34 protein-coding genes, 1 tRNA gene and 3 pseudogenes (1 of these 38 cut by a window edge) are annotated in these 42242 nt (G+C 68.2%); 18 read left to right on the forward strand and 20 right to left on the reverse strand.

Annotated features, from left to right (window positions below; genetic code table 11):
- The 5 genes from J2X41_RS22970 to J2X41_RS22990 all read left to right on the forward strand — a co-directional run.
- Window positions 1-100 carry the 3' portion of a YnbE family lipoprotein gene (locus J2X41_RS22970; protein ID WP_081684574.1) on the forward strand. The gene continues 77 nt to the left of window position 1, outside the view, so only the last 100 of its 177 coding nucleotides appear in the window; its start codon lies beyond the left edge, outside the window; it ends in the stop codon at window positions 98-100.
- Between the two features lie 13 nt (window positions 101-113).
- Window positions 114-479 (forward strand): DUF1318 domain-containing protein, encoded by a 366-nt coding sequence (locus J2X41_RS22975; protein WP_310086404.1) that lies wholly within the window; start codon window positions 114-116, stop codon window positions 477-479.
- A 267-nt stretch (window positions 480-746) separates the two neighbouring features.
- Window positions 747-1172 carry an Hsp20 family protein gene (locus J2X41_RS22980; protein ID WP_310086407.1) on the forward strand — a complete coding sequence of 142 codons (426 nt, stop codon included), beginning with the start codon at window positions 747-749 and terminating at the stop codon, window positions 1170-1172.
- Window positions 1173-1266: 94 nt separating this feature from the next.
- Window positions 1267-1536 carry a DUF1150 family protein gene (locus J2X41_RS22985; protein WP_310086409.1) on the forward strand — a complete coding sequence of 90 codons (270 nt, stop codon included), beginning with the start codon at window positions 1267-1269 and terminating at the stop codon, window positions 1534-1536.
- Window positions 1537-1771: 235 nt separating this feature from the next.
- Window positions 1772-2377 carry a peptidylprolyl isomerase gene (locus tag J2X41_RS22990; RefSeq protein WP_310086411.1) on the forward strand — a complete coding sequence of 202 codons (606 nt, stop codon included), beginning with the start codon at window positions 1772-1774 and terminating at the stop codon, window positions 2375-2377.
- 180 nt (window positions 2378-2557) lie between these two features.
- Here the strand turns inward: J2X41_RS22990 and ptsN are convergent, their stop codons facing one another.
- The 9 genes from ptsN to J2X41_RS23035 form a co-directional block, all read right to left on the reverse strand.
- Complete coding sequence (ptsN, locus tag J2X41_RS22995) at window positions 2558-3028, reverse strand: PTS IIA-like nitrogen regulatory protein PtsN (RefSeq protein ID WP_310086413.1); 471 nt, start codon at window positions 3026-3028, stop codon at window positions 2558-2560.
- Window positions 3029-3125: 97 nt separating this feature from the next.
- Window positions 3126-3758 carry a ribosome hibernation-promoting factor, HPF/YfiA family gene (gene hpf, locus J2X41_RS23000; protein ID WP_310086415.1) on the reverse strand — a complete coding sequence of 211 codons (633 nt, stop codon included), beginning with the start codon at window positions 3756-3758 and terminating at the stop codon, window positions 3126-3128.
- A 51-nt stretch (window positions 3759-3809) separates the two neighbouring features.
- Window positions 3810-4421, reverse strand: a complete 612-nt coding sequence (locus tag J2X41_RS23005; protein WP_310086418.1) for an exopolysaccharide biosynthesis protein — start codon at window positions 4419-4421, stop codon at window positions 3810-3812.
- Between the two features lie 56 nt (window positions 4422-4477).
- A complete protein-coding gene (gene rpoN / locus J2X41_RS23010) occupies window positions 4478-5980 on the reverse strand; it encodes an RNA polymerase factor sigma-54 (protein WP_310086421.1) in 1503 nt (500 codons plus the stop codon).
- Between the two features lie 434 nt (window positions 5981-6414).
- Window positions 6415-7173 (reverse strand): LPS export ABC transporter ATP-binding protein, encoded by a 759-nt coding sequence (lptB, locus tag J2X41_RS23015; protein WP_310086484.1) that lies wholly within the window; start codon window positions 7171-7173, stop codon window positions 6415-6417.
- A gap of 18 nt (window positions 7174-7191) precedes the next feature.
- The gene (locus J2X41_RS23020) at window positions 7192-7782 is read right to left on the reverse strand and encodes an LptA/OstA family protein (protein ID WP_310086423.1); all 591 of its coding nucleotides are present in this window, start codon (window positions 7780-7782) and stop codon (window positions 7192-7194) included.
- A gap of 17 nt (window positions 7783-7799) precedes the next feature.
- Entirely contained in the window at window positions 7800-8456 is a 657-nt protein-coding gene (gene lptC / locus J2X41_RS23025) for an LPS export ABC transporter periplasmic protein LptC (protein WP_310086425.1), read from the reverse strand.
- An 11-nt stretch (window positions 8457-8467) separates the two neighbouring features.
- Window positions 8468-9085 (reverse strand): ribonuclease D, encoded by a 618-nt coding sequence (locus J2X41_RS23030; protein WP_310086428.1) that lies wholly within the window; start codon window positions 9083-9085, stop codon window positions 8468-8470.
- Between the two features lie 226 nt (window positions 9086-9311).
- Window positions 9312-9398: transfer RNA gene (locus tag J2X41_RS23035), tRNA-Leu, on the reverse strand.
- Between the two features lie 144 nt (window positions 9399-9542).
- On the opposite strand from J2X41_RS23035, the gene J2X41_RS23040 reads away from it, so the two are divergent.
- Window positions 9543-10499, forward strand: a complete 957-nt coding sequence (locus J2X41_RS23040) for a complex I NDUFA9 subunit family protein (RefSeq protein ID WP_310086431.1) — start codon at window positions 9543-9545, stop codon at window positions 10497-10499.
- A gap of 520 nt (window positions 10500-11019) precedes the next feature.
- Here J2X41_RS23040 and J2X41_RS23045 read toward each other — a convergent pair.
- From J2X41_RS23045 to J2X41_RS23065, 5 genes and pseudogenes are all read right to left on the reverse strand, one after another.
- Window positions 11020-11187, reverse strand: coding sequence for a helix-turn-helix domain-containing protein (locus J2X41_RS23045; protein ID WP_310086488.1), 168 nt, complete (start codon window positions 11185-11187; stop codon window positions 11020-11022).
- Between the two features lie 522 nt (window positions 11188-11709).
- Window positions 11710-14955, reverse strand: a complete 3246-nt coding sequence (locus J2X41_RS23050) for a calcium-binding protein (RefSeq protein ID WP_310086433.1) — start codon at window positions 14953-14955, stop codon at window positions 11710-11712.
- 386 nt (window positions 14956-15341) lie between these two features.
- Window positions 15342-15723: pseudogene (locus tag J2X41_RS23055) on the reverse strand (transposase); the annotation flags it as partial.
- 207 nt (window positions 15724-15930) lie between these two features.
- The gene (locus J2X41_RS23060; RefSeq protein WP_310086490.1) at window positions 15931-16740 is read right to left on the reverse strand and encodes an undecaprenyl-diphosphate phosphatase; all 810 of its coding nucleotides are present in this window, start codon (window positions 16738-16740) and stop codon (window positions 15931-15933) included.
- Between the two features lie 233 nt (window positions 16741-16973).
- Window positions 16974-18470 carry a phosphomannomutase/phosphoglucomutase gene (locus J2X41_RS23065; RefSeq protein WP_310086436.1) on the reverse strand — a complete coding sequence of 499 codons (1497 nt, stop codon included), beginning with the start codon at window positions 18468-18470 and terminating at the stop codon, window positions 16974-16976.
- Window positions 18471-18914: 444 nt separating this feature from the next.
- Between J2X41_RS23065 and J2X41_RS23070 the strand changes: the two genes are divergently transcribed.
- The 4 genes and pseudogenes from J2X41_RS23070 (at window position 18915) to J2X41_RS23085 (ending at window position 28464) form a co-directional block, all read left to right on the forward strand.
- Window positions 18915-20360, forward strand: coding sequence for an NAD(P)-dependent oxidoreductase (locus J2X41_RS23070; protein ID WP_310086439.1), 1446 nt, complete (start codon window positions 18915-18917; stop codon window positions 20358-20360).
- Window positions 20361-20462 (forward strand): annotated as a pseudogene (locus J2X41_RS23075) (hypothetical protein); the annotation flags it as partial. It lies immediately after the preceding gene.
- A gap of 20 nt (window positions 20463-20482) precedes the next feature.
- Complete coding sequence (gltB, locus tag J2X41_RS23080) at window positions 20483-25012, forward strand: glutamate synthase large subunit (protein ID WP_310086492.1); 4530 nt, start codon at window positions 20483-20485, stop codon at window positions 25010-25012.
- 212 nt (window positions 25013-25224) lie between these two features.
- Complete coding sequence (locus J2X41_RS23085; protein WP_310086443.1) at window positions 25225-28464, forward strand: calcium-binding protein; 3240 nt, start codon at window positions 25225-25227, stop codon at window positions 28462-28464.
- A 9-nt stretch (window positions 28465-28473) separates the two neighbouring features.
- Here the strand turns inward: J2X41_RS23085 and J2X41_RS23090 are convergent, their stop codons facing one another.
- Window positions 28474-29616: a citrate synthase gene (locus J2X41_RS23090; protein ID WP_310086445.1), complete on the reverse strand. Its 1143-nt coding sequence runs from the start codon at window positions 29614-29616 to the stop codon at window positions 28474-28476.
- A 77-nt stretch (window positions 29617-29693) separates the two neighbouring features.
- On the opposite strand from J2X41_RS23090, the gene J2X41_RS23095 reads away from it, so the two are divergent.
- The 5 genes from J2X41_RS23095 (at window position 29694) to queG (ending at window position 35487) form a co-directional block, all read left to right on the forward strand.
- Window positions 29694-30818: a citrate synthase/methylcitrate synthase gene (locus J2X41_RS23095; protein ID WP_310086448.1), complete on the forward strand. Its 1125-nt coding sequence runs from the start codon at window positions 29694-29696 to the stop codon at window positions 30816-30818.
- Between the two features lie 104 nt (window positions 30819-30922).
- The gene (locus J2X41_RS23100; protein ID WP_310086450.1) at window positions 30923-31864 is read left to right on the forward strand and encodes a cation diffusion facilitator family transporter; all 942 of its coding nucleotides are present in this window, start codon (window positions 30923-30925) and stop codon (window positions 31862-31864) included.
- 217 nt (window positions 31865-32081) lie between these two features.
- Window positions 32082-33539, forward strand: coding sequence for a D-glycero-beta-D-manno-heptose-7-phosphate kinase (rfaE1, locus tag J2X41_RS23105; protein WP_310086454.1), 1458 nt, complete (start codon window positions 32082-32084; stop codon window positions 33537-33539).
- Window positions 33540-33683: 144 nt separating this feature from the next.
- Window positions 33684-34370: a glutathione S-transferase family protein gene (locus J2X41_RS23110; RefSeq protein ID WP_310086456.1), complete on the forward strand. Its 687-nt coding sequence runs from the start codon at window positions 33684-33686 to the stop codon at window positions 34368-34370.
- Window positions 34351-35487: a tRNA epoxyqueuosine(34) reductase QueG gene (queG, locus tag J2X41_RS23115; RefSeq protein ID WP_310086459.1), complete on the forward strand. Its 1137-nt coding sequence runs from the start codon at window positions 34351-34353 to the stop codon at window positions 35485-35487. Before J2X41_RS23110 ends, queG begins: the two co-directional genes overlap by 20 nt.
- A 60-nt stretch (window positions 35488-35547) precedes the next feature.
- Here queG and J2X41_RS23120 read toward each other — a convergent pair whose 3' ends face one another.
- Together J2X41_RS23120 and J2X41_RS23125 are read right to left on the reverse strand one after the other, a co-directional pair.
- On the reverse strand, window positions 35548-35868 hold the full coding sequence (locus J2X41_RS23120) for a sugar phosphate nucleotidyltransferase (RefSeq protein WP_404979977.1): 321 nt from the start codon (window positions 35866-35868) through the stop codon (window positions 35548-35550).
- A gap of 294 nt (window positions 35869-36162) precedes the next feature.
- Window positions 36163-36286, reverse strand: a pseudogene (locus J2X41_RS23125) (dTDP-4-dehydrorhamnose 3,5-epimerase family protein); the annotation flags it as partial.
- Window positions 36287-36318: 32 nt separating this feature from the next.
- Between J2X41_RS23125 and J2X41_RS23130 the strand changes: the two are divergent.
- Complete coding sequence (locus tag J2X41_RS23130) at window positions 36319-37338, forward strand: glycosyltransferase family 2 protein (RefSeq protein WP_310086462.1); 1020 nt, start codon at window positions 36319-36321, stop codon at window positions 37336-37338.
- Here the strand turns inward: J2X41_RS23130 and J2X41_RS23135 are convergent.
- On the reverse strand, window positions 37335-38411 hold the full coding sequence (locus J2X41_RS23135) for a glycosyltransferase (protein ID WP_310086465.1): 1077 nt from the start codon (window positions 38409-38411) through the stop codon (window positions 37335-37337). The two genes, J2X41_RS23130 and J2X41_RS23135, sit on opposite strands and share 4 nt — an antisense overlap.
- Before the next feature lie 213 nt (window positions 38412-38624).
- Complete coding sequence (gene argE / locus J2X41_RS23140; RefSeq protein WP_310086467.1) at window positions 38625-39821, reverse strand: acetylornithine deacetylase; 1197 nt, start codon at window positions 39819-39821, stop codon at window positions 38625-38627.
- A gap of 100 nt (window positions 39822-39921) precedes the next feature.
- On the opposite strand from argE, the gene J2X41_RS23145 reads away from it, so the two are divergent.
- Window positions 39922-40554, forward strand: a complete 633-nt coding sequence (locus tag J2X41_RS23145) for a glutathione S-transferase N-terminal domain-containing protein (protein WP_310086470.1) — start codon at window positions 39922-39924, stop codon at window positions 40552-40554.
- Between the two features lie 12 nt (window positions 40555-40566).
- Here J2X41_RS23145 and J2X41_RS23150 read toward each other — a convergent pair whose 3' ends face one another.
- Complete coding sequence (locus J2X41_RS23150) at window positions 40567-41085, reverse strand: FKBP-type peptidyl-prolyl cis-trans isomerase (RefSeq protein ID WP_310086473.1); 519 nt, start codon at window positions 41083-41085, stop codon at window positions 40567-40569.
- Window positions 41086-41267: 182 nt separating this feature from the next.
- Here J2X41_RS23150 and J2X41_RS23155 point away from each other — a divergent pair, with 182 nt between their 5' ends.
- On the forward strand, window positions 41268-42134 hold the full coding sequence (locus J2X41_RS23155) for a UTP--glucose-1-phosphate uridylyltransferase (RefSeq protein WP_310086476.1): 867 nt from the start codon (window positions 41268-41270) through the stop codon (window positions 42132-42134).
- Window positions 42135-42242: the final 108 nt, after the last annotated feature.

Consider the following 42242-nt stretch of genomic DNA (forward strand, 5'->3'; position numbering starts at 1 on the left):
CGACCCGATCAACATCTACGCCAAGCTGGACGCCAATGTGCGCGTGCAACTGGACAAGGAAGTCCAGTCCGCGATCCAGCAAAACCCCAACCTGTTCTAAGAGAGGAACCGACATGATCCGCAAGACTATGACGGTCCTGGCCCTGGCCGCTTCGCTGGGCGCCGCCGTGAGCTTCGTGGCCCTCCCAGCCCTGGCCCAGTCGGCCGCCGCCAAGGCCGCCGTCGACGCCGGCAAGGCAGCGGGCGTCGTGGGCGAACAGGCCGACGGCTTCCTGGGCGTGGTCTCGGGCGGCGACGCCGCCCTCCGCGCCGCCGTGGCCGAGATCAACGCCGGCCGCGCGGCCGTCTACAAGGACACCGCCGCCAAGACCGGGGTCACCGCCGAAGCCGCCGGCCAGGCCACCGCCAAGCAGCTCTACGCCCGCCTGGCGCCCGGCCAGTACTGGAAGCCGCTGAACGGCGGCTGGACGAAGAAGTAGGCGAACGGCCAAGGCCGGTCCTCCCCTGTGGGGGAGGCGGCCGAAGGCCGGTGGGGGGAGTTTGCGCAGGCGGCCGCGACCACGGTCGACGCCGTACCGCTCCCCCTCCGTCGCCCGTCGGGCGACACCTCCCCCACAGGGGGAGGACCTTGGGTTCCTCTTGAACCCGCCCTCGCGAGTCGCCACCTAGGTATCACGTTGCGAGGCCCGGGCGCCGACTTCGGGCCTGGTCCTCGCGAACGAAGTCGCTTGAGCGAGGACTTCGCGATGACCCGGACGATCCTGTTCGACAGCCCCTTCCTGCTGGGCTTCGAGCACACCAGAGACCTGATCGAGCGCGCGGCCAAGGCCGCCGCCGAAGGCTATCCGCCCTACAATGTCGAGCAGGCCGAGGACGGCGGGGTGCGCATCACCCTGGCGGTCGCCGGCTTCTCGCCCGACCAGCTGCAGGTCACCGTCGAAGGCGGCCAGCTGGTGGTGGCGGGGCGGCGCGACGCCGAGGGCAAGCCCGAGGCCGACAAGGCCTATCTGCATCGCGGCATCGCCGCCCGCGGCTTCCTGCGGACCTTCGTGCTGGCCGACGGCATGGAGGTCACGGCCGCCACGCTCGAGCACGGCCTGCTGCACGTCGACCTGGCCCGTCCCGAGCCTGAACGGCTGGTCCGCCGCATCCCGATCCGCTCGGCAGGCTGATCGCCCGCCGCCAAGCCCTCGCTTGATGTCCCCATGGCCGCGGTCTGAACCTAGACGCGACACGGGGCGTTCCCCTTTTGAAGGAGGTGGTCTTATGACACCCAACCCCGCTACACCGTTCTTCACCACCGAGGCCTTCGCGGCCCTGGGCGCCCCGGATCTGGTCTATGTGCGCCCGATCAAGGCGGCGGAGATCCTGGCCGACGTGCCGGTCGGCGTGACCGACGAGGTGGAGTTGTCGCCGGACCAGACCCTGTACGCGGTGTGCCGCGCCGACGGCGCGCGCCTGGCGGTGCTGACCGACAAGGATTCCGCTATCGCCGCCGCCCTGGCCCACGAGCTGGCGCCGGTCTCGGTGCACTGATCCATTCGACAACCGGTCGCTTTTTCGACCGAAGCCATCGTCCCGTCTCTTGCGCGGGAGGAAATCCTCGTCCTTCGACAGGCTCAGGATGAGGATTGCCACTGAACCGCCGTCCAATTCGTCCTCATCCTGAGCCCGTCGAAGGACGAGGACGGCCGCACCGTTCGGTCTTGTCGACGCGCCCTGTCGACGCGGAGTAAGAAGTCTCGACCGACGACAGGGCGAGGACGACGGAATGAGCGAGACGGGGATCGGACGCCGAGGGCTGTTGGGCGTCGCCGGATTGTTGATCGCGGGCCCCGCCTGGGCCGCGGCCCCCAAGCCCCGCGTGGCGATCCAGACCGACCATGGGACGATCGTCGTCGAGCTGGAGAACGGCAAGGCGCCGATCACCGCCGCCAACTTCCTGCGCTATGTCGACGCCCATAAATACGACGGCGGGACTTTCTATCGGGCCTCCAAGACCAAGGGCGTCAAGGGCGCGGGCTCGATCCAGGGCGGGCCGCCCGACCGGGTGCGCCGCTTCGCCCCCATCGCCCACGAAAGCACCCGGACGACGGGGATCAAGCACCGGGCCGGGACGATCTCCATGGCCCGCAACGCCCCCGGCACGGCCACCTGCGACTTCTTCATCTGCGCCAGCCCCCAGCCCTACCTGGACGCTCACCCCGGCGCGGCGGGCGACAACCAGGGCTTCGCGGCGTTCGGCGGCGTGGTCCAGGGGCTGGACGTGGTCAAGATGATCCTCGCCCTGAAGGCCGATGGCCCGGCCCTCTATCCGACCATGAAGGGCCAGATGCTGAACCCGCCGGTGAAGATCATCGGCATGAAGCGGATCTAAAGCCATCCGAGAACGGCTCCCAAAGGGTGTCATCCCGGAAGCCTCGCAGAGGCTGTCCGGGATCCAGGGGACTGGGCTGATGCGTTGCGGTTGTCCTGGGTCCCGGACAAGCGCTGCGCGCTTTCCGGGATGACAACTTCAATAGTCAGAAGCGCGGTTCCAGAAACTGATCCGAAACCCTCAGGCCGCGGTGGGCTTGCTCTGGTGGGCGTGGGTCAGCATCACGTGCACGGCGTCGGCCGAGCGGGCCTTGCGCAGCTGCTCGCGCAGGTCGGGCTGGCGCATCACCCGCGAGATGCGGGCCAGGGCCCGCAGGTGGCTGGAATCGGCGTCGCGGGGCGCGAACAGCGCCACCAGCAGGTCGACCGGCTTGTCGTCGACGGCGCCGAACGCCACCGGGGTCTCCAGGCGCACGAACACCGCCCGGACCCTGTCGATGTCGGACAGCCGCGCGTGCGGGATCGCCACGCCCTGGCCGACGCCGGTGGAGCCGGCGTTCTCGCGCTCGATCAGGCCTTCCAGCGCCTCGCCGGCGTCGACGCCGAAGGCCCGGGCGGCCACGTCGGCGATCACGCCGAGAACCTGACGCTTGTTGGCGGCGCTGACTCTCAGGGTGACCGCGCCGGGCTCCAGTAGATCGCCGATGATCATGGTCGGGAAACTCGCTCGCAGTCGGTCGTCGCGCCTCGTCGCCGTCTCTCGCCGAGACGGGGGCCTACCGAAACGCGCCGACCGATCCGAGGTTCGATCAGTTCGCGGCCGGAGCGTGCCCGTTCAGCGACTTGGTGCGTTCGGGGTCGATCCAGCCGATATTTCCGTCAGGCCGCCTGTAGACCACCGACAAACCGTCGTGGGCGGCGTTCCTAAACACGATTGCCTGGGACTCGGTCAAGTCCAGTTCCATGACCGCCATGGAAACAGTCATCGTCTTCAGCGAGGCCTGGCTCTCGGCGATGATCATGGCCGACGGCGCGCCGGTGGGGTGGTCGTCCTCCGACGTCCAGTCATCGTCGTCGATTTCGTCGCTGTCGGGGGCCCGCAGCACGTACATCGCCGCGTTCTCGGCCTGCTTGGCGTTGGCGGCGATCGAGTGGCTCTTCAGCCGCCGCTTGTAGCGGCGGATGCGCGTCTCGATCTTGGCCAGGGCGGCGTCGAAGGCCGCGTGGGCGTCTCCGCCGGATCCATGGCTGATCAGCTGCTGGCCCGAAGCCAGCTTGACCGAACAATCGACCCGGAAGGCGAAGCCCTCCTTGCTGATCACGACATCGGCGTCACCGCCGCGGTCGAAATACTTGCCGATGCTCAGGGTGATTTCGTCGGAGACTCGCGCTCGCAGAGCCTCACCAACGTCGACATGCTTGCCGGAGATTTGGACTTGCATGGCCTATCAACGCGCCCGTCCGCGCCTGGTGTCAAGCGTCGCAAAAGCGACTTAAAACAGCCCCGGAATCATATGCAGCAACCGCTCGATCGCGGCCGCCACCACGCCCGCGCTCAGCACCAGCAGACCCACGCTGACCGCCGCCATCAGGTAGCCCAGAAGGGCCAGCAGGCCGTCGCGCTGCAGCAGGGCCAGGGCCAGGACGGCCACCGTGGCCCCCGGCGCCAGGTTGCCCAGCGGGATCGGCAGCACCAGCACCAGGGCCAGCAGGGTGCAGACCACGCCGATCAGCCGCTCGCCGACCGGCCCGAACAGGATCTTCAGCCGGGGCCGGGTGACCAGCTCCATCCGCCGGACGATCGGCGTCAGCCTACGGAACAGTCCGCGCAGGTCGTCGCGCTTGAGCGGATGATCGACCAGCTTGCGCGGCAGCCAGGGGACGTCGGACCCCCAGGCGATCTGCGGGGCCAGCAACAGGATCGGCAGGCTGAGGATCGTCGACGAGCCCGGGGGCAGGGGCAGGCAGTTCAGCAGGCCGAACACCAGCAGCATGGCCCCGAAGGCGCGGCTGTCGAACTGCTCGAGCATCTGTCCCACGGTCAGGACGGGACGCTCGTCCTCGCCGAATCCTTCGATCACGTCGGATAGACTCTGGATGGTCATGCTCAGCCTTGATTCGCGTGTCTATCAACGCGGACCGCGGGCGTCCGGACCATCGGTCAGGCGGTTTCCTTGATCAAGCGCCGCCGTTCGACCGACGACGGAATCCGCAGGGCCTCGCGATACTTGGCCACCGTGCGGCGGGCGATGTCGACGCCGCTTTCCTTGAGGATCTCGACGAGGCGGTCGTCGGAATGGACGTCGGCCTCGGTGCGCTCGGCCTCGACCAGGGCCTTGATCTTGTGGCGGACGCTGGCGGCCGAGTGGGCCTCGCCGCCCTCGGTGGCCTGGATGGCTGAGGTGAAGAAGTATTTCAGCTCGAACACCCCGCGCGGGGTGGCGATGTACTTGTTGGAGGTCACCCGGCTGACGGTGGATTCGTGCATGCCGATGGCGTCGGCGACGGTCTTCAGGTTCAGCGGCCGCAGGTGCTCGACGCCATAGGCCAGGAAGCCATCCTGCTGGCGGACGATCTCGCTGGAGACCTTCAGGATGGTCTTGGCCCGCTGGTCGAGGCTTTTGACCAGCCAGTTGGCGGTGGCGAAGCTGTCGGAGACGAAGGTTTTTTCCTGGTCGGTCCGCGCGCCCTTGCTGACCCGGGCGTGGTAGCGCTGGTCGACCAGCACCTTGGGCAGGGTGTCGGTGTTGAGCTCCACGTGCCACAGGCCGCCGGGCGTCTCGCGCACGTGGACGTCGGGCGTCAGGGTCTGGGGCGGGTCGCTGTGGAAGGCCGCGCCGGGGCGAGGGGTCAGGGCGCGGATCTCGGCGACCATCTCGCGCAGGTCCTCGTCGTCGACGCCGCACGCCTTGCGCAGGGCGTTCATGTCGCGGCGGGCCAGCAGGTCGAGGTTGTCGAGCAGGGCGGCCATGCAGGGGTCGTAGCGGTTGACGTCTTTCAGCTGCAGGGCCAGGCACTCGCGCACGTCGCGGGCCATGACTCCGGCCGGCTCGAAGCCTTGCAGCACGGTCAGCACGCCCTCGACGAAGGCCAGGTCGCAGCCCAGGCGCCCGGCGACCTCGTCGAGGTCGGCGCGCAGGTAGCCGGCCTCGTCGACGGCGTCGATCAGCACCCCGGCCACCACGACCTGGGGCGGCGATAGGCCGGCCACGGCCAGTTGTTCGGTCAGGTGCTCGACCAGGGTCGGGGGGCGGGTCAGGGCTTCTTCGTAGTGGCCGTCGCCTTCGAAACTGCCGCCGCCGCCGGTTCGCGACCAGTCGATCTGGCCGCCGGCCTGCTCGGCCCCGGACTCGGCGCCGTCGCCGGTGGCGCGCTCGCCGGGCGAGACGTCGTCGGGCGTGGCGTCCATCTGCTGGCTGGCGGCGCTGTCGGACACCGCGTCCAGGCCGAGGTTCTCGGTGGGGCGCTCGGCCTCGTCAGCCGTGCGTTCGGTCTCGACGGGGCCGTCGTCGCGTTGGAGCAGGGGGTTGCGCTCGAGCTCGGCCTCGACGAAGGCGTCGAGTTCGAGGTTCGACAGCTGCAGCAGCTTGATCGCCTGCTGGAGCTGCGGCGTGATGACAAGGCCCTGGCCTTGCCGAAGCTCCAATCTGTGGCCGAGAGCCAATGCGCCCTCCTGGGCAAATCAACGAACCTGTTGATCGCCATTGAAGGGCAGTCTGGTTAACGGGGCGCGAACGCCAGCAAAAAGCGGGCCAGTGCGACACTCCGCCCGGAGAGACGAGCGTTTTTCACATCCTGGTCGGATAACTCTCTGAAAACACGGACCTTTATCAAGGCCATTGGACACGCGAAAAGCCCGCGCGCTCGACAAGCAAGCGCGCGGGCCGTTAAATTTTGCCGGGTGATCAGCGCAGGCGGATCGAATAGTTCGGCCTGGGGTGTTGAATGGGCCTCTCCTCCCCCGTGAAACGGGGGAGGTGGATCGGCGCGCAGCGACGAGACGGAGGGGGCGTCGTGCGGCGGCCGGACGCCCCCTCCGTCACGATGCGTATCCGCATCGCGCCACCTCCCCCGCGTTGCGGGTGAGGAGAAGCGGCTTTAGCGTTCGTCGAAGCTGTCGCCCAGATAGACGCGGCGCACCTCGGGATTGTCGACGATCTCCTGGGGCGAGCCTTCGAACAGCACCTCGCCGGCGTGGATGATCGAGGCCCGGTCGACCATCTGCAACGTCTCGCGGACGTTGTGGTCGGTGATCAGGATGCCGATGCCGCGGTTCTTCAGGTAGCTGACCACTTCGCGGATGTCGGAGATGGCCAGCGGGTCGATGCCGGCGAACGGCTCGTCCAGCAGCATGAACGACGGCTCGCTGGCCAGGGCGCGGGCGATTTCCACCCGCCGCCGCTCGCCGCCCGACAGGGCCACGGCCGGCGACTTGCGGATGTGGGTGATGTGCAGCTCTTCCAGGATCTGCGTCACCTGCTCGCGCGCCTTGCGCTGGTTCTTCTGGCGCATCTCGACCACGGCCATGACGTTCTGCTCGACCGTCATGCCCCGGAAGATCGAGGCTTCCTGCGGCAGGTAGCCCACGCCCATGCGGGCGCGCTGGAACATCGGCTGGCTGGTGATGTCCTCGCCGTCCAGATAGATCGAGCCGTAGTCGGCGGCGACCAGGCCGGTGATCATGTAGAAGCAGGTGGTCTTGCCGGCGCCGTTGGGGCCCAGCAGGCCGGCGACCTCGCCGCGCTTGAGGCGCAGGGAGACGCTCTTGACGACGGGGCGGTCGCCGAACGACTTGCCGACCGCGTCGACGAACAGGCCTTCGGAGGCCGCGTCGCGGTTGACGCCCAGGGATTGCATCGAAAACGCCATGGGTTCCTACGGCTTGCCGGCGGGCTTCTTGTCTTTGTCGGAGGGATAGAGCACCGCCCGCACACGCGTCTTGCCGCGACCCGTGGCGTTGGATTCCATCTTCACGTCGTTGGTCTTGGTCTTGATGGTCATGCGGTCGCCGCGGGCGACGTCCTGGCCCTGGACGGCCACCACGTCGCCGGTGACGATGATGGTGTCGTTGTCATAGGTGTAGACGGCGTGGTCGCCGCGCACGGTCTGCTCGGGCGTGACGTAGAAGACATTGCCGTCGGCCTCGACGCGGTCGACGTCGCCGCAGTCGTTGTTGCCGGTGGGCGAGGAGGTCTTGCCCGGCGTCTTGCGGCGGTTGTAGACGGTCATGGTCGCCGCCCGCATGCGGGCCTTGTCCTGCAACACCTCGACCGCGCCGCGGAAGATGGTCTTGCACTGGCTGTTGATGACCTCCTGCTCGTCGGCGGAGATGTCCACCGGCGCGCTGGAATTGCTGCCGCTGGCCGCGGGCGTCTGGGCCATCGCCGCGCCCCCGAAGCCCGCCAGGAGGGCCGGGCCGCTCAACAGGCTGAAGGCGATCGCCGTCGGCGCCATCCATCGTTTCATCAACCACGTCCTCATGTCTATTCGCGAGCCGTCCCTTGTTCCGGGACCGCTTGGCCCGTCTTCCGGTCGATCCGTGTCTTGACGCCGCCCCGGAAGATGATGCGGTCGCCCTTGTCATATACGGAGTAGGCGTTGGATTGCACCTGTCCAGTTGGACCTTCGCCCTGAAGCTCGGTTTCGCCGGTGGTGTTGCCGTTGCGGGTGTCGACCATGGCCTCGTCCGAGGCGAAGCGATAGCCGGCGCCGTCGTCCATGCGGACATTGCCGTACAGCTGGAGCTTCAGGGTGTCCTCGCGGTAGACGCCGCGGTCGGCGGTCGAGCGTGTGGGGGCCGGGCTGCCCACGCCCAGGGTCAGGGTCGGGGCGTCCAGGAACACCCGCTTGAGATCGTTCTCGTCGCGCACCGCCGACCGGGCGGTGATGATGAACGGCCGCCCGTCGCTGGACTGGCCGTAGAAGCGCGGCGTGACCATCCTGATCTGGGTCTTGTTTTCGGCGGGCCGCCGGTCGCCGGCGGTGAACGACCGCCAGGCCACCTGGCCGCCGACCGTGGCCAGGATGCCGACCATGGCGACGGGCAGCACCACGCGCGCCAATTTGACGCGACGCGAGCGGGCGCGCCAACGGCGCAAGTCCCGTCTGTAGCCCGCCCGATCGGCCTCGAGGGTGGTCATGCCTCCAGCCTTCAGCTGTGCGCGAAGATGTCGACGTCTTCCCAGCCGGCCAGGTCGAGGGCCGCGCGGTGGGGAAGGTAGTCGAACGCGGCCTTCGCCAGGTCCATTCGGCCCTCGCGGACCAGCATGGCGTCCAAACGCTCGCGCAGGGCATGCAGATGCAGCACGTCGGACGCCGCATAGGTCAGCTGTTCGGGCGACAGCGTCGCCGCGCCCCAGTCCGAGCTCTGCTGGACCTTGGACAGCTCGACCCCCACCAGTTCACGCGTCACGTCCTTCAGGCCGTGGCGGTCGGTATAGGTGCGGGCCAGCTTGCTGGCGATCTTGGTGCAGTACACGGGGGCGGTCATGACCCCCAGGTGCAGCAGGAACATGGCGATATCGAAGCGGCCGAAGTGAAAAAGCTTCACCACGGCCGGATCGGTCAGCAGGCGCTTGAGGTTGGGCGCGTCGTAGGTCGAGCGGTCCAGGCGCACCACGTGGGCGTCGCCGTCGCCCGACGACAGCTGGACCACGCACAGCGGGTCGCGGCCCAGGCGCAGGCCCATGGTCTCGGAATCGATCGCGACCGCGGTCGCGCCGGCGAAAGCGCCGTCCGGAAGGTCGCCTTCATGCAGAAAGTTGGCCAAGTCTGTTCGTCTCCGCGCCTCGGTCTCGTCGCACGGGACGTTGCGAATTCCGACACGCCTGATGTGGGCGCCGACACTATAGGCCGGATGGGAAGGATATCTATCCGCTGGTCACGACCATCGCCAGCCCCTGGTTGAGCTTGGATGGCCTACAATGTCAGGAAACTTTCCGACGTCTCGAAACTTTCGGCGCCACCCCGACCTTCTTTCGAAGGTTGGTAGGGGGTGGTGCCCAGGAGAGGACTCGAACCTCCACGACCTTTCAGTCACTGGCACCTGAAGCCAGCGCGTCTACCAATTCCGCCACCTGGGCCTGCGAAGCAATCCGTGGATCGCCGCGAGGCCGGGACGTTTATGCAAAGGTTTTGACCGCGTCAATCGCTTAGTTGCGCATTTCGTTGCGATTGGGCTCGCGGTCGTCTATCCCCCGGCTCACGGGTTTAGGACGAGGTTGATTATGCAAGGTCTGGTCACGGTGTTCGGCGGCTCCGGCTTCGTCGGCGGCCAGGTCGTACGCGCGCTCGCCAAGGCGGGCCATCGCGTGCGGGTGGCGGTGCGCAATCCCAACCTCGCCTACCGCATGCGGATGCTGGGCGACGTCGGCCAGATCGAGGTGGTGCAGGCCAATGTCCGCAACGTCCCGTCGGTGGCCCGCGCCGTCGATGGCGCGGAAGCCGTGGTCAACCTGGTCGGCGTCCTGTGGGAAAGCGGCCGGCAGAAGTTCCAGACCCTGCACGTGATGGGCGCCCGGACGATCGCCGAGCAGGCCAAGGCCGCCGGCGCCGCGCGCCTGGTGCAGATCTCGGCCCTCGGGGCCGACGTCAACTCGTCGTCCAAGTACCTGCGCACCAAGGCCGAGGGCGAAGCGGCCGTCCGCGCCGTGTTCCCCGGCGCGGTGGTGATCCGGCCATCGGTGGTGTTCGGCGCCGAGGACAAGTTCTTCAACAAGTTCGGCCAGATGGCCGCCCTGTTCCCCGCCTTGCCGCTGATCGGCGGCGGCGAGACCAAATTCCAGCCGGTCTATGTCGGCGACGTGGCCGCCGTGGTGGCCAAGGCCGTCTCCAGCCCGGTCGCCAAAGGCCTGACCTACGAGCTGGGCGGCCCCGCCGTCTACAGCTTCAAGGCGCTGATGGAGCTGATCCTGCGCGAGACCGGCCGCAACCGCGTGCTGGCCCCGATCCCGTTCTTCGCGGCCAGCCTGATCGGCAAGGTCGGCGACCTGTCGCCGATCGCCCCGCCGCTGACCTCGGACCAGGTCGAGTCGCTGAAGACCGACAATGTCGCCGACCACGGCCTGCCGGGCCTGGCCGAGGCCGGCGTCGTCCCGACCGCCGTCGAGGCGGTGGTCCCGTCCTACCTCTACCGCTACCGCAAGGGCGGCCAGTACGCCGAGGTACCGGCGGGGGCGTTCTAGGATTCTCGGATCCTTTTCCCCTTGCGGGAGAAGCTATGATATTATCTATTTGATTATGTTGATATATTTAAGGCGAAGGCAGCCTGTGTAGCATCTGTGCGGGCCTTTCTTGGCCCATAGATGCTAGCAGGTCGGGTTCGTCGATGAGCATCGCGGCGTGTGGCCGGTTCGAATGATGTGTCGGGTCCTGGGCCTGTCGGCCAGTTGTATGTAGCCAATCAAACGGCCATCCGTAGCCGACTCAAGACTCCACCCGTGGCCAGCTAATCATCCGACGGAGGTCGCCGCTTTGGTGTGATTGGTGAGTGCGGCGGTCGAGCCGCGGAGGTTCCACATCGCGCAGCGGATCGGCCGCCGTCGCCGCACGACAGGGCAGCTGCTTCTCATGTTTTCCGAGCTAGCCGAAGGCTTGCTCGGCTCTGAGAGAGCCGTTTTGAATGCCGGAGACCGTCAAAGCCGCTTACGTTCCGAGGATGGTTGAACTTCGCCCTTTATCAGGATGGTCGTCCATTTAGACGCATCAGTTGACCCATCCCATAACCAATGGGATCGATGGTGGCGTCTGCGGTCGGCGAATGCGCCTAGCCAACTGCCAGGTTCGTGGTGCCATGCCGGTCGCGCGCTTGAAGGTGCGGGACAAATGGCTTTGATCGGCAAAGCCGCACGCTAGCGCGATGTGAGCCAGCAGTAGCGAAGCTTTGAATCTTTAAGTGGTCGATGCGCATCCAGGGAACGGTCTTAGGTGGTCTGGGTGAAATGGTGGGATTTGGCCAGCCGAGTTAGATCAACGGCTTTAGTCGGGCGCCCCCGTCGCGCACCGACACAAGCAATTGAAATATGTTGAGAAATGACGCTTTTGCCGTTTGCGGGTGGTGGGTCCGAACCGGAACAAAGCCGGTAAAATCGGATGTTCCGGGACTCGATTCCCCGGAATAGTCCCAGATAATGTTCTTGCTCCGTTCATGGAGCCCCTGATGTCCCGTACAAGCGTTTGTTCCGGCCTCAGCGATCCCATCACTTTTTTCGAGGGTTTGCGGCCTGCGCGCCAGGCCTGCATCGACCAATTGCGCAACCTGGGTCCATCAGGTGCGCGTACTGGTCGCGACGCTCCGGGCAGGGCCTCGCGCTGCCGGGCGTCCGAAGTGGAGGAGCGCCTACCCGTCCCCGGGCGGCGCCCCCCCCCCCGCAGGGGTTTTGTAGCCGTAGTCTCCTAAAGGAAGAGAAAGTCGCCGACGGTGAGGCTGGCGGCCGTGACGGCGGTAAGGAGGATGTCATGGCCGCTGCCGAGGTCGATCACGGTGTCGGCCCCACGCTGAACGATGTGGGACTGCAGCGAAGCGAAATCGACGATACCCGAGCCGTTGAGATTGGTAAGCAAGCCGATCACGTCGTGCCCGGCGCCCGTGGCCTGAAAATCGCCGATGACGTCATGGCCCGACCCCGATCCGAACCTGAAGGTGTCCTGGCCATCGCCGCCATAGAGGAAGTCATCTCCGTTGGCCCCGACCATGATATCGTCGCCGGCCAGGCCGTACAGGATGTTGGCCCCGGCATCGCCTGTCAGTTGGTCGTTGTACGCCGAGCCCACGAAACCCTCGATCGACAGGTAGGTGTCGCCCGCCGCCTCGCCGGTTTTCGTGATCCCGCCGGTCAGAGATGCGACCACGCCGCCGGTGGCTGAATCGTAGCGTGCGAAGTCGACGCCCGCGCCACCGTCTAGGATGTCCCCGCCCACGCCGCCCCAGAGGTGGTCGCCGCCGTCGCCGCCATAGAGGCCGTCGCTGCCCGCACCGCCCACCAAGGCGTCGCCCCCCCCCAGACCGTAAAGGCTGTTCGACTCGCCGTCGCCGGCCAGCGTGTCGCCGAACCCAGAGCCGACCAGGCCCTCGATGCTGACATAGCCGTCGCCAAGCGCGTCGCCGGCGGTGCCTACGCCGGCCGACAGGTCGGCCACTACGCCCGACGAGGAGTCGTCGTAGCGCACGAAGTCGATGCCCGCACCGCCGTCCAGGTAATCGGTGCCCGCACCGCCGTAGAGGTGATCGTTTCCATCCTCGCCGATCAGGGTGTCAGCGCCATCCTGGCCGTACAGCGCATCGCCGCCGCCGCCGCCGTACATCGCGTCGTCGCCGCCCAGGCCGTAGAAGATGTTGCCGTCGCCGCCGCCGATCAGGACGTCCCGGACCTGCGAGCCGACCAGGCCCTCAATGTCGAACAGCGTGTCGCCGGTCGCATCGCCCCGATCGCCCTGACCGCCGACCAGGTCGATCACCACGCCGAGCGTCGAGGTGTCGTAACGCGCGTAGTCGAAGCCGCCGTCGCCGCGAAGAACATCCCCGCCGGCTCCGCCGTAGAGGCTGTCGCTGCCGTCGCCGCCGCGCAGGTCGTCCGCGCCCGCGCCGCCCAACATGATGTCGTCTCCCGCCAGGCCAAAGAGCGTATTGTCGCCGTTGTCCCCGTTCAGGAGGTCGGCGTAGTTCGAGCCGACGAGGCCCTCGATCTCGATCAGCGCGTCGAAGGCCGCGTTGCCGGTTCCCACCGTCACGCCGGGTTGCAGGCTGACGGTCACGCCAGAGGCGGCGTCGTCATAGCGCGCGTAGTCGTATCCGGCTCCGCCAATCAGCAAGTCGTTGCCGGCCCCGCCGTACAGGTGGTCGGCGCCGTCGCCGCCGTCCAGCACGTCGGCTCCGCCGCCGCCCTCCAAGCCATCATCGCCGCCGTTGCCTTCCAGTTGGTCCGCACCCAACCCGCCGAAGACGTTGTCCGCCGCGGCGTTGCCCACGAACCGGTCGTCGAAGTCCGATAGGATGAAACGCTCGATCAGGAAGAAGCTGTCCCCGGCGGCGTCGCCTGTGTGCTGGTTGGTCAGGAAGTTCAGCGTGACCGCCGCGGTGGAGCTCGCATAGCCGGCGGCGTCCTGGCCCGTTCCGCCATCGAGGTAGTCGGCGCCGGAGCCGCCGTCGAGAACGTCATTGCCGTCGCCGCCTATCAGCGCGTCCGCGCCGCCTCGTCCGGAAACGTAGTCTTGGCCGCCTTTACCAAAGATCGTGTTGGCGAGGTTGTCGCCGCTTAGCGTGTCGTTGTTGAGAGAGCCAATAAGGTTTTCGAAGCCTGAGATCGTGTCCCAGCCGCCGCTGACGGTGTTCTGCTTGGCCGTGATCGCCAGGTCGACGACCGCGCCGCCGGAAACGCCGTCGTAGATCAGCGTATCCCCGGTCAACATGCTCTCATTGATCGATCCGTTCGGCGCGGGGTTGTCGCCGCCGATGAGAATATCGTCGCCGCCGCCGCCGGCGATCCGATCCGATCCGACTCCTCCGTCGGCGGTCACGCCATAGGCGGTGAAGAAGCTGCCTATGCCGACATAGATGCTGTCGTCGCCGTCGCCGCCGTTCAGCGCAACGGATCCGGAGCTGGGCGTTACAAAAATCGTGCGGAAATTCAGGCTGTCGTTGCCGCTGCCGCCTTCGATCAGGATGTTGCCGACGGCGTTATTGGACCGCGTGACCTGGATGTAGTCGTCGCCCGCGTCGCCGAAGATCTGATCGTTGCCACCGCTCAGGTCGGTGATTGAATCCTTTCCATCGCCGCCGTGGACGATGTCGTCGCCGAAGCGTCCGTCGAGCGTGTCATCGCCCATTCCGCCGTTCAGGATATCGGCGCCGGCGCCGCCAAGCAGATGGTCGGCAAGGTCCGTGCCGTTATAGGTGGCGCCAACGACCGCGGCGGAGTTGGGGTCGAAGCCGTCGAGCGAAGCCGGCGTCAGCGACGACGCCAGCACACTTTCCAGGATCGCGATCGTTGCGAAGCCGTAGGTGGCCCGCCCGGCGTCGAGATCCACCTGAAGAAGCGTGTCCGCGCCGCTCTGCACAAGCCTGGCGTAGCCGTCGGCGAACGGATTGACGGTGGTGTAAACTCCCGTCGAATAGGCGATGAAATCCTGAAACAGTAGGCGATCCGAAGAGGCGCCGCTAACCTGGAAGTCTCGGATCGTGGCGGTCTGGCCGAACGTATCGGTCGCCGTCAACACGACGATGTCGTGCCCGTCGCCCAGAAGGACCGAAGAGTTTCCGCCTCTCAGTTCGGCGATGTCATCGCCGCCGCCGCCGTCGATGTTGGTGCCATAGGCCCTTTGGTTCAGGAAGTAGTCGTTCCCGGTTCCGCCGAACGCGTTGTAGTGGACAGTGGAGAGCGTATCGAACAGGTAGAGGGAGTCATTGCCGGCGTCGCCGTAGAGGAACACCGTCCGCGCGGGCCCCGGATTTTCCGAGGTGCCCTGGAGGATGTCGTCGCCGTCGTCCCCGTGCGCCGTAGAACTGCCGGTGGTGCCGACGTCGATGAAATCGTCTCCGCCGCCCCCGTTGATCGTATCATCGCCGCCATTGCCGATGATGATGTCGTTTTCTGCTGTCCCCGTCAGAACTTCACCATTCGACGTGCCGTCAAACCAAGCCAATGTCGTCCCCCCAAAAACGCGAAGCTACTCGGCCGCTCGTTATCCGAGGCACCCGATACTCGGCCTGGTAGAGCATGGTCTCCAGAGCAGTTCAATCTCAGGCTATTTTTTTGAGCGGTGCGTGAGCAAAGAGCGACGGATGCCGTTGGGTGTTGGTCTACACTAAGGCCGAGTCGCCTCGATCGCAGTGATTACGTCCAGGCCGCTCATGTCGGGGCCAACCTCCCATTGTCCACCCCCTTGCGCGCGTGTGATCGTCCGTAACCCTCGAAATTCGTTTAACAAGGGCGCTAGTGACACCGCGATGAGCGGTGGCGTTGCGCCTCGCGCGCCTGCGCGCGATGGCCCGAGAAACCCAACGTCCCTCACGCGTACGCGCATACTGTCACCAGGGCCCGCAGCCGTTCCTGGACCTGGCTTTCGGGCGCCAGTGACCAACCCCTTGGCCCAGGCGTAGTCGGCGATGACCTTGGCGTCGATCCGGTCGGTCTTCTCCAGCACGCCCATCGCCTCGGCGAAGCGCCGCACCGAACGGGCGTTGGCGATCGCGCAAGGCACGCCCGCCGACCACAGCAGGCCAAACGGCAGCTTCTCGTAGCCGCCGGTCGCCTCCATCACCACCAGCTCCACGCCGTGCTCGGCGCAGAATCTGGCCAGCTTCACGATCCCCTCGGAGCTCCGCGGCACGCTCAACTCAAGGCCAGATCCGCTGATCCAGCCGTCCAACGTCTTCAGCGAGACGTCCACTCCACAGATGATGTTCGCCACGGTAACCTGCCTTGTGCATGCGATCGAAGATCAAGCGACTGTTCGGTCGTGCGTGACTGCGGCGGTGGTCCCTTAGCTCTCTCGCGGTTGAGGCCTGAGGGAAGACGGACGCCACGCGCGGCGTGAGGGAACCGGCGGCTACCGGTTCCCTCACAGCGCTAAGTCATCACGCTCAAGCGCCTCGATCCAGATACAAGGGAAGGGGGATCAGCGCGGCATGTAGATCAGCCCCAGGCCGATCACCCCGACCACGATCCGCCACCAGGCGAACGGGGTGAAGCCGCGCTTGCCGATGAAGGCGATCATGGTCTTGACCACCACCAGGCCCGACAGGAACGACACCACGAAGCCGATGGCGATCGTGCCGGCGTGGCTGGGGTCGATGTCCTTGTAGCTCTTGAGCAGGTCCAGGGCGAAGGCCCCGACCATGATCGGGATGGCCATGAAGAAGCTGAACTCGGCCGCGGCCTTGCGCTCGACCCCCAGCAGCATCGAGCCGACGATGGTCGAGCCCGAGCGCGACACGCCCGGCACCAGCGACAGGCACTGGAACAGGCCGATCAGGAAGGCGGTCTTCAGGGACAGCGCCATGCCGTCCTCCTCGCGCACGGGCAGCTTGGAGCGGTCGACCCACAGCAGCAGGAAGCCGCCGACGATCAGCGACAGGCAGATCACCTGCGGCAGGAACGGGTTCTCGAAGAAGTGCTTGATCACCCCGTGCAGCAGCAGGCCGGCCGCGAAGGCGGGGATGCAGCCGATGATCACACTCAGCGCGAAGCGGCGCGCTTCCGGCTTGGTCGGCAGGCCGACCACCACCTGCCACAGGCGCTGGAAATAGACCGCGACCACCGCCAGCACCGCGCCCAGCTGGATCAGGACGATGAAGGTGTCCCAGGTCGGATCGGTCAGGCCCAGGGCGATCTTGGTCAGCAGCAGGTGCCCGGTCGAGGACACGGGAATGAACTCGGTCAGGCCCTCGACCAGGCCCAGCACGATCGCGATCAGCCAATCCGGCATCGTCATTCCTCTCCAGGGCCGGGCCTCCAGGCGCGCGGCCGTACCAAAGCCCGTCCGGGCGCGCCGGGCGAGGTGAACACCGGTTTAGCCGCGCCACCGCGCCGCGAAACCGCGGAGCCGGCGCCGGCGGCCGTCCAGGACCGTCCTGGCCCGATTTCGTGTCGATCCTGCGTCCGCCCGCCCGCGCCGCGCCCGAAAAGCGGGCGGCGGCCCCGGCGTGGGCGAGGGCCGGGTCAGATTTCCTGATTGTACCTGCCGACCCGGTCGCCCAGGCGCGGCTTGACCTCCTGGCGGAACAGGGCGCGCATGTCGTCCTCCGACCGCGTGCTCTCGACCACCACGACGATCTCGGGCTTGTTGGACGAAGCGCGGACCAGCACCCACGAGCCGTCCTCCAGGTGCACCCGCACGCCGTTGACGGTGATCACCTCGGTGATCCTGCGGCCCAGGATCGAGCCGCCGGCGGCGAACAGGTCCTGGTATTCCTTCACCACGTCATCGACCACGCCGTACTTCACCTCGTCGCCGCAGTGCGGGCTCATGGTCAGGGAGGTGAAGGCCACGGGCAGGGCCTTGCGCATGTCCGACAGCTTCACGCCGGGATTGCGGTCCAGCATGGCCAGGATGGCGGCGGCCGCGGTCAGGCCGCAGTCGTAGCCGTAGCCCAGGTCGCCGTTCATGAAGAAGTGGCCGCTCTTCTCGAAGCCGGCCAGGGCGCCCAGCTCGGCGCTCTTGCGCTTGATGTAGCTGTGGCCGGTCTTCCAGTAGATCACCTTGCAGCCATGGGCGGCCAGGATCGGGTCGGTGGCGTAGAGGCCGGTCGACTTGACGTCGACGACGAAGGTCGCGCCCGGGTTCAGCGGGGCCAGGTCGCGGGCCAGCATCAGGCCGATCTTGTCGGCGAAGATCTCCTCGCCCTCGTCGTCGACCACGCCGCAGCGGTCGCCGTCGCCGTCGAAGCCGAACGCCAGGTCCGCGCCGTGCTCGCGGACGGCGTGGGCCATCGCGTGCAGCATCTCGGCGTCTTCCGGGTTCGGATTGTACTTGGGGAAGGTGTAGTCGAGCTCGGTGTCCATGCCGATCACCTCGGAGACGCCCATCCGTTGCAGGCCCTCGACGGCGAAGGCGCCGGCCGTGCCGTTGCCGCAGGCGGCGATCACCTTCAGCGGCCGGGTGATCTGGGCCCGCTTGGCCACGTCGGCGATGTAGCGTTCGGCCTCGCCCTGCACCCGGATCAGCTTGCCGCCGTCGCGTTCGACGAAAGCGCCGCCCAGCACGATCGCCTTCAGGCGGCTCATCTCGTCGGGACCGAAGGTCAGGGGCTTCTGGGCGCCCATCTTCACCCCGGTCCAACCGTTCTCGTTATGGCTGGCGGTGACCATGGCCACGCAGGGGATGTCCAGGTCGAACTGGGCGAAATAGGCGGTGGGCGACAGGGCCAGGCCGATGTCGTGCACCTCGCAGCCGGCGCTGATCAGGCCCAGGATCAGGGCGGTCTTGATCGAACTCGAATAGGACCGGAAGTCGTGGCCGACCACGATCCGCGATTGGCCCAACTCGTGGATGTAGGTCCCTAGGCCCAGACCCAGGGCCTGGACGCCCAGCAGGTTGATCTCCGGCCCGAACAGCCAGCGGGCGTCGTATTCCCGGAAGCCGGTGGCCTTAACCAGGGGCTCATTCTCATAGGCGGCCGTGTTGGGGACGAGGTCGGCGCGGGGCTTGGAGAACATCAATCACATTTCGGCTGTTGAGGGGCGGGCGGAGGTGGCGCGCACGATTCAGGACTCGCGTCGATTTGCCAAGCCTGGGGCTGGGCCTGTCGGCAGGACTATCCGGGGTTCGTGACGATTTCTCCCGAGACGGGCACGAGCGCTGAGGCTCGGCCGGAGAGACGCGAAGACGTTGTGTTAGAATGACCGCCGATGCAAGGCAATCCGGGCCGGCCGGCGGTGACGCGGCAAGGCTCCGACTTGGCGGCGATTCATCCCGAAAGAGACACGAGTAAAATAAGTAGACCAAATAGAGCGTCATCTGCGATTCGGTCGCAATCGTCCCCGGTTCATCACGGATATATTCGTCTACATTTTTGACCTCCGCATTCTTCTTGCCGCCAAGAGTCCTTAAGAGGCCCACGCACGCAAGTTTTCCCCGGAAGCGGGGGTGAGGGAAGTCGCATGGCCGAGCGCATGCTGAAATTCACGACCGTGGCCCGCACGACGCCCGAAAAGCGGGCGGCGAGCGAGCGGAATGGCGACTTCCATGAGATCTACGCCGACTTCATCGACGCCAAGGCCACCGAGCAGGCCTCGCGTTGCTCGCAATGCGGCGTGCCGTTCTGCCAGACCCACTGCCCGCTGCACAACAACATCCCCGACTGGCTGCGGATGACCGCCGAGGGTCGTCTGGAAGAGGCCTATCAGCTGTCGCAGGCCACCAACTCCATGCCGGAGGTCTGCGGTAGAATCTGCCCCCAGGATCGGCTGTGCGAAGGCAACTGCGTCATCGAGCAGTCGGGTCACGGCACCGTGACCATCGGCTCGGTCGAGCGCTACCTGACCGACAAGGCCTGGGAGATGGGCTGGGTCAAACCGCTGGCCGCCAAGGCCGACCGCGGCCAGTCGGTGGGCGTCATCGGCGCCGGCCCGGCCGGCCTGGCCGCCGCCGAGAAGCTGCGTGAGGAAGGCTACGCCGTCACCGTCTATGACCGCCACGACCGGGCCGGCGGCCTGCTGATCTACGGCATTCCCGGCTTCAAGCTGGAGAAGGACGTGGTCGAGCGCCGCACCCGGCGCCTGGCCGACGGCGGCGTGGTGTTCAAGCTGGGCTTCGAGGTCGGCCGCGACGCCACCCTGCAGGAGCTGCGTGACCGCCACGACGCGGTGCTGATCGCCGTCGGCGTCTACGCCGCGCGCGACCTGGTCGCCCCGGGCGCGGGCAGCACGGGCGTCGTGCCGGCCCTGGATTACCTGATCGCCTCCAACAGGAAGACCCTGGGCGACGACGTGCCGGCCTATGACAGCGGCGTGCTGAACGCCGACGGCAAGGACGTGGTCGTGGTCGGCGGCGGCGACACCGCCATGGACTGCGTGCGCACCGCCATCCGCCAGGGCGCGACCTCGGTCACCTGCCTCTACCGCCGCGACAAGGCCAACATGCCCGGCTCGCTCCGCGAAGTGGCCAACGCCGAGGAAGAGGGCGTGACCTTCGAATGGCTGGCCGCGCCGCGCGCGGTGATGGGCGAGGCCTCGGGCGTGACCGGCGTGCGCGCCATCCGCATGCGCCTGGGCGCCCCGGACGCCTCGGGCCGCCAGACCCCGGAAGAGATCGAGGGCGGCGACTTCGATCGCCCGGCCCAGCTGGTGGTCAAGGCCTTGGGCTTCGAGCCCGAGAACCTGCCGGAAGCCTGGTCGGCGCCGGACCTGAAGACCACCCGCTGGGGCACGGTCAAGGCCGACGTCCGCCACCAGATGACCAATCTGGACGGGGTGTTCGCGGCCGGCGACATCGTCCGCGGCGCCTCCCTGGTGGTCTGGGCGATCAAGGACGGCCGCGACGCCGCCGACGCCATGCACAAGTACCTGCAGGCCAAGATTTCGGCGATTTCGATCGCGGCGGAATAGGTGCGTGAAATCCTCGTCCTTCGACAAGCTCAGGATGAGGATTTCATAGCGAGCTTTTAAGTAGCCCTCATCCTGAGCTTGTCGAAGGACGAGGACGGACCAAGAACTCTTCGGAGGCCGCCATGGCCCAAGACATCGAACTGTACCTGAAGAACCGCCAAGCCCTGATCGACGGCCATGCCTACGATCCCTCGACCGAGCGCGACGCGTGCGGCGTGGGCCTGGTCTGCGCCATCGACGGCCAGCCGCGCCGCGAGGTCGTCGAACTGGCGATCAAGGCCCTCAAGGCCCTGTGGCACCGGGGCGCGGTCGACGCCGACGGCAAGACCGGCGACGGGGCCGGCGTGCTGGTCAGCGTCCCGCAGGATTTCTTCATCGACCAGGTGCGCCGCACCGGCCACGCCCTGCGCCAGGGCCCGATCGCCGTGGGCCAGGTGTTCCTGCCGCGCACCGACCTGGGCGCCCAGGAGGCCTGCCGCACGATCGTCGAGGCCGAAGCCCTGCGCTTCGGCTTCTATATCTATGGCTGGCGCCAGGTGCCGGTGAACACCGCCGTGATCGGCGAGAAGGCCAACGCCACCCGTCCCGAGATCGAGCAGATCATGCTGGCCGCCCCGGCCGGCCTGGAGGGCGAGGCGCTGGAGCGGGCCTTGTTCCTGTGCCGCAAGCGCATCGAAAAGCGCGTCCACGCCCAGAACCTGTCGGGTTTCTACATCTGCTCGTTCTCGGCCAAGTCCCTGATCTACAAGGGCATGTTCCTGGCCGAACACATCGACGAGTTCTATCCGGACCTCAAGGACGAACGCTTCAGCGCCGCGGTGGCGATCTTCCACCAGCGCTATTCGACCAACACCTTCCCCGAATGGCGCCTGGCCCAGCCGTTCCGGATGCTGGCCCACAATGGTGAGATCAACACCATCAAGGGCAACATCAACTGGATGAAGTCCCACGAGATCAAGATGGCGGCCGACGCCTTCGGCGAGTTCGGGGACGACGTGAAGCCGGTGATCCAGCCGGGCGGCTCGGACTCGGCCAACCTGGACAACACCTTCGAGGTGCTGGTCCGGGCCGGTCGCGACGCGCCGATGGCCAAGACCCTGCTGGTCCCGGAAGCCAACGGCCCGCACATGAAGGCCTCGCACAAGGCCCTCTACAGCTATTGCAACGCGGTGATGGAGCCGTGGGACGGCCCGGCCGCCCTGTGCGCCACCGACGGCCGCTGGGTCGTGGCCGGCAAGGACCGCTCGGGCCTGCGCCCGCTGCGCGTGGCCTATACCGACGACGGCCTGGTGATCATGGGCTCGGAGGCCGGCATGTGCGGCGTCGAGGAAAGCCGCATCACCCGCAAGCTGGCGATCTCGCCGGGTCGGATGATCGCCATCGACCTGGCCGAGGGCAAGCTCTACGGCGAGGACGCTATCATCGACGAGCTGGCCGGCCGCCACCCCTATACCGACTGGCTGGGCAACATGGTCGATCTCGAAAAGGAGATCGGCCCCGGTCCCGAGCCGCGCAAGTACGGCCGCGAGGAGCTGACCCGTCGCCAGGCCGCCGCCGGCTTCAGCCTTGAGGACCTGGAGATGGTCCTGGCGCCCATGGTCGAGGAGGGCAAGGAGGCCGTCGGCTCGATGGGCGACGACGCCCCCCTGGCCGTGCTGTCGGAAAAGTACCGGCCGCTCAGCCACTTCTTCCGCCAGAACTTCAGCCAGGTGACCAACCCGCCGATCGACCCCCTGCGGGAAACCGGCGTGATGAGCCTGAAGACCCGGTTCAAGAACCTGGGCAACATCCTGGCCCAGGACGCCGCGCAAGCGGATGTGTACGTGCTGGAAAGCCCGGTGCTGACCACCGGCATGTACGAGCGCATCCACGGCCTGCTGGGCCAGAAGAACGTCGCCGTCATCGACTGCACCATGCCGCTGCCGGCGGAGGAGGCGCGTCCGGGCGACGCCCTGCGCGCCAATCTCGACCGCATCCGGGCCGAGGCCGAGGACGCGGTGCTGCGTGGCTGCGGCGCCATCGTCCTGACCGACGAGGGCAGCCAGGCCGACCGCGTCGCCCTGCCGATGATCCTGGCCACCGGCGGTGTCCACGCCCACCTGGTCAACAAGGGCCTGCGCAGCTACGTCTCGATCGTCGTCCGCTCGGCCGAGTGCCTGGACACCCACTATTTCGCGGTGCTGGTCGGGGTCGGGGCCACGGCGGTCAACGCCTATCTGGCCCAGGAAAGCTTCCAGGACCGCCTGGAGCGCGGCCTGGTCGGCGACAAGTCGCTGCGCGACGTCTGCATCAACTTCAAGACGGCCATCGAGGGCGGTCTGCTGAAGATCATCTCCAAGATGGGCATCAGCGTCATCTCCTCGTACCGCGGCGGCTACAATTTCGAAGCCGTCGGCCTGTCGCGCGCCCTGGCGGCCGAGTTCTTCCCCGGCATGCCGTCGCGGATCTCGGGCATCGGCCTGGCCGGCTTGGAGAGCAAGGCCGTCGAGCTGCACCGCAAGGCCTGGGGCGAGGCGGCCGTCACCTTGCCGGTCGGCGGCCTCTACAAGCTGCGCCGCTCGGGCGAGACCCACGCCTTCGAGGCGCGGCTGATCCACACCCTGCAGAGCGCCTGCGACACCGGCGATTTCGAGCTCTATCGCCGCTGGTCCAACGGCCTGCGGACCCAGAAGCCGGTGCAGCTGCGCGACCTGCTGGACTGGCGCTCGGACCGCAACCCGATCTCGACCGACGACGTGGAAAGCGTCAACGAGATCCGCAAGCGCTTCGTCACCCCGGGCATGAGCCTGGGCGCCCTGGGCCCCGAGGCGCACGGCGTGCTGAACATCGCCATGAACAGGATCGGCGCCAAGTCGGTGTCGGGCGAGGGCGGCGAGGATTCCGCGCGCTACAAGCCCCTGCCGAACGGCGACAACCCCAACAGCGCCATCAAGCAGGTGGCCTCGGGCCGGTTCGGCGTCACCGCCGAATATCTGAACCAGTGCCGCGAGATCGAGATCAAGGTCGCCCAGGGCGCCAAGCCCGGCGAGGGCGGGCAGCTGCCCGGCTTCAAGGTCACCGAGATGATCGCCCGTCTGCGCCACGCCACGCCCGGCGTGATGCTGATCAGCCCGCCGCCGCACCACGACATCTATTCGATCGAGGACCTGGCCCAGCTCATCTACGACCTCAAGCAGATCAATCCGATCGCCCGGGTCACGGTCAAGCTGGTGGCGGCCACCGGCATCGGCGCGATCGCGGCCGGGGTCGCCAAGGCCAAGGCCGACGTCATCCTGGTGGCCGGCAATGTCGGCGGCACCGGCGCCTCCTCGCAGACCTCGGTCAAGTACGCCGGCGGTCCGTGGGAGATGGGCCTGTCGGAAGCCAACCAGGTGCTGACCCTCAACAACCTGCGCCACTCGGTGGTGCTGCGCACGGACGGCGGCATCCGCACCGGCCGCGACGTGGTCATCGCCGCCATGCTGGGGGCCGAGGAGTTCGGCATCGGCACCGCCTCGCTGGTGGCCATGGGCTGCATCATGGTGCGCCAGTGCCACTCCAACACCTGCCCGGTGGGGGTCTGCACCCAGGACGAGGCCCTGCGCGCCAAGTTCACCGGCACGCCGGAGAAGGTCATCAACCTGTTCAGCTTCGTGGCCGAGGAAGTCCGCGAGATCCTGGCGGGCCTGGGCTTCAAGAGTCTGCAGGAGATCGTCGGCCGCACCGACCTGCTGGCCCAGGTGTCGCGCGGCGGCGAGCACCTGGACGACCTGGACCTGAACCCGCTGCTGGTTCGCGCCGACCCCGGCCAGAACAAGCCCTACTGCACGGTGGAGGGCGGCCGCAACGCCGTGCCCGACACCCTGGACGCCCAGATCGTCCGCGACGCCGCGCCCCTGCTGGAGCGCGGCGAGAAGATGCAGCTGACCTATACGGTCCGCAGCACGGCCCGCTCGATCGGCTCGCGCACCTCCAGCCACATCGTGCGCAAGTTCGGCATGAAGGGCCTGCCGTCGGGCCACCTGACCGTCCAGCTCAAGGGCTCGGCCGGCCAGAGCCTGGGGGCCTTCGCGGTCCAGGGCCTGCGCATTGAGCTGACCGGCGAGGCCAACGACTATGTCGGCAAGGGCCTGTCGGGTGCGACGATCGTCATCAAGCCGGCCCGCGGCCTGGCCGCGCCGGAGACCAACACCCTGATCGGCAACACCGTGCTGTTCGGGGCCACCTCGGGCCGGCTGTTCGCGGCCGGCCAGGCCGGCGAGCGTTTCGCGGTCCGCAACTCGGGCGCCACCACGGTGGTCGAGGGCTGCGGCGCCAATGGCTGCGAGTACATGACCGGCGGCCAAGTGGTGATCCTGGGCCCGACGGGCGGCAACTTCGGGGCCGGCATGACCGGCGGCATGGCCTTCGTCCTGGACCAGCACGGCCGGTTCGAGACCCTGGTCAACCCGGACAGCATCCTGGTCCAGCGCCTGGCCTCGCCCTATTGGGAAGGCGTGCTGCGCTCGCTGGTGGCCGAGCACGCCCGCGAGACGGACTCGGCATTCGCCGAGAGCCTGCTGCGCGACTGGGACCGAGTGCGCGACCTGTTCTGGCAGGTCTGTCCCAAGGAGATGGTCGCGCGGCTCCCGCAGCCGCTGGCGGCGGAAGAGGCGGTTCACGAGCGGGCCTGACGGCCCGCTCGCCAACTCGATCCCGGGCGCCGAGGCCCGGGGTCGTCAGCCCATCAACGACTTCGCCGAACAGGAAATCGGGCGCCGCGGGTTCGGCTCCCGGCGAGCTTAACCTTGTGCGTTGAGACCCGCCATGCTCTACCTTGGCGTGCTAGCGGGCCGGTCGGACGGCGTTCGCTTCAGGTTTAGGCTGAAAAAGTTCGGGGTGTTTTATGGCTTGGATTAATGGCACGCCGAACGGCGAAATTCTGACCGGCACCGCCGAAGGCGACGTCGTCTACGGTCAAGGCGGCAATGACACGATCGACACCTACGCCGGCGACGACAACATCTACCTGACCAGCAGCGGCGACGCGATCGTCCATGCCGGCGAGGGCAACGACCTCATCCAGGCCGACTCGTCGGCCAATGCGGGCCAGCGGTATCTGGCGTTCTACGGTGAGGACGGCGACGATTACATCTACCTGAACGACAGCTCGTACCGCGCGGCCCACTACACCGCCTTCGGCGGAGCCGGCAACGACACCTTCGTGGGCCAGGGCGCGTGGGGCGCCGTCGTCGACGCGGGCGCCGGAGACGACCTGCTGATCTTGCGCGACGGCTCCTATTCCGTCGTCCTGGGCGATGGGCACGACATCGTCTTGATGGATAATTCGTCGTACGAGACCACGACGCTGCGCGACTTCCAGGCCGCCGGCGCCTCGTCCGATCGGCTCATATTCGCCAGCTACCTGCGCTATGCGATCAGCAGCTTCACCGGACAGAACTGGGATCCGACGCAAAACCCGTTCACCGACGGTCACGCCCGTCTGGTCCAGAGCGGCGCGGACACGCATCTCGACCTGGATTTCGACGCCGGTGACGCGCGGTACAGCTATTTCACCGTCGCGGTGCTCGAGAACTTCACGGCGTCGTCCCTGACCGCAACGGCGCTCGGCGGCTATGATCCGACGTCCGGCGCCGTCGTTGGAACCACCTTCGAGGGCACGGACAACGCGGACCGGTTCTACGGCGGGGTCGGAAACGACATCCTGAACGGCGGAGGCGGGAACGACAGGCTCGACGGCGGCTATGGCGACGACGTCGTCCACGGCGGGGCCGGGAACGACACGATCGTCGACGACACCGGCGGTTCGGACAAGATTTTCGGCGATGATGGTTCGGACACCATCACGGTCGACAGAAGCATCATCGCGGTAGGCGACATTGTGGTCGACGGCGGCGCGGGCGACGACTATCTGCGCTTCTCTTCGCTCAGGGTGCCGGAGACCAGCGGCAAGGTGGTCCTGAACGGCGGCGACGGCAACGACAGCATCGATATTGCCGCCGGCTATGTCAGCATCTTCAATTACTACGGGATCACGGCCGACGGCGGTGCGGGATCCGACCGCATTTCCAGCGGCGGCGGCGACGACATCCTGATCGGCGGCGACAACCCGGCGACGACCGGCGCCTGGAGCATGTTCGGACCGCCTGGCGACATGCTGAGCTATCAAAGCTTCCAGAGCGGCGTCGCCGTGGACCTCGGCAACACCGCCCAGCAGGACACCATCGGCGCCGGCCGCGACACAATTTCCGGCTTTGAGAATCTCACGGGGACCAACTTCGGTGACGCTCTGGCCGGCACCGATTTTGACAACGTGATCTACTCCGGCGGCGGCGACGACTTCGTCGCGGGGCATGGGGGCAAGGACACGATCTATGCCGACGCCGGCGACGACACCCTGGAGGGTGGTGCGGGCGGTGACTATCTCGACGGCGGGGCGGGTGTCGACACCGCCAGCTACATCTTCGCTTCTGCGGCCATCGCGCTGAACTTCGCCACGAACCAGCACGAGGGCGACGCCCAGGGCGACACGTTCTTCCTGATCGAACGCTTCAATCTGTCGACCTTCGACGACCGCTACACGGGCAACGACGCCGTGGACATCGTCTGGGGCGGCCTGGGCGCCGACACCGTCGACGGAGCCGGCGGCGCGGATATCCTCTACGGCGAAGCCGGAGCGGATCGCCTGTCCGGGGGCGTGGGGGGCGACATCCTTGTCGGCGGCGCGGGCGCCGACATGCTCGACGGCGGCGATCAGGATGACCACCTCTATGGCGGCGACGCCAACGATCTGCTGATCGGCGGCGCGGGCTACGACTACGCCCGCTACGACAACGCGGCCTCGGCCGTCATCGTCAGCCTGGAGCCCGGCGCCGGGCCGGGCGCCGGCGAGGCCGCCTACGACGCGCTGGTGGGCATCGAAGGCCTGGTCGGCTCGGCCTATGGCGACAGCCTGTTCGGCGACGCTGGCGACAACGCCCTCTTCGGCCTGGGCGGCGACGACGCCCTACTGGGCGGCGGGGGCCGCGACGACCTGCGCGGCGGCGACGGCGCCGACAGCCTATATGGCGGGGCGGGGGAAGACACCCTGCGCGGCGACGCCGGCTTCGACTACGCGCGCTATGACGGCGCGGCCTCGGGCGTTTCGGTCAGCCTCGCCAGCGGCTCCGGTTCGGGCGGCGAAGCGGCGGGCGACGCCCTGTTCGACATCGAAGGCCTGGTGGGTTCGGAGTTCCGCGATGTCCTGACCGGCAACGCCGCGGCCAACATCCTCTACGGCCAAGGCGGCGACGACTCCCTGATTGGCGATGAAGGCGCCGACGTCCTGGTGGGCGGCGACGGCGACGACCACCTCTATGGCGGCGGCGGAACTGATTATATCGAGGGCGGGGCGGGCTACGATTACGCGCGCTACGACGACTCGGCCTCGGCCGTGGTCGTCAACCTGGCGACGGGCTGGGGCACCGCCGGCGAGGCGCTGGGCGACGGCCTGGTCGGCGTCGAGGGCTTGGTCGGCTCGGCGTTCGGCGACGTGCTGGCCGGCGACGGCGGGGCCAATACCCTGTTCGGACTGGGCGGCGACGACGCCCTGCAAGGCGCGGCGGGGGCCGATAGCCTTTACGGCGGCGACGGCGACGACCACCTCTACGGCGGCCAAGGCGGGGACACCCTGGACGGAGGGGCCGGGTTCGACTTCGCCCGTTACGACAACGCCGCCGCCGGCGTGACCGCCTCCCTGACCCCGGGGCTGGCCCTGGCGGGCGACGCGGCGGGCGACGTCTATGTCTCGATCGAGGGCCTGGTCGGCTCCAGTTTCGCCGACGTGCTGGCCGGGAACGCCGGGGCCAACATCTTCTACGGCCTGGGCGGCGCCGACACCTTCAAGTTCGCGTCGCAGTCGGGCGTGGACGTCATCGGCGACTTTACCGCCGTGGGCGCCGGACACGACATCATCCAGTTGACCTCCAACCTGAACGGCTCGGGCATCGTGGACTACGCCTCCCTACAGTCCCACATCAGCCAGGTCGGGGCCGACGTCATGATCGATCTGACCGGCGGTCAGACGGTGACGCTGCTGGGCGTCAGCGCGGCGAGCCTCACGGCCGGAGACTTCCTGTTCGGCTAGGCCGTCGCGTCAGCGTCGGGGTCCAACATAACGCGCCCGGGGCCGGATCAGCGTCCCGGTCTGAAGCTGCTCGATCGCGTGGGCGTGCCAGCCGGCCGAGCGGGCGACCGCGAACAGGCTGAAGGGCGCGTCGGCGGGCAGGTCGAGGGCGTGGGCCAGGGCGACCAGGGCGAAATCGATGTTGGGGGCCAGGCCCGTGGCCGCCTCGGTCTCGTGCCGCAGGTCCCCCAAGCCCGGGGCGGGCTCGAACGCCGCCAGCAGGGCCGCCGCGCGCGGGTCGCCGTCGGGATAGAGCGGGTGGCCGAAGCCGGGCATGGCCGAGCCCTGGGCCAAGCGCTCGGCGACCGCCCGCGCCGGTCCGCGCCGCTCGGCCTCGTCGACGAACATCTCGACCCGCGCCGCCATGCCGCCGTGCAGGGGCCCCGACAGCGCCGCCAGCCCGGCCAGGGACGCCGCCGCCAGCGAAGATCCTGTCGAGGCGGCGACCCGCACCGCGAAGGTCGAGGCGTTCAACTCGTGGTCGGCCAGCAGCACCAAGGCCCGGCGGACGAGATCTGCGCCCGAGGCGTCCAAGCTCCAGGCGTCGGCCAGGCGCTGGTGGATCGGACCCTCGCCGAGCGACCCGGCCACGGCGTCGGCGGCGGCCTCCAGCAAGCCCGCGGCCTCCATCGCCAGGGCCAGCGGCGCGCGGCCCCGGGCCGGCGGGTCGACCCCGGCGCGAGCCGCCAGGGTCGAGAACAGCCGGGCGCGCGGGGTCTCGCCCTTCTTGGGTTTCCTGGGCTCCGGCCCGGTCAGCGGCGCGCCATGGCCGCCGCGCAGCAGGCGGGCGACCTGCTCCAGGCTGTGCATGCGCGCCAGGTCGACGGCGTCCTGGCCGCGATAGAACAGTCGGCCGCCTTCCACCGTGGTGATCGCCGACGGCAGCACCGGCTCGCCCCAGGCGATGGCCTCGGCCGCCACGTCGGCGGCTCGGCGCCCGCGGGCCTTCTTCGCCGCCAGGGCCGCAACGTCCGAGGCGCGATAGAGGCTGCGGCGGGGGTCGTCGGGATGGGCCGTCGCGCCCACCCGGCCGCGGCTGACATAGGCGTACAGCGTCTGGGCCCGCACCCCCAGCGCCGCCATCGCCTGTTCCGCGTCAATCCAGTCGGCCATTTATATTGATTACATTGATCAAGATTGACGATCAAGCATCAGGAGCGTGGATTGGCGGGCGAAAGGAGACCTCATCCATGTCCAAGGGTCTTTCCGCCGTTCCCGCCGCGAGCCCCGTCGCCGAAGGCCTGGAAGGCGTCGTCGCCGCCCACACCGTGCTCTCCGACGTCGACGGCCAGGCCGGCCGCCTGACGATCCGCGGCTACGCCGTCGAGGACCTGGCCCATCGCGCCAGCTTCGAGGACGTCGCCCACCTGCTGCTGGACGGCTTCTTCGATGGCATGCCGTCGGACCTGGCCCCGGCCCTGGGCGCGGCCCGGGTCCGCGCCTTCGCACAGGTCGCCGCGCTCGACGAGGGCCTGGCCAAACGCGATCCGGTCGAGGCTGTCCGCGCCCTGATCGCCCGCCTGCCGGACGGCGACGGCCTCGACACGGCGCTGCTGCTGATCGCCGCTCCGGCCGTGTTCACCCCGGCCGTGCTGCGGGTCGCGGCCGGCCAATCGCCAGTCGCGCCCGATCCGGCCCTGTCGCACGCCGCCGACATGCTGGCGATGACGCGCGGGGTTCCGGTCACGGACGGGGAGGCGAGAGCGCTGGACGCCTATCTGGTCACGGTCTGCGACCACGGCCTGAACGCCTCGACCTTCGCCGCCCGGGTGGTGGCCTCCACCCGCGCCGGCCTGACCTCGGCGGTGCTGGCCGGGATCTCGGCCCTGAAGGGGCCGCTGCACGGCGGCGCGCCGGGACCGGTGATCGAGATGCTGGACGCCATCGGAACACCCGGCAACGCCCAGGCCTGGCTCTTGGCGGCCCTGGCGCGGGGCGACCGGCTGATGGGCTTCGGCCACCGCATCTACCGGGTTCGCGACCCGCGCGCCGACGCCCTGAAGGCGGCGATCCGCCAACTGGCCCAGACCTCCAACACGGTTCCCGGCCGCCTGGCCTTCGCCGAGGCGGTCGAACAGGCCGCCCTGCGGATCCTGCGCGACCACAAGCCCGACCGGCCGCTGGACACCAATGTCGAGTTCTACACCGCCGTGCTGCTGGAGGCCCTGGGCCTGCCGCCAGCGTCGTTCACCTGCGTGTTCGCCATGGGCCGCACGGCGGGCTGGATCGCCCACGCCCGCGAACAGCTGGCCACCGGCAAGCTGGTCCGCCCGCAGTCGATCTATGTGGGGCCGAGGACCAAGGTGGCGGCCTAGAGAACGAGTTGGGGACAGGCACATGTGCCTGTCCCCGTCCGCATCACCGCTCTCGCGAGTCGTTCTCGCTGGGGCTGTGGGCGGACCGTTGCTAAACAGTCCCCATGTCCGCCGCCCCCATGCCCGCCCTGACCGCCGCCGAGTCCCTGGTGCTGACCCGCCGGGTCACGACCCTGTCGGTGGGGGTAGCGGCCGTGCTGATCGCGATCAAGGGCGCGGCCTGGCTGGCCGGACATTCCGTGGCCATGCTGGCCTCGCTGGCCGACAGCGGCCTGGACCTGGTCGCATCGTTGGTGACCTTCTTCGCCGTGCGCTACGCCGCCGCGCCGCCGGACGCCGAGCACCGCTTCGGCCACGGCAAGGCCGAGGCCTTCTCCAGCCTGACCCAGGCCGGCCTGGTGTTCGCGTCCGGCACCCTGATCGGCCAGGAAGCCATCCGAGGCCTGCTCCACCCCAAGCCCATCGCCGCCGAGGGGCTGGGCATTGGGGTCATGGCCGTCTCGATCCTGCTGACCCTGGCCCTGATCCGCGCCCAGGGCGAGGTGACCCGGCGCACCCGCTCGGTGGCGGTGTCGGGCGACAAGGCCCACTACGCCGCCGACCTGGCCTCGAACGCCGTCAGCCTGGTCGGCATCGCCGCCGCCGGCTTTCTCGGTTTGACCTGGGTGGACGCCGCCGCCGGCCTGATCGTCGCCGCCTGGCTGGTCTGGGGCGCGGTCGGGGTGTTCCGTGAGGCCAGCCACCAGCTGATGGACCACGAACTGCCCGACGACGACCGCGCCCGGATCCTGGCCCTGCTGACCGCCGATCCCCGGGTCATGGGCGTGCACCAGCTGCGCACCCGGGCCTCCGGACCATTCGTCCACGTCCAGGCCCACATGGACTTCGACGCCGAGACGCCGCTGGCCCTGGCCCACACCCTAATGGTCGAGGCCGAGGCGCGGGTGCTGGAGGCCTTTCCGGCCGCCGACATCCTGCTCCATCCCGACCCGCGCGGCGTGGCCGAGCCACATGGCGGGGCGTTCAGCGACGTCGAGCGGTCCTAGGATCGATCACACTGCCTTGGACACGAAACCTCGTCCTTCGACAGGCTCAGGATGAGGTTTCTACTGCTACGGCCCTGACATTGGTCCTCATCCTGAGCTTGTCGAAGGACGAGGGCGACGCTCCATGTTTGAAGGCTGGTGGGACCTAAGGCTTGCCCAGAAGCCCATGCAGGGCCAAATGGCGCTCTCGCCTAGAACACAACGAGCGACCCGCCTGATGGACGACACCCTGGCCAAGCTGCCGCGAGCCTTTTTCGGCGCCACCGTTCTGGTGCTGGGCGACGTGATGCTGGACCGCTTCGTCTATGGCGCGGTCGACCGTATCTCGCCCGAGGCTCCGGTGCCGGTGATCGCGGTCGAGCGCGAGGCGGTGATGCTGGGCGGGGCCGGCAACGTGGCCCGCAACGTCGCGGCCCTGGGCGGGCGGGCGGTGCTGGTGGGCGTGGTCGGCGACGACGACGCCGGCCGGGTCCTGACCGGCCTGATCGACCGCGAGCCCAGCCTGGACTCGGCGCTGATCGTCGACGCCCGCCGCCGCACCACCGAGAAGACCCGCTACATCTCCGGCTCGCACCAGATGCTGCGCGCCGACCGCGAGGACCGGGGCGAGGCCGACGGCCAGGCCCTGCTGGCGGCGTTCAACGCCCACCTGCGCGAGGTCGACGTGGTGGTGCTGTCCGACTACGCCAAGGGCGTGCTGACGCCGGTGGTGCTGAAGGCCGCCATCGCCGCCGCCAACGCCGCGGGCAAGCCGGTGATCGTCGATCCCAAGAGCCGCGACTTCGCCCGCTATGACGGCGCCACCCTGATCAAGCCCAACCGCCGCGAGGCCGCCGAGGCCACCGGGGTGACCGGGGCCGGCGACGAGGCCGCCGCCGAGGCCGCCGACGCCATCCTGGCCGCCGCGCCCAACCTGGCCGCCGCCCTGATCACCCGCGGCGGGGCGGGCATGACCCTGGCCGTGCGCGGCGAGACGCCGGTCCACCTGCCCGCTACTGCCCTGGAAGTGTTCGACGTCTCAGGCGCCGGCGACACGGTGGCCGCGACCCTGGCGCTGGCTCTTGCCCGCGGTGCGCGTCCGCTGGACGCTGCCCGCCTGGCCAACCTGGCGGCCGGCCTGGTGGTGGCCAAGCTGGGCACCGACGTGGTCACCGCCGACGAGCTGATCGGCCTGGCCCATGGCGAGCACGCCGACCCGGTCGCCGACAAGATCGCCGACCTGGACGGCGCCCTGGCCGTCGTCGCCGGTTGGCGGGCCCGGGGCCTGAAGGTGGGCTTCACCAACGGCTGCTTCGACCTGCTGCATCCCGGCCACGTCTCGTTGCTGGCCCAGGCCAAGGCCGCCTGCGACCGGCTGATCGTCGGCCTGAACACCGACGCCTCGGTCCAGCGCCTGAAGGGCCCGACCCGGCCGGTGCAGAAGGAGGGCGGCCGCGCCACGGTGCTGGCCTCGCTGTCGGCCGTGGACCTGGTGGTGCTGTTCGACGAACCGACCCCGCTGACCCTGATCCAGGCCTTCCGTCCCGACGTGCTGGTCAAGGGCGCCGACTACACGGTGGAGACCGTGGTCGGCTCGGACGTCGTGCTGGGCTATGGCGGCAAGGTGGTGTTGGCCCAGTTGAAGGCCGGCCAGAGCACCACCAACCTGATCGGCCGGATGAACGCCAAGGCCTGATCAGGGCTCGACTGGCCGTGCGCCGAGAAACCTTACGAATTCCCTTAATTCAGCCGCGAAGTCGGCCGATGACCGGCGTTCAGCAAGCTGTTGTTAAGCAAAACGGCGCATCGATCGAACGATGCAGCCTGAATGCGCGTGGGCATGAGCGTCGAACGAACCCTTCACCACTTCCCCCTGGACCCGGCCTCGCGCCAGGTACGTCTCGCCCTGGGCGAGAAGCGCCTGCCGTTCGTCGAGGCGCAGGTGCGCTACTGGGAAGGGCCGGCCGAGTTCCTCAAGCTCAACCCGTCGGGCGTGCCGCCGGTGCTGGTCGAGACCCGCCACCAGCGCACCCTGGTGATCGCCGAAAGCCGCGCCATCCTTGAGCACATCGAGGAACAGGAGCCCGAACCGGCCCTGCTGGGCCGCGAGCCGGGGGAGCGGGCCGAGGCGCGCCGGCTGCTGCAATGGTTCGACCGCAAGTTCGACAACGAGGTCAACGGCTTCCTGCTGCACGAGAAGATGGAAAAGCGCCTGCTGCGGCTGGGCGCGCCGGACCTGTCGTCGCTGCGCCGGGGCCGCGACGCCCTGCGCCAGCACCTGGACTATGTCGAGGGCCTGCTGAACACTCGCGACTGGCTGGCCGGCCGGCGGATGAGCCTGGCCGACTTCGCCGCCGCCGCCCACCTGTCGGTGATCGACTATTTCGGCGACGTGCCGTGGAAGGACTTCCCGGCGACCAAGACCTGGTACATGAAGCTGAAGTCCAGGCCCGCCTTCCGACCCATCCTGGCCGATCGCTGGCCGGGCCTGGCGCCGGTCGCGCACTATGACGATCTCGACTTCTGATCATCCGAACCAGGCGCTGAGGGACGAGATCCGCGCCGAGGCCCTGCGGCTGGGCTTCGACGCGTGCGGTTTCGCCAGCGCCAGCGACGCCTGGCCCAACGGCGGCTGGCTGCGCGACTTCGTGGCCGAGGGCTTCCACGGGGCCATGGGCTGGATGGAGGAGACGCTGGACCGGCGCGCCCATCCCACCGCCATGTGGACCGACGCCAGGACGGCGGTGGTGCTGGGCGTCAACTACGGTCCCGAGCACGACCCGCTGCTGGCGCTGGAAGACCCGACCCGCGCCGCGATCTCGGTCTACGCCCAGGGCGACGACTATCACGAGGTGATCAAGAAACGGCTGAAAGCCCTGGCCCGCTGGATGCACGGCCGATTCGGCGGCGAGGTGAAGGTGTTCGTCGACACCGCTCCCTTGATGGAAAAGCCTCTGGCCCAACGCGCCGGCCTGGGCTGGCAGGGCAAGCACACCAACCTGGTCTCGCGCCAGTTCGGCTCGTGGCTGTTCCTGGGCAGCGTGCTGACCACCCTGGACCTGCCGGCCGACCCGCCCGAGCGCGACCATTGCGGCTCGTGCCGCGCCTGCCTGGACATCTGCCCGACGAAAGCCTTTCCCGCGCCGAACCGGCTGGATGCGCGGCGCTGCATCTCGTACCTGACGATCGAGCTGTCGGGCCCGATCCCGGTCGAGTTCCGCGAAGCGCTGGGCAACCGCATCTATGGCTGCGACGACTGCCTGGCCGTCTGTCCGTGGAACAAGTTCGCCAGCCTGTCGGGCGAGATGGCCTTCCACGCCCGCGAGACCCTCAAGGGGCCGTCCCTGGCCGAACTGGCCGAGCTGGACGATCCGGCGTTCCGCGCCCTGTTCAGCAAGAGCCCGGTCAAGCGCATCGGCCGCGACCGCTTCGTGCGCAACGTGCTCTACGCGATCGGCAACACCGGCGATCCACGGCTGATGACGGTGGTCGAACCGCGGCTGGCCGATTCCTCGCCGACGGTGCGCGGCGCGGCCGTCTGGGCGGCGCGGCGGCTGCTGGACGGCGAGGTGTTCGCGCGGCTCGCGAAGGCGACCGTCGAGGAGGATGAGGCGGTGCGCGCGGAGTGGATGGTGGCGTCTTAGGGTCCACGGTCCGGCGCTAGAAAACCTCATCTTGAGCTTTCGAAGGACGAGGTTTTCGTCTCAGAAGCTAGTTGACCTGGCCCTACGCGGCGAGTTGTCCGCCGAGATCCGGCCCTGGCTGAAGGCGGCCTCTTCGGGGCAGCCCACCTTCTGGCCCCGGCGCCCTTTGATGGCGCGGATGAACTCGATGGCTTCGACAAGACGGTCATGGGCGCCGGTGTCGAGCCACGCATGGCCGCGGCCCAGCTTGGTCACCGACAGCTTGCCCTTGTCGAGATAGAGCTGTTTGATGTCGGTGATCTCCAGCTCACCCAGGGCCGACGGCTTCAGCTTGCGGGCCATCTCGATCACCTGACGGTCATAGAAATAGAGCCCGGTCACGCGTCGCCGATATTGGCCCGGTCGCCGTAGACGGGCAGGGGGCGGCGCTCCAGGCCGTTCAGGATCATCAGCGAGATCAGCTTCTCGGGGGACGTGATGGGACCCTACTTTTTGGAGCAGTTGGAGACCAGCACCGGCAGGCCGTAGGTGCGGAACCAAGGCGGAGCCAGCGGGTGGGCGGCGGCCTTCGAAGCCGAATGGGCGAGGTGGGGGCGTAGGCGGTGGCCTCCTTAACAGGCCCTCGGCGCCGGGGCCGACATAGACCCCGGTCGAGACGTGGACGAAAACGCCGCCCTTGAAACCAGCCTCCTCCAGGGCCGACTGATGGAAGGTTTCGGAAAAACCATCCGCGCTCCTCGCCGAACCGCTCCGGCGTGATAAGCAGGACCTCTGGAATCTCCAGCCGCGCGATTTCGATTTGTTCAACCTCTTCAAGCGAGTTCGCCACGCATGGCGCGCCAGACCACCAATGGCAAGAGGGACGGGCTCCCAGCGATCAGCGTCGCCATCGTCGCCTATCAGAGTGGTTCGACCCTTCGACGGTGTCTGGACAATCTTGCGGCTCAGACCTTTTCCGATTTCGAGATCCTGCTGATCGACAACGCGTCGAGCGACGGCGCGCCCCAGGCCGCGGCGGCAGGCGACCCCGGCGTGCGGCTGATCGAGGCTGGCTCCAATCTGGGCTTCGCGGCCGGCAACAACCTGGCGGCGCGCGAGGCGCGAGGGCGCTGGCTGGTGATGCTTAATCCGGACGCCTACCCCCATCCCGACTGGCTTGCTGAGCTGATGGCGGCGACGGGCCGGCGGTCGGACACGCGCTGTTTCGCCTCCCTGCAGCTGGACGCCGCTCGCACCAGTCATTTGGACGGGGCGGGCGACGTCGTAACCTCTGCGGGGATTCCCTATCGCGCGGGCTATGGACGCCGTCGGCCGGGCGCCCTGATCGAAGGCGAGGTGTTCTCGGCCTGCGGCGCGGCGATGATGATCGACCGGGCGCTGTTTCTCGAAATGGGCGGGTTCGACGAAACCTTCTTCTGTTACTGCGAGGACGTGGATCTGGGCTATCGGCTGCAGTTGCGGGGCGAGCCCATCGTGTTGGCCGTGGCGGCCGAGGTCGACCATGTCGGTTCGGCGACCTTCGGTCTGCGCTCTCCTTTCTCTCTGTATCACGGCACGCGAAACCGCCTCTGGACCTTCGTGAAGAACACGCCGCCCCTGCTGTTCTGGTTGGGCCTGGCGCCGCACGCAGCCATCACCCTGACGCTGCTGCTGGTTCGTCTGCCGACCGGCGACGCCAAGCCCGTCTGGCGCGGCCTGCGCGATGCGCTGGCTGGCCTGCCCGGCGTGTGGCGTACGCGTCGACAAATCCAGGCCGCGCGGAAGGTCGGATCAGCTCACCTGCTGCGGACCATGGCGTGGGATCCGGTGGCGTTCCTGCGCCGGGTCGTCGTGATCCGGGCTCGTCCCTAGGCTCCACGCACCCACTGCGCCATCTGGCTTGAAAGCCTGTCGGGATCGAGGACCGTGCTCGCATAGCGCCGGGCCGCCTCGCCGAGACGCTTACGCGCTCCGGCGTCTTGGATCAGGCCGCGAAGCAGGGTCCCGGCGACCTCGACGTTCGGATCGGCCCATCGGCCGCTGGTGAACAGCCGCTGCGGGTCGACGACCGGGATCAGCTCGAACGGCGTCAGGCGGGCGCTGTCGGCGGACATGAAGTCCATGTTGCCCGACCATCCGGTGGCGACCACGGCCTTTCCGGCGAGCATTGCCTCGGCCATCAGCAGGCCGGCGCCTTCCGAGCGGTGGAGGGAAACTATGACGTCGGCCGAAAGCACCAGCTCGTCGCGTTCCTTCTCGCTCAGGCTCTCGGTCAGGATGCGTACATTGGGCAGGCGCTCGGTGCGGCGGGCGATGTCGACGAATAGGGTTTCGTTGCCCTGGATGCCGCCGATCTTGAGGACCAGGAACGCCTGAGAAGGGTCGTCGCGGGTTGCGGCCTCGAAGGCGGTGATCACTGCATAGGGGTTCTTCCGCGCCACGCCGGACCGGATGTCCAGCGCCGCGAGCACGGCTGCTCCGGTCTCGGGAAAGCCGAAACGGGTGCGGCGGGCTGCGCCCTGGGGCGTCTTGATCGGGTGGTGCACGGTGCGGACGGTTACGCGTTTGGGCGCGGCGCGGCGGACCGCGGCGGAGGTGAAGTCCGACGGCGTCCAGATCTCGTCGACATAGCGAAAGGCGTGCCGCCAGGCGCGGGGAACGGTTTCCAGCTCCCAGGCCCAGTAGCCGATGCAGCGCTTTCCCCGGAAAGGGGCGGAGCCGACCCGGGCGACCAGCTGCACCAGCTCGTTGGCGTTCATCTGGACGACGATCGTGCCGGGACCGGACGGTGGCTGCGTCGTGGTTCCGACATCCAGGCTGCGCTGGTGGGCGAAGACCGACGTCAAATCCCAGTCATAGACCGTCAGGCCAGCCCGCCGCAGGGCGGCCGAGGTGGCCCGGGCCCCTTCACCGATGCCGACGATCGAGGCGTGCAGGCCTGCCACGACGATCTCGTCGGCGGCGTCACGGCGTTCCAGGCCGCGTCGCCAGCCGTATCGCGCGAACGCAATGACCCGAATCGCTATCGGAACCAGCGACAGCCCTAGACGAGGCGCGTGCCGGCGCCGCAAACGTCTTACGGGATCAAGAACCCGCAGAAGGGTTCTCTTGAACTGCTGAGGGGCTGTTGTCACTTCGGATCCCAATTTGACGCCTGCCTACCTGGCCTCGACGAGATCCTCAACAAGTCGGCGCATAAAGGCCGCGCCCCGCTCCATCTGGCTGACCTCGACATATTCGTCGGGCTGGTGAGCTTGGTCGATCGAGCCGGGGCCGCAGATCACGGTCGAGAAGCCCGCGCCCTGGAACTGGCCGGCCTCGGCGGCGTAGGGCACGACGCGCGGCGGTCCGTTGTCGCCTGCGATGCGGCGGGCGAAGGTCTCGGCCGCCCCGTCGATCTCGGGGGCGAAGGCCGGGGTCATCGAGCGGGTCTCGACCACCACGCCGCCCTCGGGAGCCCTGGCCTTGACCTGGGTGTCCAGCCTGTCGGCCAGGGCGAAAAAGTCGGCCAGAATCTCCCTGGGCTCCAGGCCGGCGGGGACGCGCAGGTCGAAGATGAACACGCATTCGCGGGCCAGGATGTTGACCGCGGTGCCGCCATTGACCTGGCCGACGGTCAGGGTCGCGCCCTTGGGAATGAACGGCGAGGCCGGGTCGGCTTCGCGCTCCAGCCGCTCGGACAGCTCGACCAGGTGGTTCATCAGCTTGATGGCGACCATGTTGGCTGAGACGCCCAGGTGGGTCAGGCTGGAATGGGCTTCGCGGCCGGTGACCGTGACGCGGAAGCTGGCGATGCCCTTGTGGCCGCGCACCGCGACCATGTCGGTGGGCTCGCCGACCACCACCAGGGCTGGGCGGGGCAGCTCTTTCGCGATCACGGCGATCATGTCCGGCGCGCCCAGGCAGCCGACCTCCTCGTCATAGGAGAAGGCCAGGTGGACGGGGCGGGCCAGGGTCGCCTTGGCCAGGTCTGGGGCCGCGGCCAGGGCCAGGGCCAGGAAGCCCTTCATGTCGCAGGTCCCGCGCCCGTAGAGCCGGCCGTCGCGCGGGGTCAGGACGAACGGGTCGCTGGTCCAGGGCTGGCCATCGACCGGCACCACGTCGGTGTGGCCCGACAGCACGACGCCGCCCGGGACCGCCGGGCCAATGCTGGCCAGCAGGTTGCTCTTGGTCCCGTCGGCGTTGGGCACCCGTCGCGAGGCGACCCCCAGGTCGGACAGATAGGCCTCGACCCATTCGACCAGGGCCAGGTTGGACAGCCGCGAGGTGGTGTCGAAGGCCACCAGGGTGGCCAGGATGTCGACGGCGCGGGCGGCCAGGACTTCGGACGAGGCGATCTGCGGGGAACGAACCATGGCGCGACCCTAGCCCGGCGGCCGGCGCGCGCCTACCGGCAGCCTGGTCCAGGCGAGCAGTTTCGCGTTCTAATGCCTGGACGACAAGCGGAGACGCGCCATGATCGACCTCTACACCTGGACCACGCCGAACGGCCGCAAGATCCCCATCGCGCTCGAAGAGCTGGGGTTGGAGTACCGCACGCACCCGGTCGACATCGGCCAGAACCAGCAGTTGGCGCCCGATTTCCTGGCCATCTCGCCCAACAACAAGATCCCCGCCATCGTCGACCATGATGCGCCAGACGGGCCGCAGTCGGTGTTCGAGAGCGGGGCGATCCTGGTCTATCTGGCCGAGAAGACCGGAAAGCTGCTGGCGGCCTCGGGCCCGGCGCGGGTGGCGGCCCTGGAATGGACCTTCTGGCAGGTCGGCGGGCTGGGGCCGATGGCGGGCCAGCTGGGCTATTTCGCCCTGCGCGCCCCCGAGCCGGTCGAGCTGGCCATCGACCGCTTCGCCGACGAGGTGCGGCGGCTGCTGGGAGTGATGGAAGGGCGACTGGAGAAGGTCCGCTACCTGGCCGGCGACGACTATTCGATCGCCGACATCGCCAGTTTCGCCTGGACCCTGGCGGCGCTGGAGGCCCTGGAGAAGATCCAGCCGGACCGTCCGCCCCTGCCGGCGGTGCGCGTCTGGCTGGAGCGGGTCGGCGAGCGGGCCGCCGTCCGACGCGGCATGGCCGTGCCTAAGGTGTGAAGGGGACCGCTCCTAGGCGGGCGGGCGTTGCTTGGGGGCCTGGATCTTCGTGGGCAGGACGTCGATCAGTTCGATGCGGAAGATCATCACGCTGTTACCAGGGATCGGGCCCTTGTCCTCAGCGCCGTAGCCCAGTTGCGGCGGGACATAGAGCGTCCATTCGTCGCCGGGCCGCATCATGACCAGGGCTTCCTTCCAGGCTGGCACCAGGCCCTGCAGCGGGAACGAGGCGGGCACGCCGCGCTCGTAGGAACTGTCGAACACCGTGCCGTCGACCAGCTTGCCCTCGTAATTGACCTTGACCTCGTCGGTCGGCGCCGGCTTGGCCCCGCCGGGCGGGCCGGAGCGGACGACCTTGTACTGCAGGCCGTCGGCCAGGGTGACGACGCCGGGCTGCTTGGCGTTCTGGGCCATGAACGCCTGAGCGGCGGCCAGGCTTTCCTGCTGCTTCTTGCTGGGCCCGCAGGCCGACAGGGCCAGGGCGGCGCCGAGGGCGATGGCGGCGAGGACGAAGCTTAGGGGGCGGACCATGGGACGGCGGACTCCGACGAGCATTCGTCCGTGCTAGACCAATTCGCGCTTGTCCGCGCGCCGATTTTCGGCAGCCGCGAGCTTGGCCGGAGTTTGGGACGCGTCGTCACAGAACAGTGGTGGCGCCCGATCGCCGCGCGCCCTAGAAACCGTCCGCACCAGTGACCGCTCACGAGGCCTTCATGAAACCCGTCCGCAAAGCCGTCCTTCCCGTCGCAGGCTTCGGCACTCGGGTCCTGCCCGGCACCAAGACGACTCCGAAGGAGCTGCTGAACGTCGTCGATCGGCCGATCCTGTCGTACATCGTCGAAGAAGGCCGCGCCGCGGGCATCGAGCACTTCGTCTTCGTGACGGGGCGCAACAAGGGCGCGATCGAGGACTATTTCGACCACCAGGTCGAACTGGAGGCCGCCCTGGCCGCCAAGGGCAAGACCGCCCTGCTGGAAGAACTGCTGGGCGAGCTGCCCCGCCCGGGCGAGATGAGCTTCGTGCGTCAGATGGCCCCGCTGGGCCTGGGCCATGCGGTGTGGTGCGCCCGCGACATCGTCGGCGACGAGCCCTTCGCGGTGATGCTGCCCGACATGGTGATGTCCGCCAGCAAGCCCGCCCTGGCCCAGGCCATCGAGGCCTATGACCAGAAGGGCGGCAACATCGTCGTGGTCGAACCGGCCCCCGAGGGCATGGCTCACCAGTACGGCATCGTCGCGCTGGACGGCCAGGACGGCCGCCTCAACCGCATGACGGGCATGGTCGAGAAGCCGCCGAAGGGGACCGAGCCCTCGAATCTGTTCATCTCGGGCCGCTACATCCTGCAGCCGGAAATCTTCGACCTGCTGGAAAACCAGGGCAAGGGCGCCGGCGGCGAGATCCAGCTGACCGATTCGATGCTGACCCTGCTGAAGACTCAGGATTTCCACGCCCTGGAATACGAGGGCGAAACCTATGACTGCGGCGACAAGATCGGCCTGCTGCGGGCCAATGTCGCCCTGGCGCTGAAGCGCCCCGACCTGGCCGACGCGGCGCGGGCGATGATCCAAGGTTTGCTGTAGCCCTGCCCCGGATTGGGGACTGTTGCGAAATTGGCTGGTTGTGATTCCCTGCTGTTGAAGCGGGAGATTTGCCGATGTCGGTGAAAGCGACGGGCCAGCTTGGGTTTG

Source organism: Caulobacter sp. BE254 (assembly GCF_031457295.1).
Lineage (GTDB): Bacteria > Pseudomonadota > Alphaproteobacteria > Caulobacterales > Caulobacteraceae > Caulobacter.

Bases quoted from the DNA above. Each gene is read 5' to 3' on its own strand.
- J2X41_RS22975 (WP_310086404.1), top strand. From the start codon at position 114: ATGATCCGCAAGACTATGACGGTCCTGGCCCTGGCCGCTTCGCTGGGC.
- J2X41_RS22980 (WP_310086407.1), top strand. From the start codon at position 747: ATGACCCGGACGATCCTGTTCGACAGCCCCTTCCTGCTGGGCTTCGAG.
- J2X41_RS22985 (WP_310086409.1), top strand. From the start codon at position 1,267: ATGACACCCAACCCCGCTACACCGTTCTTCACCACCGAGGCCTTCGCG.
- J2X41_RS22990 (WP_310086411.1), top strand. From the start codon at position 1,772: ATGAGCGAGACGGGGATCGGACGCCGAGGGCTGTTGGGCGTCGCCGGA.
- ptsN (WP_310086413.1), bottom strand. From the start codon at position 3,028: ATGATCATCGGCGATCTACTGGAGCCCGGCGCGGTCACCCTGAGAGTC.
- hpf (WP_310086415.1), bottom strand. From the start codon at position 3,758: ATGCAAGTCCAAATCTCCGGCAAGCATGTCGACGTTGGTGAGGCTCTG.
- J2X41_RS23005 (WP_310086418.1), bottom strand. From the start codon at position 4,421: ATGACCATCCAGAGTCTATCCGACGTGATCGAAGGATTCGGCGAGGAC.
- lptB (WP_310086484.1), bottom strand. From the start codon at position 7,173: ATGCAATCCCTGGGCGTCAACCGCGACGCGGCCTCCGAAGGCCTGTTC.
- J2X41_RS23020 (WP_310086423.1), bottom strand. From the start codon at position 7,782: ATGAAACGATGGATGGCGCCGACGGCGATCGCCTTCAGCCTGTTGAGC.
- lptC (WP_310086425.1), bottom strand. From the start codon at position 8,456: ATGACCACCCTCGAGGCCGATCGGGCGGGCTACAGACGGGACTTGCGC.
- J2X41_RS23040 (WP_310086431.1), top strand. From the start codon at position 9,543: ATGCAAGGTCTGGTCACGGTGTTCGGCGGCTCCGGCTTCGTCGGCGGC.
- J2X41_RS23060 (WP_310086490.1), bottom strand. From the start codon at position 16,740: ATGCCGGATTGGCTGATCGCGATCGTGCTGGGCCTGGTCGAGGGCCTG.
- J2X41_RS23065 (WP_310086436.1), bottom strand. From the start codon at position 18,470: ATGTTCTCCAAGCCCCGCGCCGACCTCGTCCCCAACACGGCCGCCTAT.
- J2X41_RS23070 (WP_310086439.1), top strand. From the start codon at position 18,915: ATGGCCGAGCGCATGCTGAAATTCACGACCGTGGCCCGCACGACGCCC.
- gltB (WP_310086492.1), top strand. From the start codon at position 20,483: ATGGCCCAAGACATCGAACTGTACCTGAAGAACCGCCAAGCCCTGATC.
- J2X41_RS23085 (WP_310086443.1), top strand. From the start codon at position 25,225: ATGGCTTGGATTAATGGCACGCCGAACGGCGAAATTCTGACCGGCACC.
- J2X41_RS23090 (WP_310086445.1), bottom strand. From the start codon at position 29,616: ATGGCCGACTGGATTGACGCGGAACAGGCGATGGCGGCGCTGGGGGTG.
- J2X41_RS23095 (WP_310086448.1), top strand. From the start codon at position 29,694: ATGTCCAAGGGTCTTTCCGCCGTTCCCGCCGCGAGCCCCGTCGCCGAA.
- J2X41_RS23100 (WP_310086450.1), top strand. From the start codon at position 30,923: ATGTCCGCCGCCCCCATGCCCGCCCTGACCGCCGCCGAGTCCCTGGTG.
- rfaE1 (WP_310086454.1), top strand. From the start codon at position 32,082: ATGGACGACACCCTGGCCAAGCTGCCGCGAGCCTTTTTCGGCGCCACC.
- J2X41_RS23110 (WP_310086456.1), top strand. From the start codon at position 33,684: ATGAGCGTCGAACGAACCCTTCACCACTTCCCCCTGGACCCGGCCTCG.
- queG (WP_310086459.1), top strand. From the start codon at position 34,351: ATGACGATCTCGACTTCTGATCATCCGAACCAGGCGCTGAGGGACGAG.
- J2X41_RS23130 (WP_310086462.1), top strand. From the start codon at position 36,319: ATGGCGCGCCAGACCACCAATGGCAAGAGGGACGGGCTCCCAGCGATC.
- argE (WP_310086467.1), bottom strand. From the start codon at position 39,821: ATGGTTCGTTCCCCGCAGATCGCCTCGTCCGAAGTCCTGGCCGCCCGC.
- J2X41_RS23145 (WP_310086470.1), top strand. From the start codon at position 39,922: ATGATCGACCTCTACACCTGGACCACGCCGAACGGCCGCAAGATCCCC.
- J2X41_RS23150 (WP_310086473.1), bottom strand. From the start codon at position 41,085: ATGGTCCGCCCCCTAAGCTTCGTCCTCGCCGCCATCGCCCTCGGCGCC.
- J2X41_RS23155 (WP_310086476.1), top strand. From the start codon at position 41,268: ATGAAACCCGTCCGCAAAGCCGTCCTTCCCGTCGCAGGCTTCGGCACT.